Annotated in this window: 41 protein-coding genes; 29 read left to right on the top strand and 12 right to left on the bottom strand. The window is 66.0% G+C overall.

Annotated elements, in window-relative coordinates; translation table 11 throughout:
- Positions 1-88 precede the first annotated feature (88 nt).
- Entirely contained in the window at positions 89-832 is a 744-nt protein-coding gene (locus Q1K70_RS10885) for a septal ring lytic transglycosylase RlpA family protein (protein ID WP_300159071.1), read from the top strand.
- Between the two features lie 147 nt (positions 833-979).
- On the opposite strand, the gene Q1K70_RS10880 is transcribed toward Q1K70_RS10885, so the two are convergent.
- Together Q1K70_RS10880 and Q1K70_RS10875 are read right to left on the bottom strand one after the other, a co-directional pair.
- Positions 980-1,282 carry an integration host factor subunit alpha gene (locus tag Q1K70_RS10880; protein WP_005997200.1) on the bottom strand — a complete coding sequence of 101 codons (303 nt, stop codon included), beginning with the start codon at positions 1,280-1,282 and terminating at the stop codon, positions 980-982.
- Positions 1,283-1,351: 69 nt separating this feature from the next.
- Positions 1,352-1,780 carry an HIT family protein gene (locus Q1K70_RS10875; protein WP_300159057.1) on the bottom strand — a complete coding sequence of 143 codons (429 nt, stop codon included), beginning with the start codon at positions 1,778-1,780 and terminating at the stop codon, positions 1,352-1,354.
- Positions 1,781-2,039: 259 nt separating this feature from the next.
- Between Q1K70_RS10875 and Q1K70_RS10870 the strand changes: the two genes are divergently transcribed.
- From Q1K70_RS10870 to Q1K70_RS10855, 4 genes are all read left to right on the top strand, one after another.
- Complete coding sequence (locus Q1K70_RS10870) at positions 2,040-3,029, top strand: radical SAM protein (RefSeq protein ID WP_366521689.1); 990 nt, start codon at positions 2,040-2,042, stop codon at positions 3,027-3,029.
- Between the two features lie 142 nt (positions 3,030-3,171).
- Positions 3,172-3,603 carry a hypothetical protein gene (locus Q1K70_RS10865; RefSeq protein WP_300159054.1) on the top strand — a complete coding sequence of 144 codons (432 nt, stop codon included), beginning with the start codon at positions 3,172-3,174 and terminating at the stop codon, positions 3,601-3,603.
- Between the two features lie 21 nt (positions 3,604-3,624).
- Entirely contained in the window at positions 3,625-4,788 is a 1,164-nt protein-coding gene (locus Q1K70_RS10860; protein ID WP_300159051.1) for an amidohydrolase family protein, read from the top strand.
- A gap of 154 nt (positions 4,789-4,942) precedes the next feature.
- Complete coding sequence (locus tag Q1K70_RS10855; RefSeq protein ID WP_300159048.1) at positions 4,943-6,196, top strand: EAL domain-containing protein; 1,254 nt, start codon at positions 4,943-4,945, stop codon at positions 6,194-6,196.
- Positions 6,197-6,229: 33 nt separating this feature from the next.
- Here the strand turns inward: Q1K70_RS10855 and Q1K70_RS10850 are convergent, their stop codons facing one another.
- On the bottom strand, positions 6,230-6,682 hold the full coding sequence (locus tag Q1K70_RS10850) for an Rrf2 family transcriptional regulator (RefSeq protein ID WP_300159045.1): 453 nt from the start codon (positions 6,680-6,682) through the stop codon (positions 6,230-6,232).
- 217 nt (positions 6,683-6,899) lie between these two features.
- Between Q1K70_RS10850 and Q1K70_RS10845 the strand changes: the two genes are divergently transcribed.
- A complete protein-coding gene (locus tag Q1K70_RS10845) occupies positions 6,900-7,472 on the top strand; it encodes a cysteine hydrolase family protein (protein ID WP_300159043.1) in 573 nt (190 codons plus the stop codon).
- 69 nt (positions 7,473-7,541) lie between these two features.
- Here the strand turns inward: Q1K70_RS10845 and Q1K70_RS10840 are convergent, their stop codons facing one another.
- Positions 7,542-8,309, bottom strand: coding sequence for a CBS domain-containing protein (locus tag Q1K70_RS10840; RefSeq protein WP_300159040.1), 768 nt, complete (start codon positions 8,307-8,309; stop codon positions 7,542-7,544).
- 119 nt (positions 8,310-8,428) lie between these two features.
- On the opposite strand from Q1K70_RS10840, the gene Q1K70_RS10835 reads away from it, so the two are divergent.
- The 4 genes from Q1K70_RS10835 (at position 8,429) to Q1K70_RS10820 (ending at position 10,729) form a co-directional block, all read left to right on the top strand.
- Positions 8,429-9,466, top strand: coding sequence for an HDOD domain-containing protein (locus Q1K70_RS10835; protein WP_300159037.1), 1,038 nt, complete (start codon positions 8,429-8,431; stop codon positions 9,464-9,466).
- Positions 9,467-9,537: 71 nt separating this feature from the next.
- Positions 9,538-9,735 carry a hypothetical protein gene (locus tag Q1K70_RS10830; protein ID WP_300159034.1) on the top strand — a complete coding sequence of 66 codons (198 nt, stop codon included), beginning with the start codon at positions 9,538-9,540 and terminating at the stop codon, positions 9,733-9,735.
- 23 nt (positions 9,736-9,758) lie between these two features.
- A complete protein-coding gene (locus Q1K70_RS10825; protein ID WP_300159031.1) occupies positions 9,759-10,331 on the top strand; it encodes a hypothetical protein in 573 nt (190 codons plus the stop codon).
- Entirely contained in the window at positions 10,328-10,729 is a 402-nt protein-coding gene (locus tag Q1K70_RS10820) for a hypothetical protein (protein ID WP_300159028.1), read from the top strand. Before Q1K70_RS10825 ends, Q1K70_RS10820 begins: the two co-directional genes overlap by 4 nt.
- 180 nt (positions 10,730-10,909) lie before the next feature.
- On the opposite strand, the gene topA is transcribed toward Q1K70_RS10820, so the two are convergent.
- A complete protein-coding gene (gene topA / locus Q1K70_RS10815; RefSeq protein WP_300159025.1) occupies positions 10,910-13,174 on the bottom strand; it encodes a type I DNA topoisomerase in 2,265 nt (754 codons plus the stop codon).
- A gap of 146 nt (positions 13,175-13,320) precedes the next feature.
- Between topA and era the strand changes: the two genes are divergently transcribed.
- From era to Q1K70_RS10775, 8 genes are all read left to right on the top strand, one after another.
- Positions 13,321-14,238, top strand: a complete 918-nt coding sequence (gene era / locus Q1K70_RS10810; RefSeq protein ID WP_300159022.1) for a GTPase Era — start codon at positions 13,321-13,323, stop codon at positions 14,236-14,238.
- A 28-nt stretch (positions 14,239-14,266) separates the two neighbouring features.
- Complete coding sequence (locus tag Q1K70_RS10805; protein WP_300159019.1) at positions 14,267-14,956, top strand: YggS family pyridoxal phosphate-dependent enzyme; 690 nt, start codon at positions 14,267-14,269, stop codon at positions 14,954-14,956.
- A 23-nt stretch (positions 14,957-14,979) separates the two neighbouring features.
- Positions 14,980-15,561 carry a flagellar basal body-associated FliL family protein gene (locus Q1K70_RS10800; RefSeq protein ID WP_300159016.1) on the top strand — a complete coding sequence of 194 codons (582 nt, stop codon included), beginning with the start codon at positions 14,980-14,982 and terminating at the stop codon, positions 15,559-15,561.
- Positions 15,562-15,585: 24 nt separating this feature from the next.
- Positions 15,586-16,149: a flagellar motor switch protein FliN gene (gene fliN, locus Q1K70_RS10795; RefSeq protein WP_300159013.1), complete on the top strand. Its 564-nt coding sequence runs from the start codon at positions 15,586-15,588 to the stop codon at positions 16,147-16,149.
- On the top strand, positions 16,142-16,546 hold the full coding sequence (fliO, locus tag Q1K70_RS10790; protein ID WP_300159010.1) for a flagellar biosynthetic protein FliO: 405 nt from the start codon (positions 16,142-16,144) through the stop codon (positions 16,544-16,546). The genes fliN and fliO overlap by 8 nt, the downstream gene beginning before the upstream one ends.
- Positions 16,547-16,571: 25 nt before the next feature.
- Positions 16,572-17,288, top strand: coding sequence for a flagellar type III secretion system pore protein FliP (gene fliP / locus Q1K70_RS10785; RefSeq protein WP_300159074.1), 717 nt, complete (start codon positions 16,572-16,574; stop codon positions 17,286-17,288).
- Positions 17,289-17,306: 18 nt separating this feature from the next.
- Positions 17,307-17,576, top strand: a complete 270-nt coding sequence (fliQ, locus tag Q1K70_RS10780) for a flagellar biosynthesis protein FliQ (protein WP_300159007.1) — start codon at positions 17,307-17,309, stop codon at positions 17,574-17,576.
- Positions 17,577-17,869: 293 nt separating this feature from the next.
- Complete coding sequence (locus Q1K70_RS10775) at positions 17,870-18,892, top strand: carbon-nitrogen hydrolase family protein (protein WP_300159004.1); 1,023 nt, start codon at positions 17,870-17,872, stop codon at positions 18,890-18,892.
- A 65-nt stretch (positions 18,893-18,957) separates the two neighbouring features.
- Here the strand turns inward: Q1K70_RS10775 and Q1K70_RS10770 are convergent, their stop codons facing one another.
- The 7 genes from Q1K70_RS10770 to Q1K70_RS10740 all read right to left on the bottom strand — a co-directional run bounded on the left by Q1K70_RS10770 (position 18,958) and on the right by Q1K70_RS10740 (position 26,828).
- Complete coding sequence (locus Q1K70_RS10770) at positions 18,958-19,776, bottom strand: sugar phosphate isomerase/epimerase (protein WP_300159001.1); 819 nt, start codon at positions 19,774-19,776, stop codon at positions 18,958-18,960.
- 11 nt (positions 19,777-19,787) lie between these two features.
- Complete coding sequence (locus tag Q1K70_RS10765; RefSeq protein WP_300158998.1) at positions 19,788-20,540, bottom strand: hypothetical protein; 753 nt, start codon at positions 20,538-20,540, stop codon at positions 19,788-19,790.
- On the bottom strand, positions 20,541-22,817 hold the full coding sequence (locus tag Q1K70_RS10760) for a L,D-transpeptidase family protein (RefSeq protein ID WP_300158995.1): 2,277 nt from the start codon (positions 22,815-22,817) through the stop codon (positions 20,541-20,543). It abuts the gene before it with no gap.
- An 11-nt stretch (positions 22,818-22,828) separates the two neighbouring features.
- Positions 22,829-23,425 carry an orotate phosphoribosyltransferase gene (gene pyrE, locus Q1K70_RS10755; RefSeq protein ID WP_300158992.1) on the bottom strand — a complete coding sequence of 199 codons (597 nt, stop codon included), beginning with the start codon at positions 23,423-23,425 and terminating at the stop codon, positions 22,829-22,831.
- A 140-nt stretch (positions 23,426-23,565) separates the two neighbouring features.
- The gene (gene purB, locus Q1K70_RS10750) at positions 23,566-24,867 is read right to left on the bottom strand and encodes an adenylosuccinate lyase (protein WP_300158989.1); all 1,302 of its coding nucleotides are present in this window, start codon (positions 24,865-24,867) and stop codon (positions 23,566-23,568) included.
- A complete protein-coding gene (locus Q1K70_RS10745; RefSeq protein ID WP_300158986.1) occupies positions 24,864-25,196 on the bottom strand; it encodes a zinc ribbon domain-containing protein in 333 nt (110 codons plus the stop codon). Before Q1K70_RS10745 ends, purB begins: the two co-directional genes overlap by 4 nt.
- Before the next feature lie 465 nt (positions 25,197-25,661).
- A complete protein-coding gene (locus Q1K70_RS10740) occupies positions 25,662-26,828 on the bottom strand; it encodes a homocysteine biosynthesis protein (protein ID WP_300158983.1) in 1,167 nt (388 codons plus the stop codon).
- Positions 26,829-27,039: 211 nt separating this feature from the next.
- On the opposite strand from Q1K70_RS10740, the gene Q1K70_RS10735 reads away from it, so the two are divergent.
- The 11 genes from Q1K70_RS10735 to Q1K70_RS10685 all read left to right on the top strand — a co-directional run bounded on the left by Q1K70_RS10735 (position 27,040) and on the right by Q1K70_RS10685 (position 41,984).
- Positions 27,040-28,374: a DnaA/Hda family protein gene (locus Q1K70_RS10735; RefSeq protein WP_300158980.1), complete on the top strand. Its 1,335-nt coding sequence runs from the start codon at positions 27,040-27,042 to the stop codon at positions 28,372-28,374.
- A 295-nt stretch (positions 28,375-28,669) separates the two neighbouring features.
- Positions 28,670-29,860 (top strand): DNA polymerase III subunit beta, encoded by a 1,191-nt coding sequence (gene dnaN / locus Q1K70_RS10730; protein WP_300158977.1) that lies wholly within the window; start codon positions 28,670-28,672, stop codon positions 29,858-29,860.
- On the top strand, positions 29,857-32,265 hold the full coding sequence (gyrB, locus tag Q1K70_RS10725) for a DNA topoisomerase (ATP-hydrolyzing) subunit B (protein WP_300158974.1): 2,409 nt from the start codon (positions 29,857-29,859) through the stop codon (positions 32,263-32,265). Before dnaN ends, gyrB begins: the two co-directional genes overlap by 4 nt.
- A 200-nt stretch (positions 32,266-32,465) precedes the next feature.
- Positions 32,466-34,922 carry a DNA gyrase subunit A gene (gene gyrA / locus Q1K70_RS10720; RefSeq protein WP_300158971.1) on the top strand — a complete coding sequence of 819 codons (2,457 nt, stop codon included), beginning with the start codon at positions 32,466-32,468 and terminating at the stop codon, positions 34,920-34,922.
- The gene (locus tag Q1K70_RS10715) at positions 34,898-35,701 is read left to right on the top strand and encodes a hypothetical protein (protein WP_300158969.1); all 804 of its coding nucleotides are present in this window, start codon (positions 34,898-34,900) and stop codon (positions 35,699-35,701) included. Before gyrA ends, Q1K70_RS10715 begins: the two co-directional genes overlap by 25 nt.
- Positions 35,702-35,993: 292 nt before the next feature.
- Entirely contained in the window at positions 35,994-36,863 is an 870-nt protein-coding gene (locus Q1K70_RS10710; protein ID WP_300158966.1) for a pilus assembly protein PilZ, read from the top strand.
- A gap of 27 nt (positions 36,864-36,890) precedes the next feature.
- Positions 36,891-38,111 carry a bifunctional phosphopantothenoylcysteine decarboxylase/phosphopantothenate--cysteine ligase CoaBC gene (coaBC, locus tag Q1K70_RS10705; RefSeq protein ID WP_300158964.1) on the top strand — a complete coding sequence of 407 codons (1,221 nt, stop codon included), beginning with the start codon at positions 36,891-36,893 and terminating at the stop codon, positions 38,109-38,111.
- Positions 38,087-38,722 carry a hypothetical protein gene (locus Q1K70_RS10700; protein ID WP_300158961.1) on the top strand — a complete coding sequence of 212 codons (636 nt, stop codon included), beginning with the start codon at positions 38,087-38,089 and terminating at the stop codon, positions 38,720-38,722. The genes coaBC and Q1K70_RS10700 overlap by 25 nt, the downstream gene beginning before the upstream one ends.
- A 118-nt stretch (positions 38,723-38,840) precedes the next feature.
- Positions 38,841-40,040 (top strand): NfeD family protein, encoded by a 1,200-nt coding sequence (locus Q1K70_RS10695; protein ID WP_300158958.1) that lies wholly within the window; start codon positions 38,841-38,843, stop codon positions 40,038-40,040.
- A 17-nt stretch (positions 40,041-40,057) separates the two neighbouring features.
- Positions 40,058-40,912 carry a slipin family protein gene (locus tag Q1K70_RS10690; protein ID WP_300158956.1) on the top strand — a complete coding sequence of 285 codons (855 nt, stop codon included), beginning with the start codon at positions 40,058-40,060 and terminating at the stop codon, positions 40,910-40,912.
- Positions 40,913-40,976: 64 nt separating this feature from the next.
- Positions 40,977-41,984, top strand: a complete 1,008-nt coding sequence (locus Q1K70_RS10685) for an NAD-dependent epimerase (RefSeq protein WP_300158953.1) — start codon at positions 40,977-40,979, stop codon at positions 41,982-41,984.
- The last annotated feature ends 164 nt before the right edge of the window (positions 41,985-42,148 follow it).

Raw genomic sequence — 42,148 nt, 5'->3', positions numbered from 1 at the left:
GAAATGTTGGATAATGCGGTTTACGGCCGCGTTTCTGGCCGCGCAACGGGCTTGCAATCCCCCTGGGCAACCGGCTACCAGGACGTCCATGGCTGGACGCGCCCGTTGTTTTTCCCCTGTCTCCTGGGGGCGGCTTTTTTGCACGGCCCTGGCCGCCTGTCTGCTCTGGGGCTGCGCCGCCAAGGCCCCCATTCCCTCCACCGGGCGCGGCCCGGCCACCCTGCGGCCCTACACCATAAAAGGCGTCACCTACACGCCCCTGCACTCGGCCAGGGGCTACCGCGAGGAGGGCGTTGCCTCGTGGTACGGCCCGGGCTTTCACGGCCACGAGACCTCGTGCGGGGAAATCTACGACCAGTACAAGATGACCTGCGCCCACAAGCTCTTGCCCATGCACACCATGGTGCGGGTGACCAATCTGGAAAACGGCCGGTCCCAGGTCCTTCGGGTCAACGACCGGGGCCCGTTCGTGGCCGGGCGGATCGTGGACCTGTCCCTGGCCGGGGCCAAGGCCCTGGCCGTCTACGGCCGCGGCACGGCCCGGGTGCGGGTGGAGGTCGAGGGGGACGTGCCGGGCGCGACCCCGGGCGGCGAGCTGCCGGGGCCGTTTTACGTGCAGGTGGGGGCGTTCACCCGGCGCGAGAACGCGGACAAGCTCTTCGCCCGCATCCTGGCCGCCGGCTACGCCGGCTCGCGGATCCACTACAAGGAGATCGACGGCACCCAGTTCTTCCGGGTCCACGCCGGCGTTTTCCCCACGGTCGCCGCCGCCGAGGACGCGCGGCTGCGCCTGTCGGCGGTCTTCGAGGGCGCTTTCGTCCTGGCCCAGTAGCGCGGCGTCCCCTGGAAAATACGGGGCTATTTCAGGGAAAGATTAATTATTCCAGTATGTTGATATCGAAATTCGCATCACGAATTTCGAGTGCGCGACCGCGGCGCTGCCGACCGGCAGCGCCACATCCGGGGAGGCCGGGCCGGCCTACAGGACTTCGTCGGGATTGAGCTCGGCCCGGAACTTGCGCGAGAGCCGAAACACCACCACCTTGCGCGGCGGCAGCATGATGGACTCGTTGGTCTGGGGGTTGCGGCCCTTGCGCGCCTTCTTGTCGTAGGACTCGAATTTGCCGAAGCCGCTGACCAGCAGGGAATGGTCCTTCTTGATGGACTGCTTCATGAGTTCGAGCAGGTGGTCCACCAGCACCTTGACCTCGGCGCGGTTGCGTTCGGTCTTCTCGTAGATGTAATCGACGATGTCGGCCTTGGTGAGGGTTTTTCCGTTCATGGCGTTCTCCGGCGCATTGGCGTTAAAGCGTCACGTCGCGCGGCCGCCAGCGGCGGCGCGGCGGGCCCGTCAGCGTCCAGAAGCGATGGCCTGGCGCACCGCCCGGGCCATGGCTTCCATGGCGGCGGTGTCGGCGTAGGGGCTGCCCGGCCAGAGGCGGAGCCCATCCCCGGCACGGCGGGGGATGAGGTGCAGGTGGGCGTGGAAGACCACCTGGCCGGCGTCCGGGCCGTTGTTCATTTGCACGTTCACGCCCGTGGCTCCCGTGGCCGCCTCAATGGCGGCGGCGACGGGGGGCAGGGCGGCGAAAAGCGCGCCGCCCAGGGCCTCGGGCAGGTCGAACAGGTTGACATGGTGCGCCTTTGGGATGACCAGGACATGACCCGGGGCCACGGGAGCGATGTCCAGGAAGGCCAGCACCCGGTCCGTCTCGTACACCTTGGCGCAGGGGATTTCGCCCCGCACGATTTTACAAAATATGCAATCCGCCTGATTCATGGCCTCTGGCTTCTCCGATGCTGCGGCGACCGGCGCGGCGTAAGGCTTCCCGGGGGGAGACGCTGGGCCGGACCAACGCATTGCCTCCCTGATAGTCAAGGAAAAGCATTTTTTCAAGTGGTTTAGGAGAAAAATATTGCAGCACGTGCTGACAGGGCCCCCAAAGGCCGTCCCGGACGCCGCCCCGCGCCCTGCGCCGGGGCGGGTTTTCCGCCATCCGGAACCTTTTCGGAAGGGGCCGCGCATCTGGCCCGTCTATGTGACATTTCAGGGATGCCCGGGCCGATGCGCCTTCTGCGCCCAGCACCTGCAAAGCGGCAACGAGCCCCGGAGCCTGGAGCGGACCCTGGCGGACATGGTCGCGGGCCTGGCGGCCGCCGCCCGGGCCGGGCGCGGCCCCTACGAGCTGGCCTTCTACGGCGGAGTGTTCACCGCCCTGCCCGATCCCTGGCCCTGGCGCTTCCTGGAGGCGGCCACGGCGTTGCGCCGGGCCGGGGCCGTGGTCCGCGTGCGCTGCTCCACCCGGCCCGATGCCTGCGACCCGGGGCTCCTGTCCCGCCTGGCCGCGGCCGGCCTCGACTGCCTGGAGATCGGCGTCCAGACCTTCGACGACGCCGTGCTCGAGGACGTCGGCCGGGGCCACGACGCCGCCGCCTCCCGCCGGGCCGCCCGGGACGTCAAGGCGGCCGGGCTTTCCCTCGGCCTCCAGCTCCTGCCCGGGCTTCCCGGCCACGATCCCGAGGCGCTCCTTCGCGACGCGGCCGAGGCCGCCGCCCTTGCCCCGGACATCGCCCGGCTGCACCCCTGCCTGGTCGTGGCCGGCACGCCCCTGGCCGCGCGCTTCGCCGCCGGGGAGTATGCGCCCTGGCCCCTGGAGACGACCCTCGACGCCCTGGCCCGGGCCCTGCCCGTGCTGTGGCGGGCCGGCACGCGGGTGGCGCGCATCGGCCTGGCCCCGGAACCCGGGTTCGAGGCGGCCGTGGTGGCCGGGCCGCGCCATCCGGCCCTGGGCGCGCGGGCCCGGGCCCGGGCCCTGCTCGCCCTGGTCGCGGCCGAGGTCGCCGCCCTGGGCGACCCGGTCGCCGGGCTTGCCTGCCCGCGCCGCTTCGCCGGGGAGCTTTACGGCCACGCCCGGGAGCTGGCCCCGGCCTACGCCGCCCTGGGCCTGCCAAAGGACCGGGTCGCCTTCGAGGACCGGGAGGATTTCCTCCTGGCCGCCGCGCCGTTTGACTCCGCCGCACACTCGTGACAAATCTACGGTTAGGGGCCGACCCGCCCCGCGACGAAAACCTCAACCCTTCCGGCGGAAGATCATGAAACGCTTTCTTACGGCCGCAGCCTGCGTCCTGATGTTGGCGTCCGCTGCCCCGAGCTTCGCGGAAACGCCGAACATGCGTCAAAGCATCAATTATTTCATGAACTACTTCAACGAGGCCGTGGTCCAAGCCATCCGGATCAAGGAATACGAGGACAACGAGGGTCTGATCCAGAAACGACCCTACGACCAGCGATACATCGCCCTGGCCGACCTGACCTCCCGCATCGAGAAGACCCTCGGCCTGGCGCTCAACCTCTGCGACATCTACTACATCTACAACAAGACGACCTACTGCTTCACCAAGGACGAGAAGACCTACCTCTTCGACAGGATCGACAACATCCTCGACACCCTGGAGAAGATCAAGGAAACGCCCTACAACGTGGACGACGCGCTGCTCGGCGACAAGAAATCCGAAACGGCCAAGAACATCGCCGAATTCGGCGACCGCATCGACAAGCTGCGCGCCTTCATCAAGGCCTCCCTCATCGTGTTCAACGGCTAGGGGACGTTTTCCCCAACGATCATGGACGCCCTCGCCGCCGGCCAAAGGGCCGTCACGGCCCGGCGCGTCCTGACCATGCTGCCGGGCGCGGCCCCCCTCGACGACGCGGCCGTGGTCCTGGCCGGCCGGCGGGTCCTGGCCGTGGGGCCGCGCCGCGACGTCCTCCGCGGCTTCGCCGGCCCGGTGGCGGACCACGGCGACGCCGTGCTCGTGCCCGGCCTGGTCAACGCCCACGGTCACCTCGAACTGGCCGGCCTGCGCGGCCGGGCTTCGGCCCCGGCCGGGTTTTCCGCCTGGGCCGCCTGGCTGGTGGCCCAGGACCTCTCCCCTCCCTCCCCGGCCGTCCTGGCCCGGGCCGTGGCGGAAATGGCGGCCACGGGCACGGGGGCGACCATCGACGTGGGCAGCCGGGCCGGGGCCCAGGTGGCCGCCGCCCTGGCCGGGGCGGGCCTTGCCGGCCTCGTCTGCCACGAAGCCTTCGGCTGGAAGAAAACGAACAGGCCGGCGGTGCCGGCCGCCCTGGACGCGGCCGCGCCGCCCCACGGCCTCCTCGCCGCGGCGGCCAGCGGCCACGCCCTCTACTCCACGAGCCCGGAAAACCTCCGTCGCGCCCGCGACGCCTGCCGCGCCCGCGGCGCGCCCTTTTGCCTGCACCTGGCCGAACATGCCGAGGAAACGGAGCTTTTGGCCACCGGCGCCGGCCCCCTGGCCGCGCTTTTGGCCGGGCGCGTGCTGCCGCGCGGCTACGTCCCGCCGGGGCGCTCGCCCGTGGCCGAGGCCGTCGCCCAGGGCCTGCTCGGGCCGGACGTCCTGGCCGTGCACGCCGTGGCCCTGGACGCCGCCGACCGACGGCTTTTGGCCGCCTCGGGCGCGGCCGTCTGCCTTTGCCCGCGCAGCAACGCCCGCATCGGCGTGGGCAGGGCCGACGCCCCGGCCCTGCTGGCCGCCGGCGTCCCCCTGTGCCTGGGCACGGACAGCCTGGCCTCAAACGACGATCTCGACTTGTGGAACGAGGTGCGGGCCCTTTGGGCCGCCTTTCCCGACTTCCCCCCCAACGCCGTGCTCGAGGCCCTGACCGCGACTCCGGGAAGGCTCCTCGGACGCGGCCTGGGCCGGCTCGCCCCGGGCGCGGCCGGCGGGGTCGCCGTGGTCCCGCCGGACCTGGCGGAACGTTTTTACCCATGACCTGGGCGGCTTCGTTAAACCATTGTCATCGCCCGGGGGATAGCCTAATTTTCGCTCGACACGCCCGCAATGCTGTTCCAGGGCCGGGACCGGGTTGCGCGCGGCGTCCGCGGCCGATGCGCCGCGCGACGCCGTTGCAACAGGAAAAAGCACCATGGACTCTGCCGAACAGTGCACCGTCGACTGCAATTACGCCGTCGCCCGCCATCCGATCTACCATCTGGAAGGCGGGGTCTTCGGCTATGAACTGCTCTACCGCACGGTAGGCGGCCCCAACGCCGCCGAACTGCCCAGCGACGCCGAGGCCACCCTGGCCGTGCTGGCTAACGGCATCGAGGCCATCTCCCGGGACATCGACCCGAAAAAGAAGATCTTCATCAATTTTTCCAAGGAAATCCTGGAGAGGGGCTACCACACCTTCCTCGACCCCGAGCGCTTCGTCATCGAGGTGCTCGAGCACGTGACCTGCGACGCCGCCTTCACGGAACTCGTTCGCTCCATCCGGGAGGCCGGCTTCGTCCTGGCCCTGGACGACTACGTGGGCGACCCGTCCTTCGACCCGATCCTGCCCTTCGTGACCTATATCAAGATCGACTTCCTGATCCTGCGCGACGATCCCGGCCGCCTGGAGGCGGTCGTGGCGGCCTGCCTGGACTCGGGCAAGACGGTGCTGGCCGAGAAGGTGGAAACCGAGTCCGACGTCGCCTTCTGCCGGGCCCGCGGCATCCCTCTGGCCCAGGGCTACTACTACAGCCGGCCGCAGGTGATCACGGCCCGGGCCCTGCCGGCCAACCAGACGACCAAGCTGGCCCTGCTGGCCGAGGTGTCGCGCCCTGAGATCGACGAACGCAAGGTCCGGGAGATCCTCGGCGCGGACGTGTCCCTGGCCTACAAGCTGCTGCGCCACGTCAACACGGCGCGCTTCTACCGGGGCCAGGCCGTGGAGTCCCTCGACTACGCCATCCGGCTTCTGGGCAGAAGCGCGCTCATCAGCTGGCTGTCCGTCAACATCCTGGCCTCCCTCGGCTCCACGCCCAGGGACCGCGAGCTGGCCTTCGCCTCGGCCGTGCGCGGCCGCTTCCTGGCGCTGATCGACCGGGCCAGGGGCGGGGCATGCCGCCACGGCCAGAACATCTGCCTGCTCGGCCTGTTGTCGCTGCTCGACGCCATGCTGGGCGTGCCCATGGACAAAGCCCTGGCCGACGTGACCATCGACGCGGGCATCCGTCAGGCCCTGCTCGGCCTGCCGAGCCCGGCGGCTCCCTGCCTGGCCCTGTGCCGGGGCTTCGACGGCAGCTCGGACCCCCGGGCCGCCAAGGCCCTGGAGCGCTTCGGCCTTGCGCCCGAGGTCGCCTCGAAAGCCCATTTCGAGGCGCTGGCCTGGGCGGCCGAAATGTTCCACGGCTAGGCGCGGCGTCCCCCTGAAAAACGGCCGCCCGGTTCAGATCACGTAGGGCGGCTCCGCCGCCTCCAGTTCCGTGCGCCGCTTCTCCCGGACCAGGTCCCTGAGGGAGCGGGCGTCGTAGACCCGCTCCAGGGCTTGGCGCGCCTCGTCCCAGACCCCCTTGAACACGCACTCCCCCCGCAGGGGGCAGCCCTGCCCCGGCCGCTCCTTGTGGCAGTCCACGGGGCCCAAGGGGCCGTCCATGAACCGGATGACCTCGCCCACGGTCACGTCCTCGGCCGGCCGGGCCAGGTAGAAGCCGCCGTCCTTGCCGCGCTGGGAATCCACGAATCCGCCCTGGCGCAGCTGGTGCAGGATCACTTCCAGAAACCGCCTGGGAATGGCTTGGCGCTCGGCGATGCCGCCGGCCGGAATCGGTCCGTCGCCCTTGCGCCGGGCCAGTTCGAACAGGGCCCGCAGGGCGTACTGGCATTTCTGGGTCACGGCCATGGCCTGCCTCCTTGAAACGACGCCGGCTCGTCGGCCGGGTGAAAACCGCGCCGCCTGGACGCGGGACCACGGCCGGCGACGTTGCCGGCCCCCGCGCGACGCGGTACAGGGAGCAATCTGATCGGTTCAGTGCTGATTATTGCCAAAAAGGCCGACTTGGCGTCAAGAATGTGAAAAAAAGACCGGACAGCGCCGATCCGGGACCACGGAGGGCTAAATGGACGCGGATCATGCCGCTTTGGCCGAGACCGTGCTGCTTTTGGTGGACATCCAGAACGACTATTTCCCCGGCGGGGCCATGGAGCTTTGCGGCGCGACCGCGGCCGGCGGCAGGGCCGCCCTGGTGCTGGAGCGTTTCCGCCGGGCCGGGGCCGGGATCGTGCACGTGCGTCACGAATCGACGCGCCCGGGCGCGACGTTTTTTCTGCCCGGCACGCCCGGCGCGGACATCGCGACCTGCGTCGCGCCCCTGCCCGGCGAGGCCGTGGTGGTCAAGGCCTTTCCCAACAGCTTCCGCGACACGGCGCTCGGCGCGCTGCTCGCGGCCCGGGGCGCCAAACGGCTCGTGGTGTGCGGGATGATGACCCACATGTGCCTGGATGCCACGGTGCGGGCGGCCTTCGACCTGGGCTACGCGGTCACGGTGGCGGCCGACGCCTGCGCCACGCGGGAGCTGATCTTCGAGGGCAGGACCGTGGCCGCCGACGACGTCCAGGCCGCCTTCCTGGCCGCCCTGGCCGCGGTCTACGCCCGGGTGGTCCCGGCCGATGCCGTCTTGTCGGAGTCCTGAAAACCCCGGCGCGCTGGTTGAGGAAACGTCCTTCGGGTCGATTGGGGAACGGGCCGCGCCTGTCCGGGCTTAGCCCATGCGGCGGGCGTAGGTCAGGATGTCGTGCTGGGAGAGCAGGCCGGCCAGGGAGCCGTCCCTGGCCACCACGGCCACCCGGCGCACGCCCTTCTGGCGCATGAACAGGATCACCTTGTAGACCATGCCCTCCTTGGGCACGCTGATGACGGGCGCGTTCATGTGCGCGGACAGCGGCTCGTCCAGGCGTTCGGGCCGGCCCATGATCTTGGAGGTGGCGTCGCGCTCGCTGAAGATGCCCACGGGCCGGCCCTCGGCCACGGCCAGGACGCAGCTTCCGCCCTTGGACCGCATGAGGTCCAGGGCGTCGCGCACCGGGCGCTCGGGCGCGAGGGTCAGGGGGGCGGCGCGCATGATGTCGCTGCACATGGCGCTTTCCACCATGAAATCCACGGCCAGGGCGTCCACCAGCTCCTTTTCCGTGACCAGCCCGAGCATGGAGCCGCCGTGGTCCATCACGGGCAGGTGGCGTTCGCGCCGGTCCAGCATGATCCGGACCGCCTCCTGCACGGTCATGTCCCGGGAAACGCCCCCCGAGGGGCGCACGAGGAGATCCTGGATGCCAGTGTCGGGATCGAGGTCCACGCCGAGGTGGCGGACAAGGGCCGACTCCGTCAGGAACCCCACCACCCTGGCCCCGCGCACCGCCGCCAGGCAACTGATGCCCTCGCGGGCCATCATGACGGCGGCCTGGGTCACCGTGGCGTCCGCGGCGACGATGTGGGGCCTTGCGGCCAGTTCGCCGACCCTTTGCTTGAACATGGGCGTTCCCGAATTGTCGCGTGTAACGTTTCTTTATCCGGCGCGCACGGAATGTCAAGGAATCCGATGGAATCCATAGCTTCTCCGCTTCTTGCCGGTCACGGCGAAATGGGCTAGGCATGGAAAAAGTCGTTACCCAGGGAGCATGCCGCGCCATGTCCGTCATCCCGCCTCCGCCCACGAACAAAGGCAACACGGGGGCCGCCGGCGAGGCTTCGCCGGGCGTCGCCTTCGCCGCCCGGTTTCTGGCCTTCGGCGAACCCCGCCAGCCCGGGATGGCGGTCCGCGCTCCCCTGCATCCGGCCGAGGAGGACCAGTTCTTCGCCGCGCCGGTTTCCCTGGCGGACATCACTCCGCCGCCCCTGCCCGAGGCCTACCTGGCCCTGCGGCGCGTCACGCAAAACCCGATGAGCAGCGACGCGGACGTGGCCGCGGTCATCTCCCGGGACCCGGCCCTGGCCGCCTATGTCCTGCGTCTGGCCAACAGCCCCCTTTTCAGCCCGTCGGCCCGGGTGGAGACCGTCACCCGGGCCGTGGCCGTCATCGGGCTCGGGGAGATCGAGACCATGGCCGCCAGCTCCATGCTGGCCCGGGCCTTCGACAAGACGCCCAAGCCGGAACTCCTGTCCATGGACGATTTCTGGCGGCACGCCGTGGCCGTGGGCCTGCTGGCCAGGGCCCTGGCCGAACGCGTGGGCGAGCGCGGCGGCGAACGCTATTTCGTGGCCGGCCTGCTCCACGACATGGGCCGGCTCATGCTGGCCGTGGCCGAACCGGGCCTGTCCGGGGCGGCGCTTGGCCGCACGCTGGGCCGCAAGCTGTCCATGGACGCGGCCGAGCGCCTGGAGCTCGGCTTCGACCACGCGGCGCTTGGCGGCCGCATCGCCGTGAAGTGGCGGCTGCCCGACACCCTGTGCCAGGCCGTGGCCGCCCACCACGACCCGGGGCTTTGCCCGGAAAATCCCATCGCCGCGGCGGTCCACGCCGCGGACTTCATGGCCAACGCCCTGGGCGTGCGCGTCCTGCCGACAGGCGGCTTTCCCCGCCTGGACGAGCGCGTGCTGCCCCTTTTCAACCTGGTCGAAGCGGAGCCGGAAGCCTTCTGGGAAATCCTGACAGACGGCCTGGCCGCCATGACCGCCCTGGTCGCGCCATGAACGTCGCCGCCTGCCTCCCTTGCCAATCCCACGGCGGGGATATACTAGAGGGAAAAAGGGAGCGACGCGCCATGTCCTCGTCCAATGAAGGTATGATCATCACCCCGCTGACGGGGTCCGCGATCAACAACATGATCCTCGAATACATGTCCCTGGCCGGCGACCGGCGGCGCGCGGAGTTGGCCCATTTCCTGTCCAGCGGACGCAGCGTGCAAAGCGACATCATGGCCGTGACCCTGCGGGGCATGATCCTTTCCGCCTCGGCCTGAAACACCCCCAATCCAATCCGCCCATGAAAACACGCTGCCTCGTCCTGGCCGCCCTGTGCTGCCTGCTCGCCTGCGGCCCCGCCGCGGCCAAGACCTCCCAGACCAAGCACCCGCCCGCGAAGAAGGCCGAACCCGCGACCACGCCCCACGAAACCGTCGAGGTCCCGGGCAAGGTCATCAAGGAACCCAACGCCTTCCACGGCACCAAGTGGGGCACGCCCATGGCCGCCGTGCCCGACCTCACGGTGGTGGAAAAGGACGGCCAGGCCGCCTACGCCACGGTGGAAGGCGTGGTCTACCGCATCGGGGACGCCTTCCTGAGCAACGTGGTCTACGGCTTCTGCCAGGACAAGTTCGCCGCCGTCATGGTGGAATACAAGGGCCGCAAGGCCTACGACGCCATCCGCAAGTTCCTGTCCGCCAAGTACACGGAGCCGGTCCAGGTGGAGGAACACCCGGACGACCTGGGCTGGCCCATCGGCAACGTGCTCATCCGCATGGAATTTTCCAGGGAGAAGGACGCCGGCACCCTGAGCTACTTCTACCAGCCGTTGTACGCGCCCTGCTCCGGCCCGGGCGGGACGGCCCCGCAATGAGGCGGCGCGCCTTCCTCGTCCTGGCCCTGGTGCTGGCCGCCGCCAGCGCCCTGGCCGCCGAGACGGGGCGCAGCCTGCCCTTCAACAAGCAGAACGTGTACAATTATTTCAAGCAGGTGGACGAAGGAAAGCGCGCCCTGCCCGAGGACATCTCCGGCAAGGAGTATGAGGAGCGTTCCTGCGTCCTCTACGCCACGACCCTCAGGAAAGCGGGCTACGATTTCGAGGCCACGGTGCAAAACGCCTTGCAGGGGGGGCTCAAGGGCGCGGACAGGATGAACGATCCGCGCTTTTTGTTCCTGGCCGGGGTGTTCCAGACCCACCCCGACGTCTTCCTGCGTCTCAAGCTCCTGTCCAAGGCCACGCGCGACGCCGTGGTGACCTACTTCCAGAACTGACCTGCCGCCCCGTTCCGCGGCCCGGCCCCCAGTCAGGGCGACGGCGCAAGGTCTCGAAGCCATTTCGGGAGGAATCGCTTTCCCTCGAAACGGCCGGACGATTCGCTTTCCCGGAATTCGCCAGGGGGCTGATCCAAGAGGGGCCTTTGCCGGGCCGCCCAAGGCGTTTCCCCTAGCCTTCTAGCCTTCGTCGTTTTCGTCCTTGGCCCCGCCCACGGGCCGCGTGTAGCGGCAGGAACGGTTGGGGCAGGCGATGACCTCGCCGGCCCGAGTCTTCTTGCGCACGAGCACCTTGGAGCCGCACACCGGGCAGGGCTCGGGCACGGGCCAGTCCCACAGGGCGAAATCGCACTGGGGATAGGCGTCGCAGGCGTAGAACACCTTGCCGCGCTTGGAGCTTTTCTCCACCAGCGTGCCGGTGCAGCCCTCGCGCGGGCAGGCCACGCCCGTGGAGAAGGGCTTGGTGAACTTGCACTCGGGCCAGCCGGTGCAGGCGATGAAGCGGCTGCCGGTGCGCGATTTCTTGAGCGCCAGATCCTTGCCGCACTGGGGGCAGGTCCCGACCGAGACCGCCTCCTCGGGCTTGCGCTCCCGGGGCACCACCGTCCCGTCCGGGGCCCGGTCGAACTCCTTGGTGTTCTTGCAGTCCGGATAGCCCGAGCAGCCCAGAAACTCGCCGGCCTTGCCGAAGCGGATGACCATGGGCTTGCCGCACAGCTCGCAGGCCACGTCGGTTTCCTTGCCGGCCTTGACCTTGGCCATGTCCTTGGCCGCCTTGGCCAGGGTCGGGTAGAAGTCGCCGGTGAAGTCCTTGAGCAGCCCGACCCAGTCGCCCCGGCCGTCGGCCACGGCGTCGAGGGCCTCTTCCATGCCGGCCGTGAAGCCCACGTCCATGATCTTGACGAAGTGCTCGGCCAGCAGGTCCGACACCGTCTCGCCGAGCTCGGAGGGCACGAAGTGCTTGTCCTCGAGCCTGGCGTAGTCGCGGTCGAGCAGGGTGGAAATGATGGCCGCGTAGGTCGAGGGCCGGCCGATGCCCTTCTCCTCCAGCTCGCGCACCAGCGACGCTTCGGTGTAGCGCGGCGGCGGCTGGGTGAACTTCTGCTCCTTTTTGAGCTCCAGCAGCTCGAGTGCCTGGTCCTTGGCCAGGGGCGGCAGGGACTTGGCCTCGTCTCCGGCCTCCTGGCCGTAGACCTTGAGGTAGCCGGGGAAGATGAGCCGCTGGCCCTTGGACCGGAACAGCCCGGGCCCGGCCGCGATGTCGGCCGTGGTGTCCCAGAACCGGGCCTCGCGCATCTGGGAGGCCACGAAGCGTTCCCAGATGAGCTTGTAAAGCGAAAAGAGGTCCTTGGGCAAAAGCGCCTTGACGTCGGCCGGGGTGAGGTTCACGTCGACCGGCCGGATGGCTTCGTGGGCGTCCTGGGCCCCGGCCTTGGTGCGGAAGTGCCGGGCCTTTTCCGGGTAGTAGTCCGGGCCGAGCGTAGCGACGATGAATTCCCGGGCCGCGTCGCGGGCTTCGTCGGCGATGCGGGTGGAGTCGGTGCGCATGTAGGTTATAAGCGCCACCGTGCCCCGGTCGCCGAGCTCCAGGCCCTCGTAGAGCTTCTGGGCCGCGCCCATGGTGCGCTTGGCGGAATACCCCAGGCGCTGGTTGGCCGCCTGCTGCAGGGTCGAGGTGATGAAAGGCGGCGGCGGGGACTTCTTGCGTTCCTTTTCCGCCACCTCGGCCACCACGAAGGGGTTGCCGGCGATGGCCGCCTCGGCCGCGGCCGCTTCCTCGGCGCTGCCGATCTCGAGCTTCTTGCCCTTGAACTTGACCAGCTCCGCCTCGAACTCCGGCGGGACGTCGGCGGCCAGGCGGGCCTTGAAATTCCAGTACTCCACGGCCACGAAGGCCCGGCGCTCCTTCTCGCGGTCCACCACCAGGCGCAGGGCCACGGACTGGACGCGGCCGGCCGAGATGCCGCTTTTGACCTTCTGCCACAGGATCGGCGACACCTTGTAGCCCACCAGCCGGTCCAGGATGCGGCGGGCCTGCTGGGACAGGAAAAGCTTCTCGTTGATGTCGCGGGGATGGGCCAGGGCCTCGCGCACGGCCTTGGCCGTGATCTCGTTGAACTGGATGCGGTGGATGGGCTTTTGGGCGTCCTTTAAAATCTCGGCCACGTGCCAGGCGATGGCCTCGCCCTCGCGGTCGGGGTCCGGGGCGAGATAGATGGTGGAAGCGGAAGCGGCGGCGTCCTTGAGCTTGGACACCACCTTCTGCTTGCCCGGTATGATTTGGTATTGCGGCGCGAAATCTTCCTTTTCGTCCACCCCGAGCTTTTTCTGGGGCAGATCGCGCACGTGGCCCACCGAGGCTTCCACGGCGTAGGCGTTGCCGAGGAACTTCTTGATGGTTTTGACCTTGGCCGGCGACTCGACGATGATGAGGTCCTTTCCCATGGCAGGCGTGCTATAGCCACCCCAAGGGGCCAAGGCAAGGGTTGCCGTTTGCCCGGCCCCGGGCTACTCCTTGATTTCCGCATTTTCCGTTTGACTTTTTAAGAAATAAAAACGCGGCCGCCCCGCCGGCCGCACCGGAGACGCCCTTGGAGCACGTCCAACGTTTCGGCCGCGTGGTCATGCTCGGCCCCACCAACGCCGGCAAGTCCACACTGCTCAACCGCCTGATCGGCCAGAAGGTTTCCATCGTTTCCCCCAAGCCGCAGACCACGCGCAACAGCATCAGCGGCATCCTGACCGAAGGCGACGCCCAGATCGTGTTCCTGGACACCCCGGGCCTGCACCGTCAGAAACGCGGCATCGCGCCGCTTTTATTGCGCAGCGCCTACGCCGCCCTGGCCCAGGCCGACCTCGTGCTGGTGCTGCTCGACGCGGCCCAGTTCGTGCGCCGGCCCGAGGGGATCGTCCCGGAGTTGCGCCCCATCGCCAAGGCCGTGTCCGCCGGGGGCGTCCCGGTGGCGGCGGCGCTCAACAAGTGCGACCTCATCAAGGAAAAGGCCAGGCTCCTGCCGGTGCTGGCCGCCGTGGGCGAGGCCCTGCCCGGGGCCGAGCTCTTCCCTGTCAGCGCCTTGACAGGCAAGGGCGTCGAAGAATTGTTGGCCGCCCTGACCGCCCGTCTGCCCGAGGGGCCGCACCAGTTCGACCCGGACGAGGTCTCCACCGCGCCGGTGCGCTTTCTGGCCGGGGAGATCGTGCGCGAGAAGCTCTTTTTGGCCCTCGGCGAGGAGCTGCCCTACTCCACGGCCGTGACCGTGGAGAACTGGGACGAGAAGTCCCGGCCGGGACTGACGAAAATCCAGTGTTCCATCCTGGTCGCCCGCGAGAGCCACAAGCCCATGGTCATCGGCAAGGGCGGCGAGCGCATAAAGGACATCGGCCAGAAGGCCCGGATCGAGATCGAGGAGATGCTCGGGTCCAAGGTCTTTCTGGAACTGTGGGTCAAGGTCAAGCCGGACTGGACCGACGACAGGGCCCTGCTGCGGGAGCTCGGGCTCGGCCAATGACCGGCCCGGCCCGAAAGGAAGAAGGTTCGTGGACACGCCTGCCAAAGACCGGCTCGACCGGGTGCGCGCGCGCATCGCGGCGGCCTGCGCCGCCTGCGGGCGCGACCCGGGGGAAGTGACGCTGGTCGCGGTCTCCAAGCTGCACGACGCGGCCGAGGTGGCGGCCCTGGCCGCCTGCGGCCAGCGGATTTTCGGCGAATCCTACATCCAGGAGGCCCTGCCCAAGATGGAGGCCGCGCCGCCCGGGCTTTCCTGGCATTTCATCGGCCACCTCCAGCGCAACAAGGCCCGGTTCGCCGTGGGACGCTTCGATTGCATCCATACCCTGGACAATGTGGATCTGGCCCAGGTATTGCAAAAGCGAAACGGCGACGCCGGCCTGACCCAGACCGTGTGCCTGCAGGTCAACCTGGCCGGCGAAACGCAGAAATCCGGCGTGTCGCCGGACGGGCTGCCGGAACTGGCCGAGGCCGTGGCCGCCATGCCGCGATTGCGGCTGGCCGGGCTCATGGCCATTCCGCCGGTGTTCGACGATCCCGAGGCCGCGCGCCCGGCCTTTTCCCGGCTGCGGGAACTGCGCGACGCCCTGGCCGTGCGCCTGGGGAACCCGCTGCCCATGCTGTCCATGGGCATGAGCGGCGACCTCGAGGCCGCCGTCATGGAAGGAGCCACCCACGTGCGCGTGGGCACGGATCTTTTCGGCGCAAGACAATACTAGGCCGCCAACGCCCGGAGACAGCCATGGCCGACGCTCCCGAAGCCCCCGCAGAGGGCAAGAAGAAAAAGAGCTTCCTCAAATACGTCATCCTGGTCGTCCTGCTGCTGGTTTTGGGCGGCGGCGGCTATTTCGCCTATCTGAAGTTCTTCGCGGCCAAGCCGCCGGCGGCGGCCGAGGCCACGGCCGAGGGCCAGCCCGCCGCCGAGGAGAAGAAGGCCGAAGCCGCGCCCAAGGCCGAGGAGAAAAAGGCCGAGGGCGGACACGGCGAGGCCAAGGGCGGGCACGGCGAGAAAGGCAAGGACAAGGCCCCGTCCAACAACGTTCCCCTGCCGGCCTTCGTGGTCAACCTGGCCGACCCCAGCGCCAGGCGCTACCTCAAGCTCGTGCTCGACGTGGAGATGACCGGCAACCCGGAACTGCTCGAAGCCAACATGCCGAAGATCCGCGACGCCCTGCTCATGCTGCTCTCCTCCAAGACCTCCCAGGACCTGTCCACCCTCGAGGGCAAGATCCTTTTGCGCAAGGAAATCGTCGACCGCCTCAACCAGGCCATCGGCCAGGCCAAGGTGGCCCGGGTCTATTTCACGGATTTCGTCATTCAATAACCCGCCGCGGCGCAAGGACATTCCATGGCTCCGGACGACATCGATCAGGACAAGCTGGCGGCCGAGTGGGCCGCCGCCCTGGATGATCAGGAAGACGACAAGCCGGCCTCCCAATCCGACATCGACGCCCTGTTCGACCAGCCCGCCGCCGGGCCCAAGCCCGGAGAGGACGACGCCCTGGCGGCCGAATGGGCCGCCGCCCTGGCCGACGAGGAAGAACAGTCCATCAAGCGCGAGCGCGACCAGGAGTCCCTGTCGCGCCAGAGCGCCTCGGCCCAGTTCAAGAATCTGACGCAGGAGGCCAAGGCCCCGAGGCCGGAGAACGTCCGCCGCGACCTGGACTTCATCCTGGACATCCCGCTGGACGTGTCGGCCGAGCTCGGCCGCACCAAGCTGCTCATCAACGAACTGCTCCAGCTCGGCCAGGGCTCGGTCATCGAACTCAACAAGCTGGCCGGCGAACCCCTGGAAATCTACGTCAACGGCAAGCTGGTGGCCCGGGGCGAGGCCGTGGTCATCAACGAAAAGTTCGGCGTGCGCCTCACGGACATCATCAGCCCCATCGAGCGGGTGAAGCAGCTTGCCTGATCCCGCCGCCCCCCTCGCCGCGCCCCCGCCCACGGATTTCGGGCTGGCCGGCACGGCCATGCACATGGCCCTGGCCCTGCTTCTGGTCCTGGCCGTCATCTACGCCGCCTACTGGCTGCTGCGGCGCTTCGGCGGCCGCTTCGGCATCGGCCCGGCCGGTCGCGGCGGCCTGCTGCGGCTGCAGGCGCACCTGAGCCTCGGGCCGCGAAAGAGCATTGTCGTGGTCCGATTCCTGCATAAAAACCTCGTTCTCGGCGTGACCGACCACGCCATCACGCTGCTTACCGAGGAACCGGCCGACGATGACGACATTCCCCAGCCCCAGCAAAGTTTCGCCGCAGCCTTGGCCGCCAAGACGCGGCCTCCGGAAGGCGGCGGCCCTGCTTCCTCGCCTTAGCCTGGCCCTGGCCGCCCTGGCCGTGCTGGCGCTTTTTCTCGCCGCGCCGGCCCTGGCCCAGGACGCGCCCACGCTTTCGCTCAACCTCGCCGCCGGCCAGAACCAGCCCGAGCGCGTGGCCACGCTGCTCGAGGTGCTGTTCGCCCTGACCGTGCTGTCGCTTGCGCCGTCGTTCATCCTGACGGTGACGTCGTTTACCCGGATCATCATCGTCTTTTCCTTCCTGCGCCAGGCCATGGGCGTGCAGCAGGTGCCGCCGACCCAGATCCTGGCCAGCCTGGCCATCTTCCTGACCTGCGTCATCATGTACCCCACGGGCAAGGCCATCTACGACGACGCCATCACGCCCTACATGGAAGAGACGATCGGCTTCACCGAAGCCCTCAAGAAGGCCGAGGCGCCGCTTCGGGAGTTTCTCTTCAAGCACACGCGGGAGAAGGACCTGTCGGTCTTTTACACCGTCACCAAGATGGAGCGGCCCAAGGACAAGTCCGAGGTGCCGACGGTCATGCTGGCGGCCGGCTTCATGATCAGCGAGCTGAAGACGGCCTTCACCATCGGCTTTCTGATCTACATCCCGTTTCTCATCCTGGACATGGTCATTTCGAGCATTCTGCTCGCCATGGGCATGATGATGCTGCCGCCGGCGACCATCGCCATGCCGTTCAAGCTGCTGCTGTTCGTGCTGGTGGACGGCTGGGGCCTCATGGTAGGGTCGCTGGTCAACTCGTTCGCGACATGACGTAAAGGGGGAGGCGCAATGACACCGGACATGGTCGTGGCCGTATCCAGACAGGCCATCGAGACGGCGCTTTTCCTGGCCTTGCCGATGCTCGGCGTGTCGCTCGTCGTCGGCGTGGTCATTTCCGTGCTCCAGGCGGCCACGCAGATCCAGGAGATGACGCTGACCTTCGTGCCGAAGATCCTGGCCATGTTCCTGGCCCTGCTCCTGGCCTTCCCCTGGATGATGGACAAGATGATCAACTTCACACGGGATTTGTTCATGAACATCCCGATGTACCTGCGCTGACCCGACATTCCACGCGGCTTTTCCCCGGCGCGTCCCAGCCCGTTCCGGGCGCGGCTTCACTCGTCCGATTTCCCTTCCCGCCCATCCGTCCGCTCCCGTCAGGAAACCGAAATTCCACTCCGCTGTCTGCAGCCGTGACACCGCTGTCTTCTTTCCTTGTCACCCCAGCGGGAATGCATTTTATAACATATTAATATAAAATAATATTTACATGGAACACATGTTGCTCCACCGCCGAAACGCCACGAGGCGTCGCCAACGCCCGTATGGCGACAAGCAAAAGGAGCAATCGCATGGCCAGCAAGCCCGACGTCAAAGTCGCCTGCGTCCAGGCCGCACCGTTCTACTTCGATCTGGATCGGTCCATCGAGAAGGGGATCGGCCTGATCGAGGAAGCGGCGCGCAACGGAGCGCGGCTCATCGCCTTCCCCGAAGTCTGGTTGCCGGGGTATCCGTTCTTTTTCTGGCTCGGCGCGCCCATTGAAGGCCTGGCTCACATACCGGGCTACCGCGACAATTCCCTGGTGATCGGGAGCGAACAGGACCTGGCCCTGCGCCGGGCGGCCGCCGACAACGGCATCTTCGTCTGCATGGGCTACAGCGAGCTCTCCGGCAGCAGCCTCTACATGGGGCAGATGCTGCTCTCTCCCCAGGGCGAGCCCCGCATACTGCGCCGCAAGCTCAAGCCGACCCTGGCGGAACGGTGCGTGTTCGGCGAGGGCGACGGCAGCCATCTGCAGGTCGCCGAGACGGAGATCGGCCGCGTGGGGGCGCTCAACTGCTGGGAACACCTCCAGCCGCTGCTCAAGTACGCGATGTACGCCCAGAACGAGGCGATCCACGTCGCGGCCTGGCCCTGCCTGTCCCTGTACAAGGGCAAGTCCTATGCCCTGGGACCGGAAATGACCTGGGCGACGAGCCAGATCTACGCCCTGGAGGGCCAGTGCTACGTGCTGGCCGCGACCCAGGTCGCCACGCCGGAACTCGTCGCCATGCTGTGCGATACGCCCCTGCGCCGTGAACTCCTGCCCATCGGCGGCGGCTGCTCGATGATTTTCGGCCCGGACGGCGCGCCGCTTTGCGAACCGATCCCGGAGGATCGGGAAGGCATCCTCTACGCCGAAGTCGATTTCGCCGCCATCGGCATCGCCAAAACGGCTGCCGATCCGGCCGGACATTACGCCAGGCCGGACGTGGCGCGGCTCCTGCTCAACACCACGCCCGCCCACCGGATCCTGCCCGCGGATGCGTTCGTGCACACGCCGCCGGCCGCCGGGCCGCGCCCGACGTGCGAGGAAGCCGATCCGGACGCCTGACCCGCGACGTGCGGCCCGGGTCAAACGGCCCGGCTTCCCGCCAGGCCGACCGTGGGACGGTGAAATCAGCCGGCGAAGAAGTCGGGACGGGAGGCGGCGAAGGCCAGGGCGGCCGCGAAGGCGGCCGGCGCGTGGGGCTCGAAGGTGGCCGTGGGGCGAAGGCCCCGGGCCGCAAGGCCGTCGAGAATGGCGGCGAAGGGAATCTCCCCCTGCCCGGGGCCCAGGTGCTGGTCGAAGGACCCATCGTTGTCGTGCAGGTGCAGGTGCAGCAGATACGGGGCCAGGGCGTCCAGCCAGGCGTCGAGGTTGGAAAGCGCCTTGCCGCCGGCGAAGCTGAACCAGTGGCCCACGTCGAAGCAGGCCCCGACCCGGCCGCGCGCCGCCTCGGGCAGCCGCTCCCGAAGCGCGGCCACGGCCCCGGAAACCGTGGCCGGATCGGTCTCGAAGGTGTTCTCCAGACAAAGCGGCGGGTGCCCCGGCCAGGCGGCGAGCGCCTCGGCCCAGGTGTCGGCCGCCCGCTGCGCCCAGTCGTCGAAGGATCGGATGTAGAGGAAGCGGTTGTAGGCGGAGTGGCCCACGAGCCGGTCCGGGGCATAGACGGAGGCCGTTTCCAGGGCCTCGCGCAGGCGATCCAGGCTGGCGGCCCGAATGCGGGCGTCGGCGCTGCCGGGCTGGAGGTCGAAAAAGGGCAGGTGGAGCGTGCGCGGCAGATCGGCTTCGTCCAGCCGGCGGGCCGCCTCCCTGTGCCAGGCCGGGGTCTTGGCGTCCATGAGCACTGGATCGAGCCCCAGTTCCGGCGGCACGCGCCCGTTCAGGTGGCGCGCCCACAAGGCGGGCTCGCGGTCGGCCACGCGCAGGTTCAGGTTCACGTAGAAACGGGACATCGCGACGGGCGCTATTCCTTGGACAGCGGGTAGACCTGGGCGAAGACGACCTTGCCGGAAGGATCGACCACGGAGAGCTTGATCCCGTAGACGTCCCTGGGCTCGATCTTGCCCGGCAGGGGAAGGCTGGCGGCGATTTGCTTGAAGCGCTGGATCTGGAAGGACAGTTCGTCCTTTTCGGGCTTGAGCGGCGTCAGGCTGGCGTCGTTGCCGATGAGCCCGGCCTCGACCCGGCCGACCAGGTTGGTCTGGGGCGTGACGTTGCTCAGGTCGAAATTGAGCTGGAGCTTCTTGTTGTCGATGCGGGCGCGCAGGTTGTCGATGCCGGCCTGGTTGGCGTCCACGCGGGAAAGGAGCCGGGCCAGATCGGGCTTGGCCGTCTCGCGCTCGCGCGGTTCGGGCTTGCCGGGCTTTTCCTCCTCGGCCCGGGGCTTCCACCAGCCCGGGTCGGCGGCGCTGTAGGAGCCGATGAGCGTTTCGAGCCCGGTGACGTCATGGCCGCGCAGGATCATCTCGATGTTCTGGAGCTTGATGAGCCCCTCTCCGGCCGCGTCCAGCTCCCCGTGCATGGCCTTGACCTTGCCGGCCAGTTCCAGGTTGTCCCGGCGCAGGTGATAGCCCACGGCCACGGCCGCGGCCAGAAGCGCCGCCAGGATCAGCGGAAAAATCCAGAGAAAGCGCAGGAACGGGAGCGGGACGCGAAAACGGCGCACCCCGGCCGCGTCGCGCAGGATGAGGATGTCGACCTTTTCACCGGACGCCATCTACAGCCGGCTCCATTTTTCCTCGACAATGGCGAAGCCGTTGCCCGAGGGCGCGAGGTAGAGCGTCTTGAGCCCGCGGTCCCGGCCGCCGTCGCGGCTTTGGTAGTCCTGGACGCAGGTGACCACGAACCCGTCCTTGCGGGGCGCGATCTTGACGTCGGAAAACGTGACCTGACTCGGGGCCTTGTCCTTCCACAGCCCGGCCTTCTGGTCGCGGATGGACTGCCGGCCGCGCCGGTCGCCCTGCACGGCGTCGGCGGCGTAAAAGCCGGCGTAGTCGTCCACTTTGCCCTTTTCCCAGGCCACGCGCCAGGCTTCGAGCATGGACGCGACCTGGGCCGAGCGTTCGGCCTTGGACCTGGCCGGCGGCGGGGTCGGCGCAGCGGCCGGGGACGGCGCGGGAGCCGGCTCGCTCGCCGCCGCCTGGACCGGCGCGGGCGCAGCCGGGCTGGCCGGCGTCGCGGCGACCTGGACCGGGGCCACGTCGGCGACGTCCTCGGGCTTGTTCCTCGTCCAGCGTTCCTGGGCGATGAGCAGCCGGCCGCCCGAGGCAACCAGCGTGATGTTTTTGAATCCCTTGCTCTCGCGGCGGCCCTTGGCCTGGTAATCCTCGGCGCAGACCACGGCGAAGCCCTCGCCGGAGGGGCTGGCGGAAACCACCGTGATGCCCACGCGTCCGGGAGAGCCGCCCCGCCACACGCCCTCCTTCTGCCGCCGGATGGCGTCTTTTCCGCGCAGGTTCCCCTGGCGCGCGCCGTCGGCGTAAAAGGCCATGTAGGCGTTGATGTCCCCGCGCTCCCAGGCGGCGCGCCAGCCTTCCATGACCGAGGCGATCTCGCCCGCCTTGGCCGGGGACACCGGCGCGCCCGCGGCCTTGGCCGGCGCGGCGACGGGCGGGGCCGCCGGCGCGGATTCGGCCTTGGCTGGCGACACGGCGGCCACCTGGACCGACGCGACGGCCGGTGCAGAGGCGGTGGCCTTTTCCGGCGCGGATTCGGGAGCGGCGGCCGGGGCGGCCTTGGCCGGCTGGGCAACGGGAACGGCCGACAGGGTCGGCGCGGCGGCGGGAACGGGCGGCAGCGAAGCCGGCGCGGGCGGGGCCGGACGCGCGGCGTCTGTGGCGAAGGGCGAAACCCCCGGCTTGACCGCGCCCGTGGCCGCGACCTCCATGATGGCCTGGTCCTCGGGCGTGGGCTGGGGCTTGAGATTGAGGGTGGCGAAGGCTTTCTGGGCCACGCGCTCCATGGCCGCGTGCTGGGCGTCCACGAGCTGGCGGACCTGGACCTCCTCCTCGCTGGGGGCGTCGGGCTTTCGGGTGTCGGTCTCGACCTCGTCCGGGGAGGGCTTGCGGCCGGACGTGACCGTGTTGGCGGCCAGGGTCACCGGCATCTCCTCGTATTCCATGCCGATGATGCGGAAACGCCCGTCCGCGCCGCGCTGCCAGTACAGGCGCTTGAGGCCCTGGGAGGCCAGGGTCGGCGAGCGGTAGAGCTGGACGAAATAGGTCACCCAGTAGTCCGGGCCGGGAATGGCCCGCACCTCGGACAGGTCCACCTTGATCCAGGGCAGGGACTTGAACAGGCGTTCCTTGTGACTTTTGAAGGAGACGAAGGACTTGCCCTCTGTCAGGGCGAATTTTTCCGGATCGTGGTAGTTGAAAAAAGCGTCCGAGCGGTTTTCCCAGGCCTTGGCCCAGCCCTTGGTGGCTTCCACCACCTCGGTGGCCTCGGAGCGCAGCTTGGCGGCCTCCGGGCCGCCGATGCGGACCTCGTCGGCGATGACCACGGGCATGCCTTCGGCCAGTTCCGTGTCCATGCGGTGGATGTCCGGGGTGCTGAGCGCCACGCAGCCCTGGGTCTCGTAGGGGATGATGGAATGGCCCCGGCCGTGGATCCAGATGCCGTGGCCGGACTTGCGCCGCACCACGTCGGCCGGGTTGGGGAAATTGAGGGGAAAGGCCAGATCGCCGTAAAGCTCGTAATTGAGCCCGGCGGTCTTGCGCCGGGTGATGAAATAGACGCCTTCGGGCGTCTTGAGATCGCCTTCCTTGAACTTGTCGCCGAGTTCCTGGCCCGTGGCGCAGGGGATGGCCTCAAGCACCCGCAAGGGGCTCTGGCGGGACAGCAGGGCGAAGGACTGGGCCTTTTTGTCCACGGCCACGAACCGCGACGGGGACCACTCCATGTCCACGATGTCGGCCGCCCATTCCCCGGCCGCCGGCCGACAGGGAAGCAGGAGCAGGCTGGCAAGGAGGGCGGCGCGGCCCAGTCGTTTCATGTCGCCTCGCGTCAGGACGCCTGTTGCGGGTTGGCCGCGGCAAGGAGCGCGTCGCGGGTGAAGACCGACAGCAGCGGATAGCCGCGCTCGGCCAAAAGCTCGGTCCCGCCTTCCTTGCGGTCGAGGACCGTGACCACGGCCCCCACCGTGAGCCCGGCATCGACCACCCGGTCGATGACCGTCGAAAGCGTGCCGGCCGTGGTGACCACGTCCTCGAGCAAGGCCACCCTGGCTCCGGGGGCGAAGTTGGAAAGCCCCTCCAGGAACTGGTTGGTGCCGTGGCCCTTGGCCGCCTTGCGCACGATAAACGCCGGCAGGGGCCGGCCGCGCAAGAACGAAACCAGGCTCACGGCCGTGACCAGGGGATCGGCCCCGAGGGTCATGCCGCCGACGCCGACCACGTCGGCCGGCAGGAGGTCGAACAGCAGGTTGCCGATGAGCCAGGCCCCTTCGGGGTGGAGCGCGGTCTGCTTGCAGTCGAAATAATAATCGCTCTTGCGGCCCGAGGTCAAAACGACCTCGCCGGCCCTATAGGATTTCTCGAGAAGCAGGCTGGCCAGACGGCCGCGCATGACGGCGGCGTCCTGACCTTCGATTGGAAAGGACATGGAACTCCCCGCGTGCCCCTTTTCATCCCCATACAAAAGGCGGCCCGGTTTGAAAAGTGATTCCGCGCCCCGGCCGGGGGAAGAGGCGAAAAAATGCGCCCGCAGCCGGGTTGTATCTTCCTTGGACGCCGCGCCCGGAGTCAGGACGCCGCGCCGAAGACCCGACCGTAGATCAGGTCCTCGTGGGCGAGATAGTAGTTCGGGTCGAAGAGCGCGTCCAGCGCCGCCGGAGACAGTTTTTCACCGATGGCGGCGTCGGCGCGCACAGCGTCGGGAAAGGACTTGCGGCCCTCCCAGCAGGCCATGGCCACGCGCTGCACGGCCTCGTAGGCCTTCTGGCGGTCCATGCCCGTCTCGATAAGCGCCAGAAGCACGCGCTGGGAATAGAAAAGCCCGTAGGAGGCCATCATGTTGCGGGCCATGTTGTCGGGGTTGACCTTGAGGTTTTTGAGGATGCCGGTCAGCCGGGCCACGGTGTAGTCGGCCAGGATGGTGGAATCGGGCATGATGACGCGTTCCACGGAGGAATGCGAGATGTCGCGCTCGTGCCAAAGCGCCATGTTCTCCATGGCCGCCAGGGCGTTGGTGCGCACCAGGCGCGAGAGACCGCAGATGTTCTCGGCGGAGATGGGGTTCTTCTTGTGGGGCATGGCCGAGGAGCCTTTCTGGCCCTTGGCGAAGCCCTCTTCGGCCTCGAGCACCTCGGTGCGCTGGAGATGGCGCAACTCGGTGGCCATGCGCTCCACGCCCCCGGCCAGAAGCGCCAGGGAGGTGAAGAAGGCGGCATGGCGGTCGCGCTGCACGATCTGCGTGGAAACCGGGTCCACGGCCAGGCCCAGGCGGGCCAGGGCGATGGACTCCACACGGGGATCGAGGTGGGCGTAGCCGCCCACGGCCCCGGAAATCTTGCCCACCTTCACGCCCGCCGTGGCCACGGCCACGCGCTCGCGGTGGCGGGTGAACTCGGCGTAGAAGGAGGCCATCTTCATGCCGAAGCTCAAGGGCTCTGCATGGATGCCGTGGGTGCGGCCGATCATGAGCTGGCCCTTGAAGCGCATGGCCAGGTCCTTGATGACCGCGAGCAGCCCGTCGATGGTATCGAGCGTCACGTCGCCGGCCCGGCCGAGGAGCAGGCCGTTGGCGGTGTCCACGATGTCCGAGGAGGTGCAGCCGAGGTGGATGAAGCGGGCCGGCGGGCCCACGCGTTCCTCCACGGCGGTGAGAAAGGCGATGACGTCGTGGCGGGTGGTCTCCTCGATCTCGAGGATGCGGGCCACGTCGAATCCGGCCTTGGCGCGAATGGCGGCCATGTCCGCGGCCGGGATGCGGCCGAGTTCGGCCCAGGCCTCGCACACGGCGATCTCCACCTCGAGCCAGGCGGCGAAGCGGTTTTCCTGGGACCACAGCGCGCCCATGGCCTTGCGGGTATAGCGCTCGATCATGCGCCCTCCTTGGCGTGTCCCCCGCCCGCCTCGTCCTCCTCGTCCTCCGCCTTGGGCAGGGGGACCGAGGGATCGCGGGCGAGCTGGGGCACGGGCACTTCCGTGCCCTTTATCGTGCCCTTGCCGTCCTTCTGGAAGGAGCCGGGGCGTCGCTTGACGTAATCTGTGGCGTAGAAGCCTTGGCCTTTGAGGGCGAAGGCGGAAAGGGAGACGATGCGTCCGGCCGCGACGCCGCACTCGGGGCACGTCGCCGGGGACTCGTCGCCGGCGCGGCGCAGCTCCTCGAACACGCGACCGCAGTCGGGGCATTCGTATTCATACAAGGGCATGGGAGGCCCCCCAGGGAATGATGCGCAAGGCCGGGCAAGGAAGGTCCCCTGCCCGGTCGGCGTACGCGTCGCAATAAATCCGGGTCGCCGTCCCCGCGCGGGACGGGAAACTGGAAGCAAGGAACAGGCCTGGGCGTCCCTCGAAACACATGGCGACATTTTTCAGCAAATAATAGAACACGTCATATTATCGCGAAATCCGCCGGCGCGAATTTCAGGGACGCGGCGCTTAGGCTTTCTTGGCGGCGATGGCCTGACGAACGCGCTCCTTGAGGCGCTCCTTGCGGCGCTTGCGGCGGCGGTCCAGTTCCTTGTGGCGTTCGTGCTTCTTATGCTTGGCCATGGTGGTTTCCTCCTGTCGGGTGAAAGAACCCGATGCCGTATCCCAATACGGGACGCTTGTCCAGCCCGCCAGAGCGGCGAAACAGTCCGCCCGGCCGCGTTCCGCCGGGCGAAGCCGCCGCCTCAGTGCGATTCGATGGGCTCCACGGGCTCGGTCAGCAGAAATTTTCCTTGCTGCAGCCAACTCTTGAGCGTCTCGGCCACTTCCAGGGACATGGTCAGGCTGGTCATGGGCACGGCCTGGGTCGGCTTGCCGTTGATCATCACCTCGCCGCAGCGGCATTCGGCGTAGGTGACGTAGCCGAGCACCCGGCCGACGCCGTTGGGATAGTCGTGCCCGTAGTCCTTGACCGGCATCTGGATGTCCGCGTCGGACACGCCGGTGAAAAAGGCCATGTCCTCGTTCAAAACGGGAATGGGGATGCCCACGCCCACGGCCAGGGACACGCCGTAGCCGAGGATGGACACGGCCCGGACGTAGCGCGGGTTCATGCCCTTCATATCGCCCTTGAGCATGAGCGTGCCCGAGGCGGACAGCGGGATGCCCCGTTCGTTGCGCTTGGGTCGGGGATCGTGCTGGGTGCCCGCGCCGATGACGTAGCCCACGCCGCCGCCGAGGAAGATGCGGGTGCCAAGGCCTATGGTCTTCAAATACGGATCGTTGAAAAGCGGCGACAGCTCGCCGGCCGTGGCGAAGTTGGCGTTGCGGGCGTTGGGCTTGAGCGGCCCCATGTAGGTGTAGACGATGCGGCTGGTGAGGTTCACGGCCACATTGTAGTTCTGGTAGCAGTTGCGCGGGTTAAGCAGCGCCGCGTACTTGAGCTGGGCCAGGGTCACGTCCTTGTCGAGCTCCCGGCGCGGGTAGCAGTCCGTGCCGTAGGCCTCGCAGGCCAGGCGCACGGCCTTGCCGCGCAGCAGATCCTCGATGACGTGGGCCCCGCCGTACTTGAAGCGGCCGGGGTGGATCTTGTTGAGGGGATCTTCCTTGGGAAGCTCCGTCGCGCCGAGATAGGCGTCCACGGCGGCCAGGCCGGCATGGCACGGGATGTTGTTGAGCCGGACCTTTTGCGCCTTGATGACCGGCGGCTCCTGGCCGAAGTTGAACAGCATGCCCGAGGAGCACATGGGCGAGAAGGTGCCCGTGGCCACCACGTCCACTTCCTTGGCCGCCTTGACCTTGCCCAGCCGGCGGACGGTCTCGACCATTTCGGCGGCCGTGAGCACCACGGCCTTGCCCTGCTCGATGCGCCGGTTGATCTCGGCGACGGTTTTTTTCACCTCGTGGCTCATGCCGATCCCCCCTCCTGGCCGCGTCGGCGCGGCCGGCAGGCGCTTTTCTTGGCCCATTTTAGGCCCGATGGCAACACAGCCGGGCTTCCCCTTGGCTTCAGAGGCGAAATGGGCTATGAAGGACTTTCCTCGCGACCTTGGGGAGGGGTCCGGGGTCCTCTTTACAACATACCGATATGACGAAACAATTTGTACCGGTCGGATGCCGCCCATGCCCCTGACCGCTTCCGGTGAAGGCGTGCTCAAGGACGATTTCCGCCAGCACCTCGCGCGCACCTGCCCCGAGCAGGAACTGCGCCGCTGGTTCGATCCCCTTGACCTTTCGGTCAGCGAATCGGATCGATCCTGCCGCGTCCGCTTTCCTCACGCCTACTTCGCCGCCTGGTTCGAGGCCTCGGCCAAGGAGCTCTTCGAGAAGGAAGTCCGCCAGTTCCTCGGCCCGGGCTACGCCGTGCATTACCAGAACCGCACCGGCGGCAACGGCCACGCCGCGGCGCCCCTGGAATTGCCCACGGCGGCTGCGGATTTCCCCTTCGGCCACCGCTTCACCTTCGACACCTTCCTGGCCAACGAGAAGAACCACTTCCCCCTGGCCCTGGCCCGGGAAGCGGCCCAGGACGGCGAGGTGCGCTACAACCCCTTCCTGGTCTGCGGTCCGCCCGGCTCGGGCAAGTCCCATCTGCTGCGCGCCATGGCCAACGCCGCCGCCCGGCTGCACCCGACGAAATCCGTCTTTTTCGGTTCCCTGGCCGACATCCAGAACCGCTTCGCCGACGCCGGGGCCAACCGCCACGAGGCCCGGGCGGCCATCGCCTCGAGCCAATGGCTCTTCATCGACGAGTTGACCGACCTCAAGCGCATGCCGGAACTGGAGCAGGAGCTGGTGGTCCTTTTCAACGCCTTCCACGACGCCGGCAAGCAGATGGTCTTTTCCAGCCGCGAGCGGGTGGGCGCCTGCGACTTCTTCTCCCCGACCCTCAAGTCGCGCCTGGAATGGGGGCTCATGGTCCACCTCAAGGCCCCGGACCTCGACGTGCGCATCGCCTCTGTCGAGACGGCCAACCGCGAGAAGCGCCTGGGCCTGGCCCGGGACCAGGTCGTCACCCTGGCCAGCCGGTTCGACGGCTTCCGCCAGCTCGAAGGGGTGCTCCTTCGCATCGAGGCCTTCCGCCGCCACGGCGGCAAGGAACTCACCGAGGCCGAGTTCAACAAGCACGTCCGCCTGTCCGAGGACCAGGCCCTGCCGGAACTGACGCCCGAGCGCATCCTGGCCGTGTGCGCCGAGCATTTTTCCCTGGCCGTGGCCGATCTCGTCGGCCAGTCGCGGCGCAAGGAGCTCGTCTTCGCCAGACAGGCGGCCATGACCCTTTGCCGCACCCTGCTCGGCATGTCCTACCCGGCGCTTGGCAAGGTCTTCGGCGGCAAGGACCACAGCACGGTCCTGTACTCCATCAGAAAGTTTCAAAAAATTCAGGATGATGACAGAGAAACGAAACTTCTTTTCCGGCAATTGGCGAAAAAATGCCGCCAAGGCGCGCCGTCTTGACCCCGCAGGGCCCGCGGCTGTTCCCCCGCGCCTTGGCCGTTCCCAGGGAATTCCTTTTTTTTATGAGTAAAAACAAAATGGTACATGGAAAAGCGACATACGGCCCCCCCTCTACTGATCCCACAAACCTTCTTTTCCATCCAAGAGGAATAATACCTCCTCAACTTCGAATTTCCCGGAACGGGCACCCGGGGAGCGTCGGCCCTTCGGCCGCCGGAGGCTTTTCCCCCGCCCCGTTTCGCCACTTCCCCAAGAGCACGAGAGGCGCGCTGGCGCGCCGGCCAAGGAGACGCCCATGCAACTGAAGGTTTTCCGCAACGACATCATCGACGGCCTGCAGAAATCGTCGGCCATCATCCCGGCCAAGACCGGGGCGGCGTTTTTGCGCACCATCTGGCTCGAGGCCGCCTCGGGCGTGCTGCGCATCCTGTCCACGGACTCGAGCCTCGAATTCACCGGCCAGTACGCGGCCAAGGTCACCGAGGAGGGCCTTTGCGGCGTGCAGGGCAAGAACTTCTTCGAACTGGTCAGGAAGCTCCCCCCCGGCGAGATCGGCCTCACCCTGGACGCCGCCTCGGGCAACCTGCTCATCAAGCAGGGCACGCGCCGCTACAAGCTGCCCGTGTCCGACCGCAACTGGTTCCAGAGCTTCTCGCCCTTCCCGGCGGCCGAGGCCGTCACCTGGTCCGGCGACTTCCTCCAGGAGCTCATCGACCGCGTGGCCTACTGCATCTCCGACGAGGACACCATGGAGGCCATGGCCTGCATGTTCCTCAAGCCCGCGGCCGAGGCCAAGGTGGAAGTCTGCGGCCTCAACGGCCACCAGTTTTCCCTGGTCGGGTTTCTCAACGACGACGTCCACGCCCTGCTCCCGGCCGAGGGCATCCTCATCCAGAAGAAGTACGTGGCCGAACTCAAGCGCTGGCTCACGGCCGACGAGATCGAGCTGGCCATCAGCCAGAAGCGGCTTTTCTTCCGCACCCAGCAAAAGGATGCGGCCGACGAGGAGGCCGCGCCGAAAATCGAGACCTTCAGCCTGCCCTTGAGCTATTACCAATATCCGGATTACAACACCTTCGTTTCCAAGCTCACGACCGAGGGCGTGTCCACGCTGTCCATCGACCGCCTGGAGCTTATCGACGCCCTGGAGCGCGTGGCCATCTTCAACACGGACAACAATCGCTGCGCCTACTTCCTGTTCGAGGGCCCAAACGAGCTTTCGCTGCGCAGCCAGGGCCAGGAGGCCGGCGAGGCCACGGAAACGCTGGAATGCGCCTTCTCGGGAGACCTCGAGAAGGTGGCCTTCCCCACCAAGGACATCATCGACATCCTCGGGCATTTCCACTCCCCCCGCGTGACCCTGACGCTGACCGGAGCAGAGGGCCCCTGCGGCATCACCGGCGACGAGGACGCCGACTGCCTGGTCATCATCATGCCCATGAAGATTGTGGAAGAGACGTATTATAGCGAGGAAGACATCGCATGAGTCAGGACAAGACGTCGTACGACGCCAGTTCCATCACCGTTCTCGAGGGCCTGTCGGCCGTGCGCAAGCGCCCGGCCATGTACATCGGCTCGACGGATTACCGGGGCCTGCACCACCTGGTCTACGAAGTCGTGGACAACTCCATCGACGAGTCCATGGCCGGTTTTTGCGACCGCATCACCGTGACCATCCACCTGGACAACTCCGTGACCGTCTCGGACAACGGCCGCGGCATCCCCGTGGACATGCATCCCAAGGAGCACCGGCCGGCGGTCGAGGTCGTCATGACCGTGCTGCACGCCGGCGGCAAGTTCGACAACGAGACCTACAAGGTTTCGGGCGGCCTGCATGGCGTCGGCGTGTCCGTGGTCAACGCCCTGTCGGAATACCTCGAGGTCACGGTGCGCCGGGGCGGCCAGAGGCACCACCAGCGCTACGAGCGCGGCGTGCCCGTCACCAAGCTCACCGTCATCGGCGAGGCCGAATCCACCGGCACCACCGTGCGCTTCAAGCCCGACGACGAGATCTTCGAGACCAACCAGTTCTCCCACGAGACCCTGGCCAAGCGCTTCGAGGAACTGGCCTATTTGAACCGGGGCCTGGAGATCGATTTTCGCGACGAACGCACGAACGAACGCGTGACCTACCGCTTCGACGGCGGCCTCAAGCGGTTCGTGGCCGACCTCAACGCCGGCGAGCAGCCCATCCACGACATCATCGAGGGCCTGGGCGAGATCGACGGCGTGGTCACGGACTTCGCCCTGCAGTACAACGCCAACTACAAGGAAGAAGTCCTCACCTTCGCCAACAACATCCGTACCCGCGAGGGCGGCACGCACCTGGCCGGCTTCAAGACGGCGCTGACGCGCGCCATCAACGTCTACATCGAGAAGGCGGACATCCCCAAGAAGTTCAAGCAGAAGCTGACCGGCGACGACGTGCGCGAGGGACTGACCGCCGTGGTCTCCGTCAAGCTCCCCAGCCCGCAGTTCGAGGGCCAGACCAAGACCAAGCTCGGCAACTCCGAAGTGGCCGGCATCGTGGCCAAGGTCGTCTTCGAGGCCATCAACGTCCACTTCGAGGAAAACCCCAAGGACGCCAAGGCCATCGTGGAAAAGGCCGTGGACGCGGCCAGGGCCCGCGAGGCCGCGCGCAAGGCCAAGGAGCTGGTGCGCCGCAAGGGGGCGCTCTCCGACCATTCCCTGCCCGGCAAGCTCGCCGACTGCCAGAGCAAGAACCCCGAGGAATCCGAGCTCTTCATCGTCGAGGGCGACTCGGCCGGCGGCTCGGCCAAGCAGGGGCGCGACCCGCGCTTCCAGGCCATTTTGCCCCTGCGCGGCAAGATCCTCAACGTCGAGCGCACCCGCACGGACAAGATGCTCGGCAACAAGGAAATCCGAAACCTCATCACCGCCATGGGACCCACCCCCAGCATGGGCGACGACGAGAACGAGGAGAAGGAAGCGGAGAACTACGCCCGCCTGCGCTACCACAAGATCGTCATCATGACCGACGCCGACGTGGACGGCGCGCACATCCGCACCCTGCTCCTCACCTTCTTCTACCGGCGCTACGAGAAGCTTCTCCAAAGCGGCTACATCTACATCGCCCAGCCGCCGCTCTACCGCGTGTTCAAGGGCGACTTCGAGCGCTTCATCAAGGACGACGAGGAGCTCTCCCAGTTCCTCATGAGCCGCATCGGCCAGGACGTGACCGTTTCGTCCGGCGAAAAAGCCTTCGCTGGCGAAGAACTGACCGGCCTGCTCGACCGCATCCGGTTCCTGGAGGCGCGCATCCACGAGGCGGCCAGCTACGGCCTGCCCGACGACCTGCTGACGGCGCTGCTCGGCTACGCCCGCCTGGCGCCGTCCGACTTCGCCGGCGACGCCGTGTCCCCGGCCCTGACCGCCTACCTGGCCGAGAAAGGCTACCACCTGGAGATCGAGACCGAGGAGCTCGAGGACGAAAAGCGCCTGTTCGCGGTCTTCATCAGCCAGAACCAGGCCCGGCACCGCATCGCCGTGGAGTTCTTCAGCTCCAAGATCTACCGCCGCGCCCACGAGACCTACGGCCAACTCCTGGCCGACTGCCCGGAGCTGCCCCTGCGCATCGCCCGCAAGGAGGAATCCCGCGAAGTCACCGGCTTCTTCGACCTCTACAAGGCCCTCATGGACGACGCCTTAAAGGGCATCAACATCCAGCGCTACAAGGGCCTGGGCGAAATGAACCCGGAACAGCTCTGGGAAACCACCATGAACCCGGAAAAGCGCAGTTTCCTTCAGGTCTCCATCGACGACGCCGGCGAAGCCAACGACATCTTCTCCCAGCTCATGGGCGAAAAGGTCGAAGGTCGCCGCGACTTCATCGAACGCAACGCGCTGTCGGTGCGGGAGTTGGATATTTAAAATTGAAGATTGGGGGAAACCTTTCTGAAGAAAGGTTTCCCCCAAACCCCCTTCCAAAGACTTTTCAAGGGGGTTTAGGGGCGAGAGGCCATTTTGATGTCCATCGCCGACCATTGCCCCTTGCCGGGGGTCCGGGGGGATGATCCCCCCGGCGGGGTCCAGGGGCCGAGCCCCTGGCCGCCGGAGGCATCCGCATACCCATGGAGCATACTGTGAGCAACGTGATCAACATCGAGGAAGAGCTCAAGAAGTCCTATCTGGAATACTCCTTGAGCGTCATCATCGGCCGGGCCATCCCGGACGTGCGCGACGGACTCAAGCCCGTGCACCGGCGCATCCTTTTCGCCATGCACGAGCTGTCCAACTCGTTCAACCGGCCGTACAAGAAATCCGCCCGCGTCGTCGGCGACGTCATCGGTAAATACCACCCCCACGGCGACCAGTCCGTGTACGACGCCTTGGTGCGCATGGCCCAGGATTTTTCCATGCGCGACCCCATCGTGGACGGCCAGGGCAACTTCGGCTCCATCGACGGCGACGCCGCGGCGGCCATGCGATACACCGAAGTGCGCATGTCCCGCCTGGCCGGGGAATTCCTGGCCGACATCGAAAAGGAGACCGTCGACTTTCGGCCCAACTACGACAACTCCTTGAACGAACCCGCGGTCCTGCCGACCAAGGTGCCGAACCTGCTCTTAAACGGCTCCTCGGGCATCGCCGTGGGCATGGCCACCAACATTCCGCCCCACAACCTGGGCGAATTGTGCGACGGCCTGCTCCACCAGCTCGACAACCCCCATTGCGACGTCAAGGAGATCATCGGCCTGATCAAAGGCCCGGATTTCCCCACCGGCGCTTCCATTTACGGCGGCAAGGGCCTTATGGAGGCCTACACCACCGGTCGCGGCACCATCAAGATCCGGGGCAAGGTCGAGATCGAGGACCGCAAGAAGGATCTGCAGGCCGTGGTCATCCGGCAGATTCCCTATGCCCTCAACAAGTCCTCGCTGGTGGAAAAGATCGCGGCGCTTATTAACGACGGCCGCATCGAGGGCGTGTCCGACCTGCGCGACGAGTCCGACCGCAAGGGCATCCGCATCGTCCTCGACCTGAAAAAGGGCGTCATCCCGGACATCGTCATAAACGCCCTGTACAAGTACACGCCGCTCGAGACCTCGTTCGGCATCAACATGATGGTGGTGGCCGACAACCGGCCGGCCACCCTCAACATCCAGCAGGTCCTGGAGCACTTCCTGTCCCACCGTCGGGAAGTGGTCCTGCGGCGCACGGCCTTCGACCTGCGCAAGTCCGAGGAGCGCGCCCACATCCTCGAGGGCCTGCGCATCGCGCTGGACAACATCGACGAGGTCGTCTCCATCATCCGTTCCTCCAAGACCGTGGTGGAAGCCCGGGAACGGCTCATGGAGCGCTTCTCCCTGTCCGAGCGCCAGGCCCAGGCGATCCTCGACATGCGCCTGCAGCGCCTGACCAACCTGGAGCGCCAGAAGCTCATCGACGAGTACAACGAACTCATCAAACTCATCGAATACCTGCGTTCCATCCTCGAAAACGAGGAGGTCCTTCGCGGCGTCATCCGCGACGAGATCAGGGAAATCAAGGAACGCTACGCCACGCCGCGCAAGACCGAAATCCTCGAGGATCTGGAAGGCATCAACATCCTCGACCTCATTCCCGACGAGGACGTGGTCATCACCCTCTCCCGGCGCGGCTACATCAAGCGCACCAAGATCGACAACTACCAGCAGCAAAAGCGCGGCGGCAAGGGCGTGGCCGGCGTGTCCACCTCGGCCGACGACTTCGTCCAGTCCTTCTGCGCCACCACCAACCACCAGCAGCTGCTGCTCTTCACCAACCTCGGCCGCATGTTCATGCTGCCCGTGCACCAGATTCCCGAGGGACAGCGCACGGCCAAGGGCGCGCACATCGCCAACCTGCTCCCCATGGACAAAGAGGAGTTCGTGGCCACGGCCCTGGCCATCCGCGAATTCTCCTTCGAGCGCTATTTCCTGTTCGTGACCAAGCGCGGCATGGTCAAGCGCTCCTGCACCGACCTGTACAAGAACTGCCGCAGCACGGGCATCATCGCCGTCACCCTCAAGGAAGGCGACGAACTGCTCACGGTCAAGGAGATCGACGATGCCGCCGAGGTGCTGCTGGCCACCCAGCAAGGCCTGTCCAACCGCTTCCACATCTCCGGCATCCGGCCCACGGGCCGCGCCGCCGCCGGCGTCAAGGGCATTGCGCTTAAAGGGGCCGACCGCGTGGCCGCCGGCGTCATCATGACCGGCAACGGCCGCGACGAGGTGCTGACCATATCGGCCAACGGCTACGGCAAGCGCACCAGCATCGAGCATTATCCGGTGCGCAACCGCGGCGGCCTCGGCGTCATCAACATGCGCGTGACGCCCAAGACCGGCCAGGTCATCGGCGCGGTCATGGTCAACCCCGACGACGAGCTGCTGCTTCTGACCTCCGCCAACAAGATCATCCGGCTGTCGGTTTCCGGCATCAGCTCCGTGGGCCGCGCCACCCAAGGCGTCATGCTCGTGCGCATGGAGGACGACGTCACGGTGACCGGCTTCGACCTGGTCGATCCCAACGATCCCACCCAGTGCCCGCCTTCCGACGCTTCTTAAACCTCGCGGCTTTTGCCGGCCTGGCGCTTTTCCTCTGCTGCCAGGCCGGCTGCCGCGATCAGGCCCAGGACGCGGAAAACGCCGCTCTCACCGCCGCCAGGACGGCCTTCATCGACGGCGACTACCTTGCCTCGGAAACCGGGTACCAGAATTATCTGCAAGCCTATCCGATCGGGAAAGGACGCCTCGAAGCCTGGCAACGACTCGCCGACGTCAACCAGTTCGCCAGAAACGCCCCGGCCAAGGCGGCGACCATCCTGGAAACCGCTTTCCTCGAATTCGGCTCCGATCCCGATGTCGGTCCGGACATCGGGCTGCGCGCCGCCCGCATTCGCCTTGCCCTTCGCGATTACGAGCATGCCTCCAAGCTTCTGGAAAAATTGCTCAAGAGAGAAGCGCTGTCTTCCACTTTCCGCGCCGAGGCCATGGATGTCTTGCTGCAATCCAAAATCGACGCCAACGATCTTTCCGGCGCGACGGCATTACTCCAACAAGCCGTTTCTTTGGAAACCGATGCTTCGGTGCTTGCGCAACTCCATTTTCGATTGGCATTGCTCTATTTGCAACTCGATGCCTCGGACAAGGCCGAGGCGCTCTTGCGTTCGCTCTACGACAACCCGGGCACTCCCCAAAAACTCCGGGCCAGGGCCGGTTTTTTCCTGGCTTCGATTCTCGAAGCCAGGCGGCAAACGGATGAGGCCGACCGTATTTACGCCTCTTTGTTGGGCATTTATCCCAATTCCCTGGTCATTGAAAAGAAAATCAAAAAAAATAATTAGTTGGAGTAAATTCACATAATACCTACCGGGTCCCCTTGATTATCCTTTTCCTTCGCCCCTTTGACCTTTGTTTCCATCTTTTTTCTCACATTTTCGTAACATGCAGAATTTATTTATTTTAGCTGATTATTGTCGGAATCCCCCTGGCGGAAGTCGCGATTTTCCAGCATAACCTTTCCGAGTTCCTGGCCCGTATCATAGAACCTCTTGCGGATTGGTTTTTTCGAGTTTGCGACCCTTAACGCATCTGTGCGATTTTTTCACAGATACTTGACGCACCATGGTTCTCGACATGTTCCGGAAACTGACTTCCTCCAAGGAAGAAGAACAGCAGAAGCAAAAATATGCGGCTATTCTCGATCTTGCGTTGGTGCAACGATCGAAGATTCATATTCAATTCGACGAACGATTCTCCAGTTTAAAGGGCATTAGCGGAACAATAGTTGCTCTCAATTCAAATAATCTCGTTCTGGAACTCAGTGGACTTTCCCATATCAAAGAGCATTTCATAAATCAAAAGATTATATGTTTCTTCCGTGTTGTTGAACGTGAAGACAGACATCGTGAAATTTTTTATAATTTTCAGACCACTATTCTGAAAGTACGACAAGAACCAGAAAAACTGCCGCAAATCGCCGTTTCCTTTCCAACCAGACTGCAAGGTGCGCAACGTCGAAAAAGCCTGCGCATGAAACCGCAGTTTGAACAATTTTCTCATATTGCCATCTGGAAGTACGATTCCAGCGGCGGCTTCGACATTTCCAAGCCCACCGTTGCGTTCGGACATTTCAAAAACAACCATGCCGTCATCGACAACCTTTCCGCCGGCGGATTGCGGCTTTCTCTCAAACGGCCTTTGCTCAAGGAACAACATCTCGAACCACAGAAAGGCGACCGCTACATCTTTTTTTCCACTTTCACCGAGGAAATCCCGAAATTACGCCAGGAATACTGGCTTGTCAGCAAGATCAACAACGTCCAGCGCGACCCCATCAGCGGCGACGTCGTCATGGGCCTGGAATTCATCGCCAATGGCGTGCGGCAATTGGAAACCGGCAAAGTCGAGTGGTCCAAGATCATGGACAATGTCATCGACGATCTGGCCCAACGCATCTACCAGTGGCATATCGAACTCTACCGCAGCAAAGGCCTGGCCGGCTGAATCCACTACCGCTCGCGGGGTTCCCTCATGAACAATTCCCACTGCCGCTTCACCGGCTACCACGGCCGCCGGGTGCAACTCGGCGTCACCGGCTCCATCGCCGCCTTCAAGGCCATTTCCCTCATGCGCCGCCTTCTGGAAACCGGCGTTTCCGTAGGCGTCACCCTGACCGAGGCCGCCTGCCGGTTCGTCACTCCGCTCTCCTTCGAATCCCTGGGCGCGGACCCCGTCTTGACCGACATGTTCGACACCCGCGTCGCCTCCTTCGCCCACCTCGGCCCGGCCCAGGCGGCCCATGCCTTCGCCGTGGTCCCGGCCACGGCCAATACCCTTGCCCGCATGGCCCACGGCCTGGCCGACAATCTGCTTTGCTGCCAGTTGCTGGCCTTTGAGGGGCCCGTCATCGTCGCTCCGGCCATGAACCCCAGGTTGTGGGCCGCACCGGCCACCAAAGCCAACTGGCATACGCTCCTGTCGCGCGGCATCCTTCCCGTCGCGCCCGAATGCGGCGACATGGCCTGCGGCGAATCCGGCCAGGGCCGTCTGGCCGAGGAAACCCCCATCCTCATGGCCATTCTCAAGGCCCTGACCCCTCAGGATCTGGCCGGGAAGGAGGTTCTGGTCAACCTCGGCCCCACCCGCGAATATTTCGACGCCGCCCGTTTCTGGTCCAACCCTTCCACCGGACTCATGGGCGCGTGCGTGGCCATGGCCGCCTGGCTGCGCGGCGCGTCCGTCACGGTGGTGCACGGTCCCGTTTCCTGGTGGTTCCCGGAGACGGTACGTACCATCGGCGTGACTTCGGCCGCCCAGATGTACGAAGCCTGCCTCGAGGTCTGGCCGGAGTGCGACTACGGCGTCATGACCGCCGCCGTGGCCGACTTTTCCCCGGAGCCTTTTCCCGGCGGCGGCAAATACAAGAAAGACGCCGCGACCGGCGGCCCGCCCCTGGTGTTTTCCCCCACCCGCGACATCCTGGCCGCCCTGGGCAAGGCCAAGGCACCTGGGCAGACCCTGGTGGGCTTTTGCGCCGAATCCGACAATCTGCGGGAAAACGCCCTGGGGAAGCTGACGCGCAAAAACTGCGACGTGATCATCGCCAATCCCATCGGCCGCGTTGACGTTGGATTCGCCGCTTCCCGCAACACGGCCCTGGCCCTGGCCGCCGACGGCCGCGAGGAAGCCTGGGAGAACCTGCCCAAACCGGAAATAGCCTGGAAGATATGGGACTTCACGATTCCGTCCTAGACGTTCCCGAGCGCCTGCGCATCTGGCATCTGGCCGGGGTCCGCTATTTCTACCTCGATCCCGAGGCACGCTCTTCTGAGGCGACGGATGAGGCCGCTGTCGCGCACGAGCAAGCCGCCAACCAGGAACCGCAAGTCGTCGAAGCTGCCCCGCCTTCTCCGACCCGCATCGTGGTGCGGGACGATCCGGCCACCTGGCCAGACCCATGGCCGGCGATCTTCGCCAAGGCTCCGACGCGGCCGCTTCTCGTCATCACGTACCCCGCCCTTGGTCTGGACATGACCGGACGGCCTGACCCCCGGCGCGGCCCCATGTGGCGCAGGTTGCTGCAGGACTGCGGCCTGGCCGGCAAGAATTTTGTGGCTTTCTGGCCCCTGAATTTGCCTGACAGCCCTGACCTGGAACGCGACAAAGCCATCTTTCTGGCTGGTATTCGCCTTTTCCGCCCTCGTACCGTGGCCTTTTTTCACGACTCGGCAACGACGTTGCCCCTTGACTTGGACTCCCTCCCGTCGGAAATGAAGATAGTGTCCCTGCCAGATCCAGATACCCTGCTTCAAAGCGACAAGGAGGTCTGGGATGCTGTCGTGGCGAGTTTTGCTGCCTTGTAGTCTTCTCCTGACCCTTTCCCTTTTTTCGTCGGCTTTAGCCGCCCCTCCGGTCGCGTCGACCGTCGATCACCCCCATGTCGTGGTCTCCCTTGATCTTGACGGAGCCATTTCTCCGGCCGTGGCGGACCTCCTGGACGCGGCCTTGAAGCAGGCCGGCCAGGACGGCGCGCTTATGCTCCTTGTCCGCCTGGACACGCCCGGCGGCAGCGTGGAGGTCATGCGTCGCATGGTCAGGACCATCCGCCAGTCGTCCGTTCCCGTCGTCCTTTTCGTCGCGCCGTCCGGAGCGCGCGCCGCCTCGGCCGGCGTGTTCCTCATGGCCGCCGCCCAGGTCAACGCCATGGCCCCGCAAACGACCATCGGTTCGGCCTCGCCCGTGGCCGTGGGCGGCGAGGACATAGGCAAGACCATGGACACGAAGGTCAAAAACGACCTGTCGAGCCTTATCCGTTCCCTGGCCGAGGCCACAGGCCGCAATGCCGCCTGGTACCAGCGCGCCGTGCTCGAAGCGGAAAAGAGCACCGCCGCCCAGGCGGTTCGGGAGCGGGTGGTCGATTACCTGGCCACGGACACTGCCGATCTCCTGGAGCAGATAGGCAAGCGCGGCCTGCCCGCTGGGGACGGCAACGTGCGTTTTTCCCCTTCCCAACTGCGCATCGTCGCGCACGAGCCCTCCTGGCGGCATTTTTTTCTGGCCTGGCTGCTCGATCCGCAAATCGCCTATATCCTGCTCCTCATCGGCGTGGCCGGCGTCTTTTTCGAGCTTTCCACTCCGGGCGTCATCCTGCCCGGCGTGGTGGGCGGCCTGTGCCTCCTGCTGGCCCTGTACGCCCTCTCCGTGCTGCCGACCAATGCCGCCGGACTCTTGCTGCTTCTTTTCGGCGGCGGCCTGTTCCTGCTCGAAGTCCATGTCACCAGCTACGGCCTGCTGAGCCTTTCCGGCTTGGCGGCGCTTTTTATCGGCTCCTTGCTGCTTTTTCGAAACGACGGCGTCAGCGCCCTGCCCTTGCGTCTCATCGCGCCCACGGTGCTTGGCGTGTGCGCCCTGCTTTCCGCGGCTGTCTGGCTTTTGGCCAAGGCGCAGCGCCTGAAGCCCCGGGTGGGCGTCCAGGCCCTTGTGGGCAGCATCGCCGAAGTCCGTCAATGGGCCGGTTCGAACGGCAAGGTCTTCGTCCACGGGGAAATTTGGAACGCCGCCCTGGACAGGCCCGATGCCGCCGCACCGCCCCCAAAAACGGGCGACGCGGTCGTGGTCGTCGCTGTCAAAGACATGCTGCTCGTCGTCTCCGCCCAGGGAGAAACCCGAAATCCGGCTTGATCCGGAGGGAGGCTTTTATGCTCGCCCTGCTGCCGTTTGCGGCCATCGTCGTCTTTTTGCTCATGGCTTCGCTTCGGGTGCTCAACGAATACGAACGCGGCGTCATCTTCCGTCTCGGCCGCGTCATCGGGGCCAAGGGCCCGGGCCTGATCCTCCTTTTCCCGGTCATCGACCGCATGATCAAGGTGTCGTTGCGCACCTTCGCCATGGACGTGCCCAACCAGGACGTCATCACCCGCGACAACGTGAGCATCAAGGTCAATGCCGTGGTCTACTTCCGGGTCGTTGACCCCATCAAGGCAATCCTCGAAGTCGAGGACTACATGTATGCCACGTCGCAGATTTCCCAGACCACCTTGCGCAGCGTCTGCGGCGGCGTGGAACTCGACGAGATCCTGGCCCACCGGGACAAGGTCAACGAACAGGTGCAGTCCATCCTGGACCAACACGCCGGCCCCTGGGGCATCAAGGTGGCCAACGTCGAACTCAAGTACATCGACCTGCCCCAGGAGATGCAGCGGGCCATGGCCAAGCAGGCCGAAGCCGAACGCGAACGCCGGGCCAAGATCATCAACGCCGAGGGCGAATTCCAGGCCTCCACCCGCCTGGCCCAGGCCGCCGAGATCATCGCCGTGCGGCCCGAGGCCCTGCAGCTGCGCTACCTCCAGACCATGCGCGAAATGGCCGCCGAGAGCCATGCCGCCACAATTTTACCCATTCCCCTTGATTTTATCCGGGCTTTTTTTCATGTTCCAGCCCACGGCGGACAGGACGGGAACGAGCCAGCCCCGAGCGCCGCTTCCCTGACGCCGACCTCCGCCACGGAAACCACAACCAGCGTGCAGGACACGACTCAAGACGGCGACGCGTGATCCCGCCGCCGGGGCCAAGAACGCTTCGCAAAGCGCGAGTTCGCAGCCGCCACTCAAAGGAACCATGAACATCCTTGTCACCGGCGCGGCCGGATTTATCGGCTTCCATCTGTGTCGCCGCTTCCTTTCCATGGGCTATACCGTCACCGGCCTCGACAACCTGAGCCCTTATTATTCCGTCGAACTCAAGCAGGACCGCCTGAATATCCTCGGCCAGAACCCGTCATTCACCTTCGTGAAAGCCGAGATGGCCGATCGTGCCGCCGTAAACGCCGTCTTCGACGCAGGCGGCTTCACGCATGTCGTCAACCTGGCCGCCCAGGCCGGGGTGCGCCATAGCCTGACCCACCCGGACGACTACATCAACGCCAATGTTCTTGGATACTACCATATTCTGGAGAACTGCCGGCACCACAGCGTGGAGCATTTTGTTTTCGCTTCGTCCAGTTCCGTGTACGGACTCAACACGACCATGCCCTTTTCCGTGCACGACAATGTGGACCATCCCATAAGCCTTTATGCCGCCTCCAAGAAGTCCAACGAATTGATGGCCCATTCGTACAGCTATCTTTTCGGACTGCCGTGCACGGGGCTGCGTTTCTTCACCGTGTACGGTCCCTGGGGTCGACCGGACATGGCTCTCTTTTTATTCACTAAAGCCATTCTTGAAGACCAACCGATCCAGGTCTTCAACGAAGGACGCATGGAACGCGACTTCACGTATATCGACGATATAGTCGAAGGTGTGGTCCGTGTCACACTCAACACCGCCTCTCCCAATCCCGATTGGAATCCGGCCCAGCCCGATCCCAGCTCCAGCGTCGCGCCGTACAGACTCTACAACATCGGCAACAACAACAGCGTCTCTCTCATGCGTTTCATTGAATGCATCGAGGAAGCCCTGGGCAAGAAGGCCGTCAAACACATGATGCCGCTGCAACCCGGCGACGTACCGGCGACCCGGGCCAATGTGGACGACCTTGTTCGCGACGTCGGTTTTCAGCCCGGTACCCCCCTGGAAACCGGCATCGCCCGTTTCATCGAATGGTACAGGGAATATTATCTCTCTTGATATTGACATGTTGCGGGCAGTCCTCTAACCACTTTTCCACAAACTAGAAAACCGCCTCAAGGACGGACTCGGGAGATGGAATTCCAGACCACGAAACGTGATCTCGAAAAGGTCTTCACGCAAATCCAGAGCCAGGTCGCGGAAGCGAACCTGCCGGACGAGGA

This window comes from Solidesulfovibrio sp. (assembly GCF_029978005.1).
Classification (GTDB): Bacteria; Desulfobacterota; Desulfovibrionia; order Desulfovibrionales; family Desulfovibrionaceae; genus Solidesulfovibrio.
Note: the sequence above shows the minus strand (reverse complement) of the source record. Positions and strands in the feature narration are given on the sequence as shown.

Bases quoted from the DNA above. Each gene is read 5' to 3' on its own strand.
- Q1K70_RS10845 (WP_300159043.1), top strand. From the start codon at position 6,900: ATGGACGCGGATCATGCCGCTTTGGCCGAGACCGTGCTGCTTTTGGTG.
- fliQ (WP_300159007.1), top strand. From the start codon at position 17,307: ATGACACCGGACATGGTCGTGGCCGTATCCAGACAGGCCATCGAGACG.
- Q1K70_RS10855 (WP_300159048.1), top strand. From the start codon at position 4,943: ATGGACTCTGCCGAACAGTGCACCGTCGACTGCAATTACGCCGTCGCC.
- Q1K70_RS10745 (WP_300158986.1), bottom strand. From the start codon at position 25,196: ATGCCCTTGTATGAATACGAATGCCCCGACTGCGGTCGCGTGTTCGAG.
- Q1K70_RS10840 (WP_300159040.1), bottom strand. From the start codon at position 8,309: ATGTTCAAGCAAAGGGTCGGCGAACTGGCCGCAAGGCCCCACATCGTC.
- coaBC (WP_300158964.1), top strand. From the start codon at position 36,891: ATGAACAATTCCCACTGCCGCTTCACCGGCTACCACGGCCGCCGGGTG.
- Q1K70_RS10735 (WP_300158980.1), top strand. From the start codon at position 27,040: ATGCCCCTGACCGCTTCCGGTGAAGGCGTGCTCAAGGACGATTTCCGC.
- Q1K70_RS10700 (WP_300158961.1), top strand. From the start codon at position 38,087: ATGGGACTTCACGATTCCGTCCTAGACGTTCCCGAGCGCCTGCGCATC.
- Q1K70_RS10775 (WP_300159004.1), top strand. From the start codon at position 17,870: ATGGCCAGCAAGCCCGACGTCAAAGTCGCCTGCGTCCAGGCCGCACCG.
- topA (WP_300159025.1), bottom strand. From the start codon at position 13,174: ATGGGAAAGGACCTCATCATCGTCGAGTCGCCGGCCAAGGTCAAAACC.
- Q1K70_RS10820 (WP_300159028.1), top strand. From the start codon at position 10,328: ATGAGGCGGCGCGCCTTCCTCGTCCTGGCCCTGGTGCTGGCCGCCGCC.
- Q1K70_RS10825 (WP_300159031.1), top strand. From the start codon at position 9,759: ATGAAAACACGCTGCCTCGTCCTGGCCGCCCTGTGCTGCCTGCTCGCC.
- Q1K70_RS10710 (WP_300158966.1), top strand. From the start codon at position 35,994: ATGTTCCGGAAACTGACTTCCTCCAAGGAAGAAGAACAGCAGAAGCAA.
- Q1K70_RS10865 (WP_300159054.1), top strand. From the start codon at position 3,172: ATGCGTCAAAGCATCAATTATTTCATGAACTACTTCAACGAGGCCGTG.
- Q1K70_RS10880 (WP_005997200.1), bottom strand. From the start codon at position 1,282: ATGAACGGAAAAACCCTCACCAAGGCCGACATCGTCGATTACATCTAC.
- Q1K70_RS10885 (WP_300159071.1), top strand. From the start codon at position 89: ATGGCTGGACGCGCCCGTTGTTTTTCCCCTGTCTCCTGGGGGCGGCTT.
- Q1K70_RS10765 (WP_300158998.1), bottom strand. From the start codon at position 20,540: ATGGCGTCCGGTGAAAAGGTCGACATCCTCATCCTGCGCGACGCGGCC.
- Q1K70_RS10830 (WP_300159034.1), top strand. From the start codon at position 9,538: ATGTCCTCGTCCAATGAAGGTATGATCATCACCCCGCTGACGGGGTCC.
- Q1K70_RS10685 (WP_300158953.1), top strand. From the start codon at position 40,977: ATGAACATCCTTGTCACCGGCGCGGCCGGATTTATCGGCTTCCATCTG.
- Q1K70_RS10770 (WP_300159001.1), bottom strand. From the start codon at position 19,776: ATGTCCCGTTTCTACGTGAACCTGAACCTGCGCGTGGCCGACCGCGAG.
- fliN (WP_300159013.1), top strand. From the start codon at position 15,586: ATGGCTCCGGACGACATCGATCAGGACAAGCTGGCGGCCGAGTGGGCC.
- Q1K70_RS10690 (WP_300158956.1), top strand. From the start codon at position 40,058: ATGCTCGCCCTGCTGCCGTTTGCGGCCATCGTCGTCTTTTTGCTCATG.
- gyrA (WP_300158971.1), top strand. From the start codon at position 32,466: ATGGAGCATACTGTGAGCAACGTGATCAACATCGAGGAAGAGCTCAAG.
- dnaN (WP_300158977.1), top strand. From the start codon at position 28,670: ATGCAACTGAAGGTTTTCCGCAACGACATCATCGACGGCCTGCAGAAA.
- gyrB (WP_300158974.1), top strand. From the start codon at position 29,857: ATGAGTCAGGACAAGACGTCGTACGACGCCAGTTCCATCACCGTTCTC.
- Q1K70_RS10760 (WP_300158995.1), bottom strand. From the start codon at position 22,817: ATGAAACGACTGGGCCGCGCCGCCCTCCTTGCCAGCCTGCTCCTGCTT.
- purB (WP_300158989.1), bottom strand. From the start codon at position 24,867: ATGATCGAGCGCTATACCCGCAAGGCCATGGGCGCGCTGTGGTCCCAG.
- Q1K70_RS10740 (WP_300158983.1), bottom strand. From the start codon at position 26,828: ATGAGCCACGAGGTGAAAAAAACCGTCGCCGAGATCAACCGGCGCATC.
- Q1K70_RS10860 (WP_300159051.1), top strand. From the start codon at position 3,625: ATGGACGCCCTCGCCGCCGGCCAAAGGGCCGTCACGGCCCGGCGCGTC.
- Q1K70_RS10835 (WP_300159037.1), top strand. From the start codon at position 8,429: ATGGAAAAAGTCGTTACCCAGGGAGCATGCCGCGCCATGTCCGTCATC.
- pyrE (WP_300158992.1), bottom strand. From the start codon at position 23,425: ATGTCCTTTCCAATCGAAGGTCAGGACGCCGCCGTCATGCGCGGCCGT.
- Q1K70_RS10850 (WP_300159045.1), bottom strand. From the start codon at position 6,682: ATGGCCGTGACCCAGAAATGCCAGTACGCCCTGCGGGCCCTGTTCGAA.
- Q1K70_RS10875 (WP_300159057.1), bottom strand. From the start codon at position 1,780: ATGAATCAGGCGGATTGCATATTTTGTAAAATCGTGCGGGGCGAAATC.
- Q1K70_RS10800 (WP_300159016.1), top strand. From the start codon at position 14,980: ATGGCCGACGCTCCCGAAGCCCCCGCAGAGGGCAAGAAGAAAAAGAGC.